Genomic DNA, 57,671 nt, shown 5'->3' with positions numbered 1-57,671 from the left:
TTAAAACCAATTTATGACTGGTATTCTTTCAATGTATTGCCCAAAATTGGGAGATTTATTGCCAATGATGAAGCCAGTTATCAATATCTCGCCGAATCAATAAAAATGCATCCCGATCAAAAAACATTGAAAGAGATGATTGAACAAGCGGGGTTTGAGGACTGTCACTATCACAATTTAAGCGGAGGCATAGTAGCCTTACATATTGCCTATAAATACTGAGTCGACTATGTTAAAAGAATATTCTTTAAAAGCACTACAAAAAACCATCCATCAAGCATTGCGTCTGGATGAACAGATGCCCCAAAAACTTCGAACACTTGAGGGAAAAACACTTGAGATGGTTATTACCCCTTTAAATGTTAATTTTTATATTCAATTTACAGAAGGAGAATTGTTACTGCTTCCTCAAATCGATGGCCGCCCCGATACCATAATCCATAGCAATCCTATAGGGCTTATTCGATTAAGCTTATTACCAACCTCCAAAGCTCGCTCATTATTTAATGATAAGATTCGCATCTCAGGCGATATAGAATTAGGGCAAAAAGTTAAAAAAATATTCGATGAGATAGACATTGATTGGGAAGGGCACTTAGCTCATTTCACAGGGGATGTAGTTGCTCATCAAATTGGCTCCTTTGTACGAAAAGGATTAGAGTTTAAAAATCAATTCAGCGCGTCCACGCAACAAAATATCACTGAATATCTTCAAGAAGAATTACGTATTTTCCCTTCAAGAAGTGAATTAGAAGATTTTTTCAATGAAATTGATGAATTGGTTTTAAGTGTTGACCGCTTACAGGCGCACGTTACTTATTTAATGAGTAAAGATGAAGGTAATTAAACAAGTAGCTCGTTTTTTTTCTACCGCCTATGCCTTCGCAAGGCATGGATTATTGATGATAACTTTCTTTCTGAAAATATTCAGAAGATTACGCCATCTCAACCCTCGAAGCCATTCACGCGAAAAAGCAAATAAGAATTGGCATCATCTTTTCCAGAATATCAAACCCCTCCTATTTAATTTAGGCCAAACTATTTCTCAGCCTGAGATATTGAGAAACAAGATATCGAAGGTCTTAACAACAGTTCAGACTAAAATGGAGTCCGCAGATATAGACAAATCCATTACAGAACACCGTCTTGAGCAGGACTCTCAAATTAACTCGATAACATTCGAGCCAATGGATGATTCTTCCACGCAAATAATGGTGATGCAACAAACAACCACAGACGCAGATCAACTTAGTGGAAAAGTTAAACAGTTATTACATGAATTAGGTATCACACAACTGACAGGAGATAAGTTAGCTAATCAAATCAATATATTATTAAGCAAAGGACTAGAATTCAAAAAATACATAAATGATAGCATCAAAATTAACATTTCAGAATATTTAGACGAAGAGTTACGAGGTTTTACGTCTCGAAATCAATTGGATGATTTTATTCAGGAGTTAGATGAATTATCATTGAAAGCACATCAGCTTGAAGCCCATATTCAACAATTAATGAGCTGTCATGAAATCAATTAAGCAACTAGTTCGCCTTATACATATCAATTATATTCTGGCTAAAAATGGTCTGGATAACGTCGTTGTCTCCATAAAATTATTTGCCCCTTTACGTTTTATTGTTTATCTAAATCCTTGGAATTGGTTTCGCAAAGTCCAACTAACTCATGGTGAAGCCTTACGCAAATCACTGGAAGAATTAGGACCTATATTCATTAAATTTGGCCAGGCTCTCTCCACTCGGCCTGACATATTACCTGAAGATATAGCTAAAGAGTTAAGCAAGCTCCAAGATAAAGTTTCTCCATTCCCCAGCGATGTGGCGCTAGCTATTATTGAAAAAGTTTATAATCAATCGGCTTTTGATACTTTTGCTCAGTTCGATCCAATTCCCTTAGCATCGGCCTCTATGGCACAAGTACATGCTGCTACCCTAAAAACAGGAGAAAGCGTTGTCGTAAAAATACTTAGGCCCAATATGAAACGAATCATCGAGCAAGACTTAAGCATTCTGCATACTATTGCCCGATTGGCTGACCGTTACTGGGCTGAAGGGAAACGCCTTAAACCCAGAGAAATAGTAACAGAATTTGAGCATTCCTTATTAGATGAGTTGGATTTAATGAGAGAGGCAGCAAACGCTACCCAATTACGACGAAACTTCAATAAGTCGCCTCTATTGTATATCCCTGAAATCTACTGGGATTATTGCCACCAAAATATCCTGGTGATGGAACGAATTCATGGCATACCTGTTACAGACATAGCCAGTTTGAAGGATCATGGTATTGATATTAAAAAACTGGCAGAGCGTGGAGTAGAGATTTTCTTTACACAAGTTTTTCGAGATTGTTTCTTTCATGCGGACATGCATCCAGGGAATATATTTGTATCCTATAAAAATCCCAAGGAACCTCAATATATTTGCATTGATTTTGGGATTATTGGAACTCTGACAGACAATGACAAACGGTATCTGGCTGAAAATTTGCTCGCTTTTTTTAATCGTGATTATAAGCGCGTAGCAGAGTTGCATGTTGAATCCGGATGGGTAGCACGTAACACCCCTATTACAGAATTTGAAAGCAGTATAAGAACAGTATGCGAACCTATTTTTGAAAAACCATTAAAAGATATTTCTTTTGCCCAAGTTGTTTTTCGTTTATTCCAGGTGGCAAGAAGATTCCATATGGAAGTGCAACCCCAATTGATTTTACTTCAAAAAACATTGCTAGCTATAGAAGGTTTGGGCAGACAACTCTACCCAGAATTGGATTTATGGGCTACAGCAAAACCATTTCTTGAAACATGGTTACGAGAACAGATGGGCCCGAAATCTTTTCTTAAACAATTAAGAAAAAATCTACCTTTTTTGGCTGAGCAACTACCTCAGATGCCTAAGTTAATTTTTGACATTCTAGAATTGAAAAAAGATCAATTACTATCAATAAAAGAATACTCGCACTTACAATCTGAAAATAAACAACAAAACAAACAATGGAGAAACATTGGTATAGGGGTCTTTTCCTCATTTTTATCGCTAGGGCTGATGAGCTATTTTGATTTGCTTGATTATAATCATCTCACTGACATAGCTATTACTGGTACTGTTTTAGCCGGTCTTTTTTTACTCATTAACCGAAAAATAAGGAACTAACATGGGATTGTCAGGAATAAGTCCATTATCATTATTATTAATTTTGGTAATTATAATAGCTTTATTTGGCACCTCAAAACTGAAAACAATAGGCTCTGACCTTGGGGAGGCAATCAAAAATTTCCGAAAAGCCATGAACAGTGATAGTACAGATGAATCATCAGAGGACAAGCACAAACTACCATGAACAATTTTAACGCGAGCTCTCCCTTTTCACGATATTTCACGACAGGATTTTCATATCCCGCAACCTCTTGCCCATGTCCCATGACTTGTTCACAGGATCTAAGAGTTTTCCACTACCCCCCGACAAACTATAGGATGGCGAGGCAAACAAGTGAGCCATTATCATGAGCCTTGGCGAACTCTTACTTATTTTCATGGTAGCTATTGTTGTTTTTGGACCCTCGAAACTTCCTATGTTAGCCACTCATTTGGGCATTTTAATGCGCAAAATAAATCAATTAAAAGAATATGGCTCCTCATTTTGGCGACAACAACTCTACGCACTTCAACTATATGAAAACAAACGTAAAGCTGAAGAAATAGATCAAAAATATGAACAAATGAAATCTAAAAACGACAATTAAACTATCCGAGTTAAATTAAAGTTCGTTTAACGACATAAAAGGCATAAATGCCTTTTTATGTCGAACCCACATTAATTTAACTCGGACAAATCTTGCTATTGTCCTTCACCATTTGATGATCCATTTGATGGAGGAGTAGTAGTAGATGTTGTAGAGCTATCTTGACTAGTACCTATTTGAATAGATTGAATACTACCCAGATTCTTTTGCAGTTTATCGAGATCTTCTTGAGTTCCATATACTTGAATTTTAGAACTATCCTGCAGAGTTACCGTTCCTTGAACTAAATTATTGTCTTTCATCCATTGAGGATCATCTGCAAATAAAGGCGTTGAAAAAGCTAAAACTAATGCAAAAACTGACGAATTAACTAAAGTTTTCATAATGCGCTCCTTGCTTAAATATATACACGCTGTTAAAAACGAACTACATGCTAAGTATAGACCATTCCATAAAATTAAATTACTGATGGTTTCATGAGGAAGCTAAAAAAGAGAAGGAGAATCCATAATCATTGCTTAATCCCCAAAACGTGCTACTGGTCTATGACAATAAGGTATCTTATGATGTTTAAAATAGTAGTTCTGATGATAATTTTCTGCAGGCCAAAAGGGTTGTGCTTTTAACAATCGAGTAGCTACCTGATAACTTCTTTTCCTTAATAACTGAATTAATGATTCTGCCTCCTGCAACTGCTCTTCATTAAAGAAGAATATAGCGCTCTGGTATTGTTGTCCTAAATCAGGTCCTTGTCCATCTGCCTGGGTGGGATCATGAATTTCAAAAAAGCGCTTTATGACATAATGATAATTTGTTTTTTCAGAGTCGTAGACCACTCTTACTGCTTCATAATGACCTGTATTGCCCGTACAAACCTGCTCATAACTAGGTTCCAATACATGCCCCCCGGTGTACCCCGATTCAACTTTTAGTACTCCTGGCATTTGCTTGAAATAATACTCCACCCCCCAAAAACAGCCTCCAGCAAGTATCGCTTCCTCTGAATCAAGTACCTCATTATCTGCTACAAAATCTATAGACGCGGAGTTGACGCAATGGCGCAAGTTTTTGTGAGTAAAATGCTCCCCAGTAAACACATGCCCTAGATGAGCCTTACAACGCATGCATAAAATCTCTGTTCGCCGACCATCCGCATCTGGTTTTCTTGCTACGGTATTTGCAATTTCATCATCAAAACTTGGCCAACCACATCCTGAACTAAATTGGCTATTACCTCGGAACAGAGCTAAACCGCAACGTCTGCATAAATAAGTGCCATGAGTCGCAACTTCATTATAAATTCCTGTATTAGGATATTCAGTAGCCTTATTGCATACTATTCTTCGAACAGCCGGGGTTAAACTAGCGGTTTTATCAAGATAATGACTCAATTCACTCTCCTTTGAACACGGCTTTATGGAAAAAATCTCTTTATGAATCCCGCAATATCGCCACGAAACACATTACTAAACTATTTCGTGATAAAAAACTCTCTCAATCTGGATTCGCTATTCTAGGCGCAACAGTTCCTAAGTATGATATTTAAACCAGATTGGTAATACATTATCTAAGTATGTCATAAATTTCCATAAACCTACCTGGGATTCAAAATTTCCAAAAGGGTCAGCGCGCAATTCTGGATAGGCAATCCCCAAACCAAATAATCCTGGGCCTATAATCCCGACATGGGGATTATGGTTAAGCCGTTCATAATTATCAATGACAATATTATTCCGTCTTTCAAAACCAATGGCATAAATTACTTTACTACATTCAGGAAGATATCGTGCAATATTGGATTCACTTGCGTAATAGCGAACAAGATTATCAGGCAAAACACCATCTATATATTCTCTGGCCCAAACAGCTGTTTCGCCTTTCAACCCTGTATTATCAAATAAAACCCAATTACCCATGTCAATAGCATATCGACAAGGAGAGCGATAAAAATTAATTACTTTCTTAACACCTAATTCGACAAGATGGCGTAAAATAATGATTGCTGAATGTGAAGAGCCAAAAACACCATAAACTTCATTAACGTCAATAAAATTGCTCAAGCGCTGTTTATCAATTGCAATTTCAAAAGGCACTAAATTAACATCAGGATAATTAAGACTAGATGGTACTGCTCCCGTTGCCAAAATTACATTTTTTGCTTTGTATGCCTGTACATCAGAGTATAAGGACCAACTGCCACAGGATAGAGAAATACTATGGATCATTGTCTCCTCCGTAACAACCCTTTCTCTAAGAATTGAAGTGATCCATTGCAAGGGCTCTGCAACCCTATCCAAAATACAGGTACTACCGGGGTCAAGATGACGTAAATGAAAATCTTGACTTGCTTTTTTATAAGAAAAAGAATTAACGGCATGTAAAAAATTCGAGAACAGTCGAACGGTAGTGTTACTGGAAACATGCTGCCAAAGCCGACCAAAATCCCCTACTTTAAAATAAGGGTCAAGCCATAATATCTCAGAAGAGGTAATACCATAATCTAATAATTTCCCTACGGCAGCAATCCCAGCAGGGCCTGCACCAATTACTGACCATTGAAAAGAATTTTGATTCATAAATATTGTTTAATGCCCTATGATCTATGAAGCATTTTAAAATTTAAAGTGCTACTTAACAAGAAAGAAAATTTTTATATTAGACCTCTTTTGAAACTCGCTTCATCAGTAAATTGCTTCGTCGATGCAGTACTCGAATCCTCATGTACTGGCGTGTACACCCCGGCTCTCCGTTCTGCGTCTCCTCGCACTTCATTTCGATTAAGCGAGTTCGAAATAGGGTTATTAAAAATTTCAGATTGTTGCTCCCTATTCTTCGGGAGCAACTTAATACAATGGGATCTTTATGGATATGTATTAATGCACCTGACAAATCTTATCAGCCAGATACCCAATAGCTCCAGCATAATAAATTGAATTATTATAGCGTAATATCATTCGATAATTTGGAAAAGCTAAAAAGGTGGGGCCACCATAAGGTTGGACAATACTTGCCTGTAAATTCTGATAAGGCAATGGTTGCCCGCTTTCAGTTCTTACGCCTAACGCATTCCATTCGCTGACTGGTTTTACAATATTCTTACCTTCCAATTTCATATCAAATTTAGCGGGAAGCTTTACTTGAATGGCCCAAGGTTCTCCTACTTGCCAACCATTTTGCTTCATATAATTTGCTATTGAAGCAAAAACATCTGGTTTGCTCTTCCATATGTCTTTTCGCCCATCACCATCGTAATCCACTGCATATTTGACCCAACTCGATGGTAAAAATTGTGGCTGACCAGAAGCCCCTGCCCATTCTCCTTTAAAATCAGCTAAGCTGACATGTCCTTCTTTAAGAATATGCAAGGCAAGAAATAACTCCTTCCTGAAAAAATCCTTGCGATTTGAATCATAGGCTAAGGTTGCCAAAGCATTGATCACTGGAAAATTACCCATGTATGATCCATAACTAGTTTCCATACCCCAAAAAGACACAATAAAACATGGGTTAACCCCATATTGTTGCGCTACTGCTTCCAACACTTCTTGGTTTTTCTTATATTCTTTTCTACCAATCGCAATTCTGTAATTATCCACACGAGTATTACGATATTTTATGAAAGTTAATCGATGCTCAGGTTGAGAGCGTAAAAAACTCTTTATTTTTCGGCTGGGTTCATGAATCCCTGAAAAAGCCTCATCAAATAAAGCTGGTGGGATTCCTTGTTGTAGAGCTTCCTCTCTAACTCCTGCTACCCACTGATCCCAGCCTTGACTTGCGTAAACGATTTGATTTAATAACATGAATGCAACAATACCGAGCACCCATTTCTTCATAGCTCTTCCCCTAATTTGTATTTATTATTCACTAACCTATAGTTTCGACCAACTCTTGTTTTTCTTGAGTTTTATATAAAAATCTACTCTGGATTACTTCGCTTCGTTCGCAATGACGGCTACAAAAATTTTTTTTCCAATATGAAGATGCAATTATATGGGCGTACTCATCATAATGACAGTTCATTTATTATAATTCATGTCACTTTGAGGATTCACCCCCCTAGAAATCAATAAAAACTTTAAATTTAGATTTTTGACTTGTTACTTACACAACACCAGCCAATCTCTCAATCAATAGAAGATTAGCAGGGCATTAACAATGCGACACATAGTTTGTGGATGATACGGCTATTCAAACCACACCAGCTTTTAGGATATCATGAAGACTAACTACACCCAATGGCTTTTTATTTTCATCAATAATGATTAAAGACGTAATGGAAAAATCCTCCATCAGTTGTAAAGCTTCTACTGCCAATGTCTCTTTTGAGATTGTACGGCAATTCCGTGTCATTACTTCGGAAATCAAAGTATTATGAACATCATAGCCTTTATTTAAAGCACGACGAATATCGCCGTCTGTAAAAACACCTTGTAGCATACCTGTTTGATTAACAATGGTAGTCATCCCAAGTCTTTTTTGCGTAACCTCAATAAGAGCATCAGATATCGTCGTGCTCTCTTGCACCTGTGGTAATTGATCACCAGTATGCCAAATATCATCCACTTTCAGTAACAGACGTTTACCCAAATTACCACCAGGATGAGCTCGAGCAAAATCTTCCGCTGTAAAACCACGCGCATCAAGCAAAGCTACTGCAAGTGCATCCCCCATAACCAACGCCACAGTAGTTGATGTCGTAGGCGCCAGCCCAAGAGGGCAAGCTTCTTGAGTAACACTAACATCGATATTAACCGTAGCATTCTTTGCTAAAGTTGAATTTGGATTACCAGTTAACGTAATTAACGGAATATTTAAATATTTGATTAAAGGCAAAAGTGTCACAATTTCCTGAGTATTACCTGAATTAGAGATGGCCAAGACCAAATCCGATTTAGTAATCATCCCTAAATCACCATGACATGCCTCAGCGGGGTGTACGAAAAAAGCTGGTGTACCTGTGCTGGCTAAAGTGGCAGCAATTTTAGCGCCAATATGCCCTGACTTTCCCATCCCAATAACAACAATTCGACCTTTACATGCCAAAATAAGTTCGCAACAATGGACAAAAGCTTCATTGATTTTGTTACTTAAAGCAGATACTGCTCCCGCCTCTGCCTCAATCACGTCTAAAGCTAATCGAATAAATTTTTCCACTTCCTTGTCCTTTCCTTGAATAAAATCACTAGACTGTCAGAGCCACCCTTGCAGCAATAGCAATCTGATAAGCAATCTTAGACAACATACCAGTCATCTTCAATCCTTCAGAGGTTCCTTTCGATAACACGATCAATTGATCCCCACCTTCGACTGATACTGATTGTGACGAGCTATTCTTTAAGATATGCACTCGACCATTTTGCTTAATCAATAAAATCTGGGAAGGATCGGCCGATTTATTTAATCCACCCGCAGCCTGAATGTAATGCTGCAAGCGATAACCAGGGTGAGCCTCTATTGACACAGCATTGACTACATCACCACTCACAGTAACCACAGAAGTATAAGCCGGCACATTGACGGTGTCATTATTCTCCAATGGAATGGTCCCCCATTGAGACTCATCACCTAAAACAACCTGTCCCTGTGTTTTTACCTGGCGGGCTTCGTTAACGAACTTCATAATAAGTTCGGATTGAGCAGACTGCATACGGCTGTCTTCATCGGACGTAGGAGTACTTGTCATAACCTGTCGCTCAAAACGCGCCAGTGAGGAGTTAATTGCTTCTTTTTGCAACAAGGCTACAGACTCTCGAAAGAGTTGAATATTTTTAATGTTCGCCTGTGGAGTTAATTCCAATTTAGACATTAAATCCTTTAGTGTGGCCCCTCTTGATAGAACATATTGATGATGGCCTTTAATCTGCCCCTGCACATTAACCAGAATTTGTTCCACTTCTTTATCAGCAACAAAACTCAGATGATCCCCTGCATATAATCGCATTTGCCTAGCCTCTTGGATTGGCTTATACAAAATAACTGGCTTTTTACCAGAATTACGCATAATGCGAACAAAGGTCACGCTGGGATCGATATTAACCACTTTCGCGAGCTCTGACATAGAAATTGATTGACTCTTCCATTCGTACTGGTAAGCATTTTTCACAGTCCCTTCAACCGCAATAGTATACTTTTGTGGCTTCACAACGATTGTATCACCTTGGTGCAATTGGAAAGGATCAATGCTGCCATGCAGTATAAAATCATAAAGATCGATAGAGCGCAGCAGCTTGCCATAACGCAAAACTTCGATGGAGCGAAAACTGCCTTCCCTTAAATTGATACCATCAGCAGCACATAAAAAATAAATAATGGAATCTGAAGAAAGACCATCATAAAGTCCTGGTGAATTGACAAAACCTGTCACATACACTTGAACAGGTTGAGCGGTAATCAAATCAGCATAAATATTCACGTCGCGTTTAAAAATTTTCTTCACCTGCTCCTGAATCAAGTTATTTAATTTGGAGTTCTCTATTCCTTCAACCCGCACTGGGCCAACCTCAGGGATAAAAATATTACCTTGAGAATCAACCGTTAGTTGTTTTTCAAATTGGTATGCGCCCCACATTTGAAAATTAATTTGATCTCCCACAGCAATCCGATAATTAGGATTAAAAAACCGAGCCTGATGCAATTTACTGCACTGAGGACCAAAAAGATTTTGACCAAAAATTGGTAGTTCATTATGAACAAAAACCCCGATACGATCTTTATTATCCACTTTCACATTAGTGTTACGTTCTTGGATATTCCCAGATGAGGTATAAGCCAAAGAAGAAAAATTCGCGTCTTCTTTGGCTTTTTCATCAATATTTGCTGTATTTGCATTGATATTAGAGTTACTAGCGCCCCCTCTACTAACTATTTGACTAGCAGCATTTGAAGCAGCTGAACCTATAGCAGCCTCTCCTGCAGCCAAATTATTGGCCAGCTTATCAGCATTAACAGAAGATATAAAAAAGAATAACAAATAAAGCAGCGTTTTTTTCATTAGTCAGTGTGCTCATAAATAATGTTAATAGTCATTTTTATCAAAAAGAAAATCACCAAAAAAAGAATCAAGAAATTAACCAAATCATAGATTTTTTTGGGATATTCATAATCATCGGGCAAATTAGGCGCTTCAATCTCTATGATTGAATTCTGTTGTTTGCTTAAATTAATAGTAGCCGCATCAAAAACTTGTTGTGCTGCTTCATATTCTGCTTGGGCAAATTTTAATTGTAACTGCAACCATTGATAATTGATCAAGACTCGGTTCAGATTATTCGTACCTTCTTTACGGCTTAGCAAATCAGAGTTTTGCTCTTCAATTTGCTTTTTCAAGGCTCGGATTTCCTCCTTCAGCGCCACAACTTTGGAGGACTCTGGCTGCATGAAAGCAGAATAGGTGATTAACTCCGTTTGTTTTTCAACCAGCTTAGACTTTAATTCAGCCGTCACTGCCCCTACAACCTTAGCTGTTTCAGCCGGATCAAACATTCCATTTTCGTTCTGCCATTCCAATACGTCTTTACTTACCTTAAATAATCGATCCTTAGCCAATTTTAACTGCACCTTGGAAAAAGCATATTGCTTTTCGGCCACCGTATTATAAACCCGGTTCACAAACTTTTTTGATTGCTCAATAATTTGCTCAGCCAATATTTTAGCAATTTCAGCAGAGAACGCTCTAACAGTGATTACAAGCTCATTAGTTTTAAGATCTACTGTTGTATTAACCATCTTTTGAAAGTAATTTTGATAATCTTTTTCACTGGGATGACTTTTAAGCCGAGAAATCAAATCAATTTTGGGCGATTGGTAATGCTTTTTAAAATCATAGTAATTTTGGAGTCGGTTTATCATCTCCCGAGACGTGATAAACTCTTGAGTAAGATAAGTCTCGTTGTTACCTCCCACACCAAATAACCCGGCAGTAATATTGATAGGATTTTGTTCTTGTCCTTTTTCTACTACGATTTTTGCCGTGCTAACGTATTCGGGCACTGAGATAAAAACAAGATAAAAAGCAGTAATCAACCAGGGAATTACTACCACTATAGTAAATATTTTATATTTCAGAAGAAAATTGCGAATTGCTACAAAACCAGGAAAGACATAGGAATGTCTCAACAAGGAGATATATGGGTTGATCCTGTCTTTCAAGAGCTGAACGTGGATAAGTGCCAGCCTTAAAATCCTTTTTAAACCTTTCAACTTCATTACCATCCTATGACTAAAATCCTAAATTAATAACCCGGTCCAAACGGCCATATTCTTAAGTCATCAAAAGCCATTTTTATAATCTTTCACCTTAAGTCTCCTCCCGAATAAGGGAGAAGGTTAGGGAGAGAGGGTAATAAGCGTCTCTCAAATGAACTTTCTGGTGAAGGAAGAATTATTCGAGACAACCACTGACGAATTTATGCTAATCCTACGCGAATATTTTTTATTGCTCAAGCAAATAATTTCCTTTATAGACATCAACAATAACCCTTGTTAATATTCAATTCCTTGATTTCGTATATAAAGGGAAAATATGAAAGGGATTATTCTGGCAGGAGGTTCTGGAACACGTCTTTACCCCGCGACTCAAGGGGTGAACAAGCACCTAATCCCCATTTACGACAAACCAATGGTATATTACCCATTGTCCTTACTAATGCTTACCGGCATCAGAGAAATATTGATTATTACTACTCCTGAAGACATGCCTTCTTTTCAACGTTTACTAAAAAATGGAAATCAATGGGGTTTAAAAATTGAATACGTTGAGCAACCATCACCAGATGGTCTTGCCCAAGCTTTTATTTTGGGAGAATCATTTTTAGGAAAAGAGGATGCTTGCCTGGTTCTAGGGGATAATATATTTTATGGCCATGGCTTGGTCAAAGCACTGAACCAAGCCAGAGAGATTGTTGAGCAACATCGTGGAGCCTGTATTTTTGGGTATCGCGTTCAAGATCCTGAGCGTTATGGGGTAGTAGAATTTGATAAATATCAACGGGTCATTTCGCTTGAAGAAAAACCTCTGAGACCCAAATCCAATTACGCTGTTACCGGATTGTATTTTTATGATAATCAAGTGTGTCAGTTAGCAAAAAAAGTAACGCCATCCGCCCGTGGAGAATTAGAAATTACTTGCCTCAATAACTTATACCTCAATCGAAACCAACTCAATGTCCAATTACTAGGGCGAGGATACGCCTGGCTCGATACTGGCACCCATGAATCTCTAATTGAAGCTTCTCATTTCGTCTCCGCTGTTGAGAAACGCCAAGGAAGCAAAATGGGATGCCTGGAAGAAATTGCTTTTCATTATGGATGGATTAATAAAGACCAACTATTATCCTTAGCAAAACCATTAATCAAAACAGCATATGGACGATATTTGATGGAATTGAGTCTGGAAGAGGAAAATCCTTATATTGGTCAATTTTTGAATAGTCATTACTTAAAACAAGCAGAAGATAACTTAGCTTCAACAAATTGTTAATACAGAGCAGTGCTGTTTGCGGCCCTACGGGTTAATGCGTTTGTCCGATTGGATTGAGCCAAAGGATGATTTATTACAATTAAGCTGATTCCCAAAAAACCGATCAAAAGTTTTCGAATGGTAGGTAATACTACTAAGTAATGGAATAACTATGATGATTGAAGATAATTCTGTAATACTCTTGGAAGAAAATAACGTAGAATCCAAGCATAAAAATAATTTAGCTATTAACACAAATAAAGCTATTTGTATTTTTGTGCTTGGCATGCACCGTTCTGGAACAAGCGCATTAACCCGTGTGCTAAACTTACTTGGTTGTGATTTACCTAATAATTTATTGGGAGCCAATACTAGTAATGAACTTGGTCATTGGGAGTCCATTCCAATTAACCGATTGAATGATAGAATTTTAGATTCTGCAGGAAGTCATTGGCAGGATTGGGCAGAATTTAATAAAGGATGGTTTCATTCACCCAAGGCAATGAGTTTTCAAGAGGAAGCCATAAACCTGCTACAAGAAGAATTTATGGGATCGAAATTATTTGCGTTGAAAGATCCGAGAATATGTCGTTTAGCACCTTTTTGGTTGAATGTCCTTGGCAAAATGAACATACAACCTTTAATTGTTTTTTGTCACCGAAATCCCCTTGAAGTAGCTGCCTCTCTGCAAAAACGCAACGGATTAGAACAACCTTTTGGACATTTATTATGGTTGCGTTATGTTTTAGATGCTGAGCAAATTTCACGCAATCAACCGCGCTTTTTTATAAGTTATGATCAATTAATAAAAAAATGGGGACGCCTAATCACTGAAGCTCAATCCGCATTAGGCATTCATTGGCCGCGTTTTTCCGACAAAGTGGCAGAAGAAATTGCAGCATTCTTGTCCCATAGCCATAGACACCATTATGAAACTCCTGACACAGTAACTGAAAACCCTACTCTTTCTGCATGGTTACGTGACAGTTTTGAAATTTTTAATCGATGGGTAATTACTGGAGAAAATCCGAACGATTACTCCATCCTCGATAGTATCAGAAATGCTTTGAACGAAGCTGGCCCCGCTTTTTCACGCTTAATTTCAGAAGGAAGAAGATCAACATCAAAACTAAAATACTTCAGGAAAGAATTTGCCGAAATTCAGAATAAATTAATTACGATTGAAGAAACTTCGTTCGAGCAACGAGCTCTAATCCAAGATCTCGAGTCAGAGAAACTTAAATTGCTCACTGAGTTAACTGAAAAAGGAAACCAAATCAACTTCTTGCAGACTGGATCGGCTATTCTCCATCAGCAAATCAATGAACAAGAAAATCAAATTGATACCTTCAAAAGAAAAGAAATTATACTTCGCCAACAAATCAATGAACAGGAAAATCAAATTGATACCTGCAAAAGAGAAAAAATTATACTTCGCCAGCAAATCAATGAACAGGAAAATCAAATTGATACCTGCAAAAGAACAGAGATTACACTTCGTCGGCAAATCCTTGAACAAGAAACCCAAATTAATAACTTGCAAAAAGAATTAAATAAAATTGAAGAAGATGGCCAAAAAATACAGGTTCAATTAAGAGATTATTCTCTTGAAAATGAGGCTCTTAAAGAAAATAATAATGATTTACAGAAACGACTTCTCATTGCAACGGATGAAAGCGATAAACTTAACCAAAAAAATTACAAAATTAACCGATTATTAGCAGCACAGAATGAAGAAATAAAAGTTTTATCCACCACAAATACTTCAATCATTTCAGAAAAAAAGAAATTAAAAAATCAACTTGATTCCCAAAAACAAGAGCTTAGCTACATTAAAAACAAACTTGAGAAGCGAGAAAAAGAACTTTCTCTAAAAAACAAAGAATTGATACGTGAGAAAATACAATCTATGCTGATGTCAGATACTCTATCATGGAAGCTCACAAAATCACTCCGAGCTCTGGCAAAACCTATTAGAAAAAGAAAAAAGAACTCTTCGGATACCGATAACCTAAAAGCCAAAGTGCGTATCATTCGTCGTTCTGGATATTTGGACTCCAACTGGTATCTTGCTCAATACAAAGATGTAGCTCAGAAAAAAATTGAACCGGCTCTTCATTATTTATTATATGGTGCTGCTGAAGGGCGCGATCCAGGACCCAATTTTAATACCAATGCTTATTGTGATTCTTGTTCGATTGTAGCAAGCGACATAAACCCCTTAATTCATTATATGTTAGTTGGAAAAAAATCAGGGCACCCACCTACTTCCCTAAAAAAAACAATCCACACAGCAATTACATATAAAAAGAAGCAAAGGAAGTTAACTCCTATTTTTAAAAAATTCTTAGTTAAAAAAAGCAGAAAATCTTTTGAAATTAATAAGTATAAAACAATTATTCAACAAACCGATTTATTTGATAAAGCATGGTATCTTGATCAATATCAAGATGTCGCTCAAAGCAATATTGACCCCATAATACATTATCTTTACTACGGAGCCAAAGAGGGCAGAGATCCTGGTCCTAAATTTAATACTAAAGCATATCTCAAAACATATCAGGATGTAGCCGAAAACAGAATAAATCCTCTTATTCATTATCTTTTATTTGGAAATATTGAAAGCCGTACTATCGTTCCATCGGACATAAAAACGAAGGAGCAAACGGATAAAACAAAACGCTTCGCGCCTCCAGAAAAAGCCATTGTTCCAGTTTCTTTTCCTATGATTCAACCTCAAAAAATCAATTGGAAAAAACAGGCTGATTTAAAGCGTGATAAAAATTTTGTAACAGTAGAACTAGAGGGAACCATCCTTGGGACAATACCAAGCGAAATGTGCAATGAGAATTTTCAGAGAAAATTCTCTCCATTTATAGAGTCGATTATCGTTTTTTGCAAAATACAATGCTGTGATGTTGAAGAATCCTTACATTGTTATGATGACTTGATAAAGCGTCCTATAAAAGACTATTTTGGTTCAAAACCACAGACATTAAAGTACACTTTTACTAACTTAATCAGCCCACAAATTATTATAGCTGATATTGCTTTCATCAATGATTACACTTTGCGTTTTCGCTTTGACAACATATCTGAAAATACTGATGAACCACTCGTCGTTAGATTTTATCAATATGAAATAATCAGGACAAATCATTGAAAATGAGAGCTGAAACCATTCTAAATGGCCATAACCCTGCATTTCTCAATGTGCCGTTAACTAATCCATTTTTTCCTCTATTGGTGGTTGTAACATCGCCTGATGGCAATTTACTTAAAACATCCATCATTCCATTCCCTTCCTTATCTCGTGGAGGGATGCATTATGGTGAATTATGTGCCATTGATAATAAATTAAGTTATCCTGACAATCTGCAAGCCTTATCAACACGATTGCTCGATCAATGGCTTGGAATTGCAAATAATCAGCATGAAAATCTGGCTTTAGGACGAATTGAAGTTGAGTTACAGCAAGGAGCTACAGGAGCAGAGCCCATTTTTTCAACCGCATTTCGAACCTGGCTTGCTGTTATTATGCATATCAAATTAGCCTCTCACCCATGCGATTCCAATCTCCCATCCAAGGTCTCATCTTATCTTGAAGAGAACCTGGCTACGCTGCCCGAGTTTCTAAATAAGAACTTAACCGAACAAATTATTGCTCGTGAAAAAAATGCTTTGGTTGGATTAGTTTTACCCCCAGATTGTATTCCGTCTCTTCATGCACTGGTTACAAGGCAATTCAACACGCCTAAGGCTCCTTGCACGGTACCTTCCTTTGTAATTATTGATAAAGGCACATTAAAACCTGAGTGGAAAATTCAAGTCCCCCCTCTTGGCAACGAATTACTAGACTTTCAAGCTACTGATGCAATCCGTTATTTCCCTGTCTTAATTCCTCTGTCACAGAAAAACAATCTTTTCAATGCAGGAGAAATTTCAAATATCCCTTTTGCTGTAAAATTTCATGATAAACACCCTCAAAATGAAAGTAATTTAATTTTGCCATTACCTATTGAATATAAGAAACCCATTTTTCGTGGGCTAAAGCACCAACCTTTAGTAGTGAAGGATACTATCTTCATATTGCTACCATTATGCGGCCACAACCTACCCGCATTAAGCGCATTCCTTGAGTCATTACAATGGCAAACAATAGCTGAGAACATTCACATAGTAGCCATAACAAAATTGCCTTCGGAGCAAATTACTGAAAAACTAGAACGCTTTTTTCCAGGAAAAAATACGGTAATAGAAAATAAAAACAATTTGTCTCGTAGTGAACAGATCAATTTAGCAACGCAATATACGCAAAATGGTTATTTGTTGATTGCACATGAAGAAATTGTACTACATGACCCGCGAACTGTTGAAACCCTATGTCTAATAGCAGGCGGTGATAAGATAGCTTCCGCCAGTTGTCTATTGATAAGAGATAATCAAGAAAAAACAAATAGCTCCCCAGTAAAAGTATACTCAGGAGGTATATTCCCCTCCCATTCACCTTCGAGCCAATTAATATTTTCAGAGTTTGATTGCCACGATATTTTTCCTTTTACTACCTATCCAGTAGCAGCCAATTCATCCATTTTTTTCATGGTACGAAAAGACATCTGGGACCGTATTGGAGGATTCAACAATAAAGCCATTTCAGATTTTGATATCAATTTGGACTATGGAATCCGATCTATGATGCAAGGATATCTACATTTTTGTACATCCATAATTTCTGCAGGCTATTTAGGTGATGAAATATTGACTGAGAAATTAAATATGAACTCAAACTCAGCAATCTATACAATAATACCTAAAAACATTATAAACAAAATGACAAGCGTATTGGAGATAATAAAAGGATGAGGATTTGTATTCTGGTACCTCCGAGGACTATTTGAAGCAAGCGGGGGTCCGCATAAGATATCGCCGAATTGAAAACGCACTTCAACATCTCGGGCATGAGCTCAGTATTGTACCAATCCAATACTTGGCTGATAAGAAGGATTTTTCTCATGATTCTTATCTTATCAGTAAATGCTATGATGCCAGAGCATTAGTAATTACCTGTCTTTTAAAAAATCAGAAGAAAATGGTAGGTATCGATCTTTTTGATGATTACTTCAGCCAAACCAATGACAATCGATTTCCAAAATTACGTTATTGGTTATGCTCTATTTTACAATACATTGATTTTATTTTATGCTCAACACCTGCCATTGCCGAAGTAGCTAATCAATTAGCGATGGGACAAAAAATCCACATCATGAATGACTCATCTCCCGATATTGATAAAAACGTCCTTCAATCTGCAATTCAATCCAAAATGGATTATTTTAACCAATCCAAAGTTCTGACTGTTGGCTGGTTTGGGATTGGCGATAACCCCTATTTTCCCGTCGGACTGAAGGATCTTGTCGCATTTTCCGGAGAGCTTGCAAGCTTGCGTGATAAAGAGTTCGATATTCAATTAGAGATACTAACTAACCAACGCGCCATGACTGCGGATGCCTTGGCAATGCTTAGACGGATACCGGTTCCTTACACCGTTGATGACTGGACTGAAGAACAGGAAGCCGCATTGTTAGCACGTAGTATGATGTGCTTTTTACCTGTTAATGCGCAAAATTTTAGCATCGCAAAGTCTCTCAATAGAGCAGTAACAACTCTGGTGTCAGGCACTCAAGTATTGTCTTGCGGATATCCTCTGTATGAAAAATTGTCCCCATTTATTTACAGAGATCCACAACAACTGATAAATGACCTTAAAAATGGCTCACTCGCTCTGCGGAAAGAGACCATTCCAGATTTGATAGAAATCATGGAACAATGGGCATCACCAGAACTCGAAGCAGAAAAATTAGCCAAATTCATTGAAACTTGCAATGCAGGATCGTCTCCTTGCAACCTCAATAAACCTTTGATTGCTGTTATCCATGGAAAAAATACCTTGGGAGAGATACATAAATTTGTACAAAAAGTAGGGGTACTCTCCATAGCAAGTCCTTTTTGTAAAGAAAAATTAAATTTTGACCTTCGTTTTTCTTTTAATTCCGATGATCTTAGCATTTATATTTCCGAAAAATACTGTTCGATGTTAAGTAAGCAAATACAGAATAATTTTTTGGGGTGTGAAAAAATTGTAGACAGGCTCTATCATAAGATTAATTTATCCCAGTTAATCTCTAATCGTAATTGCCAAAGAGGTGCTCTTAACTACAAGAATACCTCCATAAATTTCACAGCAAGTTATGCAAAAGTTATGAATGATGTGGCAAAATCCCTACAATTTCTATTCCCTCAATTAGTTTATTTTTATTCAGAGAATTCTAAAGCGCCCTGGTGGCTATTAACTGACATACCATCATACAACCTGGAAGTAACCCCATGATGAAACGACATGCTATCTTTCTTGTTAATCTGCTGCAGGATGTGAATATTATTCGACCACTGATGTTCATGACTTCATTAGATCTTGGATTAGAAACAGAACTTTTAGTATCGAATAAATTTTTAAAGCGTGATGCTTCAGGCCTTTGGCAAAAAGAACTGAATGAAATTTGCACAGCTACAGGAACTATAATCCATTATTTTGACAATGAAAAAGAAGCTATCCAATTTCTGCAAGGAAAATCAGGCTCTTTAGTGGCAGCAAGCGAATCAGATCTACCAGCCCATTCCCCCACCCATAATGTTTTTCGACTTGCCCCTCCCTCCTTGTTGAGAATTACCCTACAACATGGATTTGAATGTGTGGTTTTCTGCACAGCAAAGACCATACTTTGGCGCACGGAGAAAAGGTAACATTTGCTGCAGACATTATCTGCGGTTGGTGTGATTCATCACGATTAACCTCGATAGTTCCTTCACAAAGGGCAAAGTTATATGTGTCTGGCCCACCAGCAGTATTACAATTATCCCCATCTCGAAAACAAAATGATCGTCGTCATGAAGGATTGATATGTGAAAATTTACATTCAGTGCGTTTGAATGTTGCTGGGGATTTCAAAACTGATTTTATCAAGATATTTAAGGATTTTTGCACTGAACTTGCAAAAAATCAAAAAACAGTAACACTGCGTCCACACCCAGGAGGGCAATTCATCTTAAAAAATAATATCCCAATCCCACCTAATGTGACATTAAACAATAATCCAATCTATAAAGTCGACTTAACACGCTTTGCTTACGGTATTTCGGCGCCATCTTCCATTCTCATCGACATGATTCTTGCCGGCATCCCAGTAGCTATATGGCGAGAGGAGACAGGCGTCATGGATTGCAATAACTATAATGGATTAACAGAAATTAGCAGTTTACAAGATTGGTTAGATTTTAGTAAAGAAGCGACCCTTAACCCAGAAAAATTTATAAAGATCCAACAGCGTTTTCTAGAGAATCAGAAAGTGCTAACTAACCCTAAAGATGTTTATTATCGCTTTGTAAAACTTTTTAATGCCACTGAAAATAGATCTATAGCAATAAAAACTAATAAACAACATCAGGAACGCATATTGTTCATAGCAAATGGGCTTATTCCGACTTTAATATTAAGTTTGGTTAACCCGCTTAAACCATTAATACAAACAGGTAAGTTTTTAATTGATATCTTAACTGAGGCACAGATAAATGCAGAATTTAAAGGTCATTTGCAAGATGATGAAATAAATAATTATCTTTTGAAGCGCTTTTTAACATTTAAACCAACTCAGCTAGTTTTTTGTCGATATAGTGGTCCCGGTGCAGAATATATTTTGAGATTGGCAGAACAAAAATGCATACCAACAATTTACACCATTGATGACGATATTTTAAATATACCCCTCGAGCTTGGGGAAAAAAAATATAATTTTCATAATAATCCGAAACGCTTAAGAAACGTAAGGTATTTGCTTGACAATGTGAGTTTGGTGCATTGTTCTACTAAACGTCTACAGCACCAATTTGAAAAATTGCGTATCAAGTCGCCTATATACACAGGAAAAATATTTCATGCCAGCAAGATTGTTGTTCCGGCAGCAAAGAAGCCCGTAATTCGAAAATTTGGTTACATGGGCATTGACCATACCCACGATCTGGGCATGATCCTACCTTCCCTTGTTGAGTTTTTGCGACGAAATCCCTCCATAAATTTTGAAATATTTGGCCCAATACCTATTCCTCCAGAATTAAAGGAATTTAAAGAAAGAATAACAACAGTTCCAATGATTCGTGATTATGAAGAATTTATGAAAAGATTTGCTAAATGCGATTGGGATGTTGGTATTTGCCCATTAGCACCAATACACTTTAATTATTTAAAAACCAATCTAAAATGGCTAGAGTACACTGCTCTTGGTATAGCAGTTATTGCTAGTCGTAATACCGTGTATGACGAGTGTTGTGCTGACAGATGTGGTATTTTGGCTGACACTCAAGAGGAATGGCTTTGTGCTTTTGAAAAAATGGCTAATTCTCCAAAAGAGCATTTTGAACAAGTTTGTCGTGCCCAGAAAAAATTGGAAGAAAGGTTTTCTATTGAAAGCCAATGTGCTGAAGTTCTAAATATTTTTGAAATGGCAAAAACAAATAATAACTCACCTTACGCAGCAACGTCTTGACTTGTTTTTAAAAAAGATAGCTTTTGTCCGCAATTTTTAAAAGGACAAAGGATGAATAAGGAGCGGTTACCAATCAGGTACCCTTTGATTATACTCTTTCTGATAATTGGTTTGGAGCTAAAGCCAATATGGTTTTTATTCAGAATATCCTGAAAAAACACTTATCTTTGACCTATTACAAAAAATCCAAGGTAGGTTTTCAAGTTAATCAAATAGTTTTTTTATTCAATTTGTTGGGGTGTTATGCGAAAGAAACTTTTCCTCTAGCTGCAATAAATTCTTACTTCGTTCTTTGATGCGTTTTGCAGGAGAACCAGCATAGATTCCAAATGCGCTACAGTCCTTTGCTATTAAACTCAATGCCCCAACCGCGACACCATTCTCTAGAGTCACACCAGGAAGAATTATACTTCCACTCCCTATAATGACATGCTTCCCCAAAAAGACATTTGCGTGAGCTACTCTTTTATATTGAGCTGGGATAGTGGGGTTTGTCATCACTAGCCCAGAATAATCATCACTACTAGAATATATAGCAACCCTCGAAGAAAGACCACAAAAACTAGATATTGTAATTTTGCCTGCACCAATTACAGTCACACCTACTGCTATGTGAACATAATCACCAATGTATATCCCACCATCCCCAGCGGAAAATACGCAAAAATCATCTATCCGAACATTATTACCTATAGAAATTTGGTTGATGTTATAAAAAGAAGCCTTATCGGAAATTTGGACATTGTTCCCTACAGCAGAAAAACCCATTAGGTCAATTAATTCACGTGTCAGGAAAGGCATCTAATTCTCCAAAAAGATCTTATATATGATTGATAGTTAAGTTGTAGAGTTGGCATACGTACTAAGTAAAAGTAATTTCTTGGTACTTCATGGCTGCTCTGAGATCGATGACAAAGCACCATCATAACATTAATCAATAATGCCATCTTAAAATAAAATTCGTGTATATTGTGCACCTGTATAATGAACTGATGTATCTTTATATGATTTTCTCACTCCAGAAATCTTTATCAATAAGATCATCATTAGTAAATTTTTTCCCCGTATATAGTTCTTATTCAGTTTTCCAAAGCTGGGCGTACTCCACTGCTTAGTAATGTTTAAAATAAGGACCGCCCTCAGCAAAATGCAGCATTTTGGACTTACCATCTTATGGTTCTTTATATCATTCTACTAGCCAATTCCATTCATAAGAGAATTCACCAATTTAATGTATTCTATAGTTTCTTTTTCTTAATTCAATAAGCTATCTTTCAGGTACCAGAAAATCTAGCATTTATCACAAAATAAATATTTTTGCGGTATAATTAAATATCAACGGAGTATGTATTTTTTAAGTTATCACTTAACAAGTTATTCTTATAGCTAAATTCTGCAACAGCGTTGATAACGCTTTCTATATCTTCCTCAGTAATATCAAGGAAGAATGGTAATCCTAGGCTATGACTTGCTAAGCGCTTTGTTATCGGTAATGGTTTTACATTATAGCTAGAAAATGCTGGGTGATTATGGCAGCCACTGCGCCACCAGCGACGGGTATCGATTTTGCGTTCTCGGAGGAAATTTGAAAGTTGATAACTATCTTGCTTTGTCTCGATTATTAAATAATTCGCAACAAAATTTGTATTACTTCCAAATACTTCGACAGAAGGTATATTTTTTAAACCAGCTCGATAGAATTTAGTTTTTTTTAGTAATATATCGCGAGTTTGTTGCCAGTTTTGAAGTGATGCGAGTCCCACAGCACAAGCATATTCACTTAGTTTGGCATTAGTACCGATTGTCTGCGCTACTGAAGTTGTTGAAAAACCAAAATTTGACATTTGTCGAATGCGTTCAATAAGATCTGGATCAGAACATAAAATAATAGCTCCTTCACCAGCAGGTAATGTTTTGGTCGCATGAAGACTTATAACAATAGGAATGGAACCTATATTGAAAGTTGGAAGTTTCCCTACGGCATCAAAACTTGCCGCAGCATCACAAACAACTGGAACTCCATATCGTTCAACAAATTTTTCCCATTTCGTCAGATTTACTGGTTGTCCAAAAGGAGATACAACAGTTATTGCGGAACTTTCAGCAAAATCTTTTTCATCTAGCTGTTCACTATTCAAGTCCCAACTGTTCTCGTCTACATCTAGAAATACAGGGGACATACCTGCTTGAATTATTGCATGAGGAGTAGCGGCAAATGTCCATGAAGGACAAATGCATTGTTTGGATGGTCGTTTGAGTGAAACAGCTTCTAAGGTCAGCGCAAGCCCTACTGTAGCATTCGAAGCAAGAGCAACCTGATCAATGCCAAGTCCAAAATGAATTGCCAGTTTTTGTCTAAATTCTTCGTGAAGAGGACCAAAATTAGAATACCAGCGGTTGGAATCAATTTTCTCAAGATAAGGTATTAAATCCGAAGTAAGGGGTAATCTAGGTTTAAAAACAGAAAGCATTTTATATATCCTATATTTATGATAAATATCTTTAAATTGATAATATCTAGAGATGCTATTCAGGAACTAAAAATAGACTAACATATCCGTGTAAAGGTTATTGTCTTAATGGAACTTATACCCCATATAATTTATTAATTCAATTCATTTATTTTATTAAAATAATATGAATTTTAAAAAATTTCTTGCTAAGATTGCAATCTGAAAAGTTATAAAACGGATTTATCTCTCATTCAAGGTAGAGACCAATAGACTAGATTTCGAGCGCTTTATCGACTAGAAAAAAACATCAGGAAGTTGATGGAGATTTTTTCTGGTGTTGAACTCTATTTTGAATAATTCGCATAGGAATTTTTTATGTCTTGCGCTGCATTACTTTTATCCTTTAATAGTAAAGATTTTATCTCACGAACAATTGAAGCACTCAATACGCATGAGCCGGCTGTGGATATTTATGTTATAGATAATAATACTGAAACATCAGAAACTGAAATAATTCCCACCCTTGATCGTTATTTGTCAGAAAATTGTATAAAAGGGTATTGTGCTTTTCAAAATAACATTATTAACAATGCATGTACGGTCGCTTTCATTGAAGATGTATTTGGTCTTGTTGGCCGGTATACACATATTCTTGTGTCTGATGGAGATATTGAAGTATTGTCACCATTCCTCGATGAGCAAATGTTAATATTATCTAATGATGAAATATCATGTTGTGCATTGCAAGTGGATATTCGCTTTTGGCCGACATCGGATCCTTCGTACCTTCTTTTCTTAACTATTACTCTAAAATACTGGCAGCGAAGCAAGCGAAGAAAAAATACGCTATTACCAAAGGTGGGTTCTGGATGCGTCTATATGAACTGGAGTTTTTCATGGATATTGTCAAAATATTCAATGAAAATGGGTTTAGGCTTCGTGATGGACTTATCGATAAATATGTTGAAATGCGATATAATACATATTGCGCCGTGACAATGCATTCCTCTGCTAGAGAGCTTACTCATGTTAACTATACAAAAGAATATAGTTCAAAGAAGGCTGAAATAAATAGGTCGTCACAAATTTTCAATTACAATAATCTTTATAATCATGACCTGATATCTGATGCGATTGTTCGGCTTAGGTCTTCGAACAGAACAGAAATCTCTTCAGTCAAAGTAGAAAAGAAACCCTTTCTAGTGCCATCTAGTCCGGAAAACCACACATCTCCCGCCGATCATCCTTTTTTTAAGGATTATGCGTCTCAGATAAAGAGGGCTATTATTATCCCATCGGGTTGTTGTACCGATACGTTTATCAGTTCTCTTGACCCTGATATTCCTCTCATTATTGTGGTTGGTTCAACATTTACAAGGGCTATATTTGACTTCAAAATCAAGAAATGGTTTATTCCCATAGAATTGTTTCTCTCATCACAACAAGCGAGGAGCGTTACTTTTTTAAGTTTGAAGAGAGTGGATATTGACTTCCGTAAGTTTTCCATAGTTAACTCAAAGATGCCGAGAGCAATATTTCAGGCTTCTAGTCATATTATGCACAAAGAAGGTACACTCCAAGTTGTAATCCATAATTACGAAGAAGTATTTGGCGATTTGAGTTTTGCCAATAGGGGGATGCGTCATCTATATGAGGGGAGGACTGACCATTTTTCTAAAGCTCGGGTGGCGAGAAAGAGGTTTGCAGCAACATGCTCTTCTTGGATTGTAGCTGACATGATAACTTGTTGTTTATTTGCGGATGAGTACAATATGTGCCTCCTAGAAACACAAGATGGCATAGATCAGGAATCACGGTTACCTTATATTAAAGCGCATTTCGGAATACATCAGAGATTGCAATAGACTGTAGTGGTTTGTGAAATTAATTATAGATTTTATTCAGCTGGGTCGTATCTTAACTTTGGCGCGTGAAGCAGCTCTAACAAAGAGTTTTTGGAATAAGTCAGGCTCACAATTTCCCAAGACGACTTGCTGAAACTTTTTGCTCTATACATGGGCTTTCCATAAAAGCATTCAGTCTATTCATTATCTATATGATAAATAAAGTATTTTAACTTAAGTTGACGTCATTGCGTGAACATTTACGATAAATGCATATCGATGTGTAAATTTGTAACTATGGCTATTCTATTTAATCATTCGGCACTTTAACAAGCAATATCATTGAAAAATGCTTACTTATTGAGATGTGATTTAAAATACTTTTAACCGCACTTTAAATCTCATCTTACTTATTGATAATATTAGCTTATTCAAAAAATAAGCTGTAGAATGTGCTTAACTTTATTTATTGAATTCAATACAGGGAAGGAAGAAAATGCGCAAAGTATTTGTCGGCTACACTTCATATCAGGATATCGTATATCAAATAGCAAAACACTCTATTGAGCGTCATTCCAATGATATCAAGTGTTATCCAATCATACAAAAATCCTTACGTGATTTGGGAATTTATACTCGCCCTATTGATAAAAATGGCTCAACTGAGTTTTCAATTACGCGCTTTCTAACTCCTTGGCTAGCAGGTTATAAAGGATGGGTCTTATTTTGTGATAATGACATGTTGGCACTTGAAGATCTCAATAAGCTATTCGATTTGGCAAATGACAAATATGCGGTGCTGTGTGCAAAGCATGACTATAAGCCAACAGAAACAGTAAAGCTCGATGGACAAAAGCAAACATTATATCCAAGAAAAAACTGGTCTTCTGTCGTTTTATGGAACTGTGATCATCCAAAAAATAAATTAATTACTCCTGAACTAGTAAATGAAGTAAGCCCTCTATTTTTACATCGATTCATGTGGCTAGAAGATAACGAAATTGGCGAATTTTCTTATGAGTGGAATTGGCTAGTTGAATGGTATAAAGAACCTCTGAATGGTAAGCCTAAAATGTTGCATTTTACTGAGGGGGGTCCATATTTTAAGCATTATCAGGACGTTGAATACGCTCAACTTTGGAGAGATGAATATGAGCTGTATACCGGTAAAAAATTTACCAATGACGATATTATTGACAAAGATTCATGGAGTAAACAGATCATAAAAAATACACCCATTAATTTTACTGGTGTTTAGTATTGTTAGGATCTGTTGACATTTTACTTGCAAATAAGGCGATGATCTCGGCATCAATTTGACCTGTTTTAGCTAGCAGATTTTGATACATCAATTCCTATATAAATTTTTCCTTCTTGAAACATGATAATAGAGGCCTTTAATCACTCAGCCTTGTAGGTACAGGATTTTGTAGCTCCCTGGTAACTGTTCGAGCTCGGTTAAGGGATGAAGCGACGATCTTGCTATTACACAGGCTTCTTGCCACAGATCACTGCGATCTGTCGCTTCTTTTTAATTTGCTACTGTACAACAGTAACAAGAGTCTATTAAATTATATTTTTAAGACACAAGGTCACGCATTAAAAACTACGAAAGGGCGTGAATAATTACCTTACAGGTTCTTGGATGTTAAATTTTGGAATAAATCAGTTAACTGAACTATAAAACCATAACTTGGATTCTTTTAGTTCTTCAGGCATCGCTCCTATAAATATAGGCTGTCTATTGACAGGACAAAACTTGACTCCCCTTATTTGCCTATATTCATCATGAAATATTTTTTTTATATTAGAGTCCGTAGGTCTATTCGTGGCCACACCGCCATGTATTTGATGGAATGTTCCCTCACCAATTACCATAATTAACTCAGAATCAGGTAGTAAACTTGCTCTATTATATAAATCTAAATTGACTAAACCACCTCCTGGAGTTATGAATTTTTCACAATACCCATCCAATTCCTCCCACATTTCCTTCTTCATAAAAATAGCATTACTCTCAGAAACAGGAGCAAACCAACCATTAGCAGACGATCCAGCAAATGAACTTATTTTAAATAAGTTATACCCATTGTTAGTCCAATCAGCCTGTTCGAGTAAATTGTCTTCAATTTTCTGATTGTAACCATTGTGCATACTTTTCATCTGCACATCTGGTCCCAAATGAAAACCATAGCTTGCTATAATGGGGCGATGATGTATTTTTGATGCAATAATTGCTTTATTAATTAAACCTGGGGAAGCGAGGCGAGCCCCATCAATCATTACGCCTACTAAATTATGCTTAGCAATTCTTAACCCATAATTAATAGCTTTAACTGGAGACGGTTGCGGGTTTTTCATACAAATAACTTTAATCTTATCTGACAGCGCGCCAAGATTTAAAGGAAGGGATGAACCATTATCAATAACTATTATTTCTAGCTCTAAATTATAATTGATTAATTGCTGATAAGGTGGCAGAAGACTAAAGATAGTCCTCGGGAGTTCTCTTTGCATATTATAACTAATGACTATAACCGAAATATTTTGACTTCTTTTTCTACATATTTTTTTAAACATGAGTGCGCATTTCCTTAAAAATTTTAACCATTAATCAGTTACTATTCCTCTAATGTTATTTTGCTGAGAGAATTTATTAAATATTCCCAATGACCCTATTGGTGTTGAGTTTGTTCGCAAAAGTATCTCTTCATAATTTTCCAAATCTAATGTACTAAACTTCCTTACGATTGGATTATATTTTTTAGTCAATATATCGTTTTTAGGATTGAGATTCGTTATTAGCATCAATCCAGTCGGTTTTGTATTTAACAAATTCAACTTAAGATCAGAGCGAAACTCTTTTAAACAAAAAAAAATTTTCCATACATCACCTGTCCATACTTTACTTTCCCGTTTTCGTTGGGCTTGACGAAGATGGTTTGGATAAATATCATCAATGACGATAACCGTATTTTTTTTTGCTATTTTTTCTATATTTATAAAATCTCTTAAGACAAATTCAAATAAATGCATTCCATCAATAAAAACTAAATCTGGCTTATTATTTTGGAAAATTGTAGCAGCCTCAAATTCGAAAAAATCATCACTAGTCATTCTATGAATTATATGATTTTCTGGGAGGTGCTTTATTTCTGGAAAAGGGTCAACACCATGAGCACAGCACTTTGCCAAAGATAAGCTTTTCCCTTTACGCACTCCGATTTCCAAATAAATGTTTGGTTTAATCTCTTTATGCAAAGCTTCCAAAATTGTAAGATAAGAAATCTCTCCTTGTATCTTCTCTTCCTCAGCGGCGCAGGTTGAATTGCAAATGAATTGTGGTACAACTACTTGTTCGAATTTATTTTTTTTTGAACAAAAAATCGAAATATCATTATCCTTGTAATTATATTTTTTTATATCCGGATGTTTTGCAAACACTCCCACTAAATCATTCCAAGGTCCTTTATTATCGTGCCAACAATCTATAAGGTGGCATTGAAAAGCCTTAGCTAAGGCTTGATATGCATCAGGATAAAATCTATAGCAATCAACAGGATAGCGATGAATAGGGCCAGCAGATGGGGCAATTAATATTATTAAGCCATTTTGTTGTAATACTCTAACCATTTCTTCAAATAAAATCCAAAAACATTCAACATGCTCAAAAACTTGTCCGCTAATGACAACATCAATAGAACTATTCTCAAAGGGTAGGTGATAAGGGTTATTTAAAACCACATCAACACCCTCCTTATTTTCAAGATCAGCAGCAATATAATCAAATTCAGCATTTGAAAAAATATCTTTATAACTTCCATTAACATTCGCTCCACCAACATCAAGAACTTTTAGAGGTGTAAGATTGTTACCAGTCTTGAAATGAGTTTGAATGTACCTTGAATAACACTTCTGCATATTTTCCATTGATGATGCATGCATAATTAAATAACCTCTTTCATAATATTTAAAACTTCCATTAATAAAGTATCCATTTAGAGAACATCTGCATCCTCTGACGAAAAGTCGTTTAAATTTATAAATTATTCCTTGCAGGTTTCTAATATTTAGTAGTGCAATGGCAATAAGGTGCTCAGGAAAAGGCCCGTTTTATATAGAAAAAGAAAAATTCTCCGCTTCCAATGTTAAATTGGGATTGTAGTAAGGATCATATTTCAATATATCGCCCCATGTTTCTGTCATGTATTTAATCTCATTACTAAATCTCACCATTTTCTCAGGCGTGTCTTCATAGCCTCTGGAAAGAGACTCATAGTGATAAAGTTTGGCGTAAGGGGTCCATAGATTCTTGTACCCTAATCGTCTGACCTTAAGACAAAAATCAACATCATTAAAGGCTACTTTTAAAAAATCTTCGTTCAATCCATTCACTTCCTGGTAGATCGACTTTTTTACTACTAAACAAGCCCCTGTCACTGCAGACAAATTTTGAATAAGGAATAAGCGGCCAAAATAACCTGGTGATCTATCAGAAAAATGTTTATGGGAGTGTCCTGCAACACCCCCAATACCTAAAATAATGCCAGCATGTTGAATCGTATTATTGGGATAATACAGTTTTGCTCCAACACAACCCACATTTTTCCTAATAGCATGAGAAACCATTTCTGATAGCCAGTCTGGGCTGATAACTTCTACATCATTATTAAGCAAACCGATTATATCGCCTTGACAATGGTGCTCCACCGCATAGTTATTCATAGCAGAATAATTAAAAGGGTGATCATAATCCAGAATTTTGATATTACTTTTCTGTGTTCTTAAATCATCAAAAAATTTAAATGTTTCCTCTTCGACACTTTGATTATTTATAATAATTATTTCGTAATGGAGATAGGTGGTTTTTTCGATAATAGATTGGACACATTTTTTGAGTATCTCAACCTTATCTTTTGTTGGAATGATTAAACTCACTAATGGCAGATTTTCAGGCAGATGGTATTTCACGCGATAAGTGGTATAGATTACTCCTTTTTCAACACTAGCTTTAATTTGATTATTGTTGAGATATTCCTGAAGAGCTCTTGACCAGCCTGGGTTGCATAATCCTTATTTTTTATTGTTCTAGCCACCGAATTTTTGCTAGTACGCCAGTGATATAAAATTTTGGGGATATGCAAAATTTCATCTTCCCTAATAAAAGACAAACATCTTAACAATAAATCGTAATCCTGGCTCCCTTCAAAGCCGATACGAAGTCCACCAACCTGACGCAATAGGTCCTTTTTAATGACGCAAAGGTGACAAATATAATTCATACTCAGAAGTAAATCATAATTAAAATCTGGTTTGAACAGAGGTTCTTTTCGGAAACCTACAGCACTTATTTTATCTTCATCACTATAAATCAATTTGACAAAGGGGTTGTTATTTATAGCTTGCACTACTTCAGAGAGTGCATTAGGAGCAAGAAGATCATCATGATCCAAAAAAGCAATAAACTCTCCTGTCGCTAATTCAAATGCCTCATTTGTTGTTTTTGAGATGTGTTGATTCGTTTCTCGAAATTTGATTTTAATTTTAGGATGGTTATTGTATCGTTTGAGAATTTTTATAGTAAAAGGATTTGTTGATGCATCGTCTGCAATGCATAATTCCCAATTGGCATAATCTTGGTTAAGTACTGATTTGATGGTTCTTCTTAGAAAAATTGGATTGGTATTGTATGTTGGCATGACTACCGATATTAATGGATTGATATCAAAGTCATATTTTCTTTTCTTGGTTTCGTTCTTTTTAATCCATTTATGATACTTCAAGTGTTTTTTTAAAACTTGAAATCTGTTCACACCAACTTCCTTATTAATCAAAATTCATGTTTCTATTCTATAGTACTAGGGTATAATCAGGAATACATTGCTGGAATTCTGTTACATTATTATATCATGGCTGAGAATAAAATTTTTTTTGTTCATATTCCGAAAACCGGAGGGACCAGCTTTCGCAAAAGTTTGGAGTCTTTTTTTGGCCTTAATAAAATAATGTATGACTATAGCCCTTCCTCCGTTGAAACTTCCAAGGTAATCATTGATTATTTTTATAATGGCAACAGGGATACTTACAATTTTTTTAAAGAAATTGAGGAGATTAGTGCCATTTCGGGTCATGTTCGAATTATGAAATACTTACCATTTTTTGGCATTTCTCAAGCAATGACTTTCGTTAGAAATCCCTTGGAACAAATTATTTCTCATTATCTGCATTACGTAAGAGATAATGGTTATAAAGGCTCATTTTATGAATTTATTAAAATCCCTAGTAAATACGAATGCCAAGCCTTCATGTTACGTGGTGTTCCCTTAGAATTAATTGGATTTATTGGGTTAACTGAGGAGTATGACCAGTCTATAAAGCTAATTAACCATCAATATCAGTTAAATCTTGAAATGTTGCACTTAAACGAAACCAGCTCGGAATTTGCTATTGATTCTGATGCAATAAACAGTGTCCAGAATTTGATAACAAATGATCAGCAATTATATGACAAAGCCCAAATAATTTTTGAAGAACGACTGCGCATTTTTAATTCATGCCAACCTTGGGTGTATGGATTTGCTGATATTGATCGCCATAATATTATTCACGGTGTTGCTTACTACAGTAATAGTGATGAACCCGTAGTTCTTGACATTTATTTAGATGAGGAACAAATTGGTTCAACTCAAGCTTCTCTGTTTTCCAGAAATTGGAGTTATTTACAACTTCCAAGAGCCTCATTCGTTGGCTATCAATTTTCCTTGCCCCAAGATACTAAAGCAGATCAAAACGTGAACGTTGTAGTCAGTAAAACAGGACAATGCATTTCTTACAATAAACTTAAGACAAAAAAAACGATTTGTTCTTAATTGCATAATTAGAGATTAAGCACCTTTATTAAGTAAATCCTAGGTTAGGAACATGAATAGTACTTGTGTGAAACCCAACCATGTCATTAATTACCTAATAAACAATCACCCTCGTTACTATAATCCAAAGCAATACCCAACTTTTTCAAGGAAAGCTCTCGGCACATTTAAAACTTGCCAGAAAATGGGGATTTTCTAATCTCGCTTTCCCATAGTATAAAGGCTTTCCATCTAGTTCCTTTACTTCCCCACCTGCTGACATAAGCACTGCGTGGCCTGCTGCTGTATCCCACTCCATTGTTCTTCCGAATCTTGGATAAAGATGAGCTTTCCCTTCTGCAATTCGGCAAAACTTTAAAGACGAACCTACCGTTAGAAACTCTTTTACTTTCTTATCTTTCAGGAAATCACCCATTTCTTTCTGATTACCATGTGAGCGACTGCCGATAACGATGTATTCTTCTGGTTGATGTGGTTCGAGTTTCAATGTAATTTGCTCACTATGGCGCTTTTGTTTATAACAAACATGGCCTACGTGACCTATGTAAATTTCATTAAATGCCGGGCAACATACTAACCCCAGGATTGGGTTTTGTTCCCGCACGAGAGCTATATTTATCGTGAACTCGCCATTTTTTTTAATAAACTCTTTAGTACCATCCAAAGGGTCGACTAGCCAGAATTCATTATCTAGCTCATCATGCAACTGCTCAGGCTTAAGATCGCTAAGGACTCCCTCTCCCTCTAATGAAATTCGTAGATTCGTGGATCCCGCTATCAAGGAAGTTGAGATAGGAGGATTAATGATTACTTTTGTACGGATTAATTGACTTGATTCCTCTGAAATAATTTTAATATTGGGAGTAAGTGCAGAAAGTGCCTTCACAATGATGTGATGAGAAGCCAGATCTGCTTTAGTCAGGGGAGAACCATCTTTTTTTGGGGTATAATTAAAGTCATCATCATAACATGCCATGATGGCATCAGCAGCCTGCCAACACACCTCTACTAACTTGGAAATTATGTCCTGCACGAAATAATTTCCTTTTCTTTTAATAAATTGATTATAGCTACTGCTGCTTGTTCCACACTTTGTTCTATTGTATTGATAGTTAAGGATGGATTTTTAGGTGGTTGATAAGGACTATCTATCCCGGTAAAATTTTTAATCTCACCACGACGAGCTTTTTTGTACAACCCTTTTGTATCACGTATTTCAGCAATTTCTAGCGGCGTATCTATAAAAAGTTCAAAAAATTCGGTTTCTCCAATCAGCTCTTTTGCCATTAAACGCTCATGTTCAAAAGGAGAAATAAAGGATACAATACAAATTAAACCCGCATCACACATTAACTTGGCCACTTCTGCTATTCTCCTGATATTTTCAACACGATCGCGTTCAGTAAAACCCAAGTCTTTATTCAGTCCATGTCGAATATTGTCACCATCCAATAAAATAGTGTGAATTTTTAGTTGATTGAGTTTTGATTCGACAATATTCGCGATAGTAGACTTCCCTGCACCAGAGAGCCCTGTTAACCAGAGCACGCAAGAATGGTGGCCTTTAATGCTGGCTCGGCTTGGCTTATTTACCATTAATTCCTGTTTATGAATATTGGCAGAGCGTCTTAATGCAAAGTTTAACCAGCCACATGCCACAGTTTCATTAGATAACCGATCTATTAAAATAAAACCACCTAATGTTTTATTTTTTTCATAAGGCTCAAAAGTAATTTCCTTGTTAAGTGAAATGTCACAAACACCTATTTGATTCAACTCCAATTTATCCGCTGCTTTATGTTCTCCAGTATTCACATCAAGTTGATATTTAGGAGAATTAGGGATACATAATGCCGTCTGGGTGGCACACTTCAAAATATACTGCCGTCCTCTAATCATAGGACTGTTGGACATCCATAATATAGTGGACTGAAATTGTGCAGCTACCTCGCATGGAGATTGTCTATTGGTAATCACATCACCTCTCGAAACATCAACTTCATCTTCCAAAGTTAGAGTGATCGATTGGCCAGTGAAAGCCATGCCTTGTTCACCATCATAGGTTATAATACTGTTCACCCTGGTTGTCTTTCCTGATGGCTGGATCTGTACCGCTTCGCCTGGTTTTATACTGCCACTGACTACTGTACCAGCGTAACCACGAAAACCGGAATTAGGTCTGTTTACCCATTGCACTGGGAAACGGAATGGCCCACTATTTTGATTGGTTTTTATTTCAGCAGATTCGAGTGCGTTCAGTAAAGTTTGCCCTTGATACCATGGCATCATAGAACTATAAACACTAATATTATCCCCTTTTAACGCAGAAACTGGAATCACTGAAATATGCTCGAAACCTAAACTGGCTGCAAATTGGCGATAAGAACGTTCAATGTCCAGAAATTGTTGCTGCTCATACCCTATCAAGTCCATTTTATTGACTGCGACAATAACCTGTTTTACACCCAATAAAGAAACAATAAAACTGTGCCGTTTTGTCTGGGTAAGTATTCCTTTGCGACTATCAATCATAACAACAGCCAAATCGGCTGTTGAAGCACCTGTCGCCATATTGCGAGTATACTGTTCATGGCCAGGAGTATCAGCAACTATAAATTTACGGCGCGGGGTAGTGAAAAAGCGATAGGCCACGTCGATAGTAATGCCTTGTTCGCGTTCAGAGACCAACCCATCAACTAAAAGGGCCAGATCAATATCACTGCCGGTGGTTCCAAATTTTTGACTATCTCTTTTCAGTGCATCCAGTTCATTATCAAAAATCATACCGGTTTCAAACAATAATCGGCCAATTAAGGTAGACTTTCCATCATCCACAGAACCACAGGTAATAAAACGCAGCAAACTCTTTTTTTCATGAATTTCCAGAAATTCGGTCATGCTGGCAGGTTGTTCTCTAAGCCCGCTTGGAATGGTTGTTTCTTCCATATTAAAAATACCCTTCTTCCTTTTTTTTCTCCATTGAAGATTGACTATCGTTATCAATTACACGTCCTTGCCGTTCACTTTGTTTACTAGCCATGAGCTCATAAATAATTTTGGGTAGAGTATCCGCACTGGAGCGAATTGCACCGGTCAATGGATAACATCCTAAAGTTCTAAACCGGACCATTTGCTCTTTAGGTGTTTCATTTTTACGCAGAGGTATGCGTTCATCATCAACCATTATAAGAACGCCATCACGCTCAACGACCGGCCTCAGGGCAGCAAAATACAGAGGAACAATTTCAACGTTTTCAAAATATATGTATTGCCAAATATCAATCTCTGTCCAGTTAGATAAAGGAAAAACCCTAATGCTTTCTCCTTTGTTTTTTCGAGTATTATATAAAGACCAAAGCTCCGGCCTCTGATTTTTGGGATCCCATCTGTGCTGAGAATTTCTGAAAGAGAAGATACGTTCTTTTGCTCGTGATTTCTCTTCATCCCTTCTGGCGCCACCAAAAGCAGCATCAAATTGATAATGATCCAATGCTTGTTTAAGCGCTGCTGTTTTCATCACATCAGTATGTATAGCTGAACCATGAATAAATGGATTAATATTATTTTTAATTCCTTCTTCATTGGTGTGAACAAGAAGATTCAGATTATGCTTTTTTGCTATGGCATCTCTGAAAATATACATGTCCTTAAATTTCCAGCCAGTATCAACATGAAGAATTGGAAAAGGTATTTTAGCAGGATAAAATGCTTTTAAAGCCAAGTGAAGCAACACAGAACTGTCTTTGCCTATAGAATAGAGCATGACTGGATTATCTGCTTCGGCGACTACTTCACGGAAAATATAGATACTCTCAGCTTCCAATTGTTTAAGGTAGGAAAGACTCATATAATCCCTTACAAATTAATTATACTCCTGCATTGCAGCATTTCATCGAATTTTAATTTAGGAGTCAAGCCTTTTGGATTGACATTTGATATGATTACCAGCAATGGTAATTTTAAGCATCGGCATCTGAAATACTTGTCTGGTAAGAAAGGAATATCTATGAGCATTGGAGTCAGATCATCTTGGCAAGTCATGTATTCTGCCATAACCTGTCTAGTAATCCGCGATATCCAAAAAAAATTCCTTAATAACGTTCGCTCAACACGCTCATTTGGGTTCATTTGGATTTTTTTAACCCCCTTAATGCATGTTGCAGTTTGGATTTTTGTGCGGATAGCTCTGGGCAGACATGCTGATAGCGAATTACCACTTCCGCTCTTTATTCTACTCGGGGTAATGCCCTTCATGTTGTTCTCCAATGTACTAGGGAAAGCCCCAACACAGATTGTAACCGACAAAGCCTTGTATATGTTTCGACAAATAAAACCAATTGATACGGTTATCGCAATGGTAATCACTGAGGCACTTATTTTGATTGCCAGCTACCTGTTGATTTTGATTCTCTTTTGGTGGATTGACATCAAATGGACACTGTATAACCCTCTCATGTTATTCGAAACTTTTTTTGCCTTCACACTATTTTTATTTGGGATTGCCTTTATCTTATCTGTTGCCGGTTTCTTCTTTCTGTTTATAAGACGAATTATTACTATACTTTCAAGAATCTTATATCTGGTTTCAGGTGTTTTTATTCCTGCGAATTTAGTTCCTGAGCCTTTGCTAACCATCATGTCCTATAATCCTTTGTTTCAATGTAATGAATTATCACGACAAGCTTTTTCAATCGCTGCACCCTTCCAAACTGCCGCAAGCATGCCTTATCTTTGGTTTTGCGCGACTGTATCTCTATTATTAGGTTTGATGGCTTACATAGCATTTCGCCAAAAAATTATGATAGAAATCGAGGAACATTAGTTAGGGAGAGATCGAATGATTAAAGCAGAAGGGATTACGAAGTATTATAAGGTCAATGGAAAATCAAAGATCGTTTTTGAAAACTTGAACCTGGAATTGCCAAAAGGAGGTCGTCTAGCTCTATTAGGACCTAATGGCGCTGGTAAGTCAACTTTACTCCGAGTCCTTTGTGGGATAGAAGAACCCAATCGCGGACGCGTAATTCGCACCAGTTCAATATCCTGGCCAATAGGGGTTAGTAGGGGATTTATCCCTACGTTGACAGCACGAGAAAATATTAAATTTGTTTGTCGCCTATTCAATTACAATAAAGAAAAAACAACAGAACTTGTTGAGTTTGTGCGCGATTTTGCTGAAATTGGGAATTACTTTGATATGCCAATGATGACTTTTAGCTCTGGAATGCGATCACGTGTAGCTTTTGGAATGTCCGTTGCTTTTGAATTTGATTTTTATGTCATAGATGAGGTGATGGCAGTAGGCGATGCAAGCTTCAAGGAAAAATGCAGACAAGTACTGGAAGAACGAGCAAAAGGGAAAGGTATAATAATGGTATCGCATAATTTAGGTGAGTTGGGTAAATTTTGCGATCAAGGAATTTATCTCAACCATGGGGTATTACAATACGAAACAGACCTTACAAAATTAATCCAGCGTTACAAAGAAGATTGCCAGGTTGCTCGGAATAAGGAAGCCATAGCTTAATTAAGTATTCATAAAATTTCTGTCTAATTTAACTCGTCGATAAATTCTCAAAGCCATTTTTCTTGTGGGCTTAAAACCAAGATAAGCTTGAGCCAGCAGCATAAGCCAGCAGAATGCTATAAGAGTTATATTTTTTCCTTTTAAGATCCTTTTAAAATCTTGGAAAGTTATTTTCAGATTTTTTAGTTTCTCTTGCTTCTTATTGAAACGCATTAAATGTTTTTGCAAATCTTTGTACAATCGGTTTCTTTTACAATAACGTGTGATACTGTACTTAGGGTAAAAAGGATAGATAACAACACAACGCAAACAAGTTCTAAATTTTCTAATTGCAGTTCTTTGCATACCTGATCCCACTAGATTATTGATATGCTGACGGTAATCTACTGTTGCTTCCTCCAGAAAAGACACTTTAGCCATTGAGATAGCAATTATCCCCAACCACCAATCATGATAACTCATGTAAACATTATTCTTAGGAGGGAATGGTAACGCGAATTTTAATATTCTTGAGGTAAATACCATACTCATGCCAAATAAACTATTTACTAGCAAAATGTCTGTTTTTGAGGTTTTTGAGGGGAGGTCACTATACTTAAATAATGAATGTGCAATAAGCTTATTATGTTCATCAATTAATCTTGCGTCGCTATATACTAATTCTGCACTAGTTTGAAGAGCATGGCTTATTTTTTTTTCTAAATTATTAGGGTGCCAAACATCATCTTGATCACTCAAAGCAATAAAATCAAATTCATCAGTAACCAGACTTAACCCCCGCTTGAAATTATCATAAAAGCCGACTTTGATTTCGCTATCAATGAACCTAAAGCGATCATCAGCAATTTTTTCTGAAGTTCTTGTGAAAAGCCCATTATGAGGGCCATCGCTAAGGCAAAAACAAATAAAATTGCTATAAGTTTGATGCTTTATAGACAGCAATTGTTGGAAAAAAATTTCTGGATTAGGTTTATAAACCGCCATGACAATGGCAGTTTTATAATCATCAATCATGAACCACTCTGTAATCGGTATCAAATATTAATTACATGAATTTGGATTGAAAACCAGGCTTTAAGCATTTCAGCTAGATAAGCAAAACAAGCTCATCGTTATTCCAAATTTATAGGAATGTATCACATTTTTATGGTTTACCAAAACCGATTATTTTAGAAAGAGCAAAACATAGGCACATTGTTTTTTTCATGAATTTTCAAATAGTTAAGAAATTCCTTCATTGATCTTTTCAGAAAAGCTTTGTAAGATGATACTGCTTTTTTTAAACATTATAATGTTACAAATTCAAGGAGAAAATATGACTGGAATGATTGCAGTATTAGCATTCGTTGCCGCAGCAGCTATAGGGATAGGATGGGCTGCCAGTGAAACCTCAGGGAATGGCGATGGTCCTTACGGTTAGTTGATTACACTACAAATTATTCTTATGCCTCCTTCACTAATGAGGGGGCTAAACTCTCATCCTGCAACTTTTTCTTTATAATCAGCCTTTATTTTATTCATTCAAGAAGTTTTATAACTCATTGAGGATAATCCAAAATTCTTTATATAAGAAGGACATTTAGAGTACATCACTTCGTTTGTAATGACTAAATTAAGTCCTGTTTACAGTGATGAAAATAAAATCTAACAATTACGTCTCAATATAGGCCCCGCGGCCTTCGCCGCAGAGGGGTTCGGTGGTAGTTTTTTAATTAAGTCGAGTTTATAACGCTTCCATAAATTTTGTTAAATCTGATTTTTCTTGTGGAGTCAGCTGTAATTGCAACACCAAATTAAAAAACTCTACTGTGTCAGCCAGGGTTAAAAGTCGACCATCATGCAAATAAGGAGGGGAGTCTTTGATACCTCTTAGCGGGAAAGTCTTGATAGGGCCATCCCCAACAGCCATCATGCCATTTATCATTTGCGGTTTAAAGAACCTTTCCGTCTGCAAATTATGCATAGTATTGTCAGTATAATAAGGAGGTGTATGGCACGTAGCGCATTTTGCTTTTCCAAAAAATAACGCTTGTCCGCGCAACTCTTCCGGAGTAGCTTTCGCAGGGTCTAGCTTTCCTTCCCATGTCAACTTAGGGGCAGGAGGAAAATCTAAGATTTCCTGGAACTCAGCCATGAAATGAACCTGACTACCTCGCTCTAGAATATTAACCCCTTTTTTCGTAGCAATAACGGGATCGCCGTCAAAATAAGCAGCTCTTTGTTCGAACTCAGTGAAATCTTCAACTGATTTCAAAGCCCTTTGTGATCCAAACAAACGCTGTATATTGACACCACGCAAAGTAGGTGTGTTAATACGGTGACGAAACTCTTGTGGGCGAATGTCGCCAACCAAATGGGTCGCCTTGTTTGTATGCCATTGGCATGACAATCAAAGCAAGCAACTCCTCTACTGGGCTTAACAGTACGTCGATCTTCAGTCTGGTTGAATTGTTGTTGTGGAAACGGAGTAACTAACAAGCGTAATCCTTCAAGCTGCTTGGGATTTAATAGCCCATTAAACAATTCATAATAATTATTAATATTAACCAATTGTCCTTTTGATACATCACCCAGATCAGGTCTGGTAGTTAGAAAGATTGGGGCAGGGAAAGGTGGTAAAAAATGCTCTGGAATATCAAAGTCTAAATCAAAGCGAGTCAAATCCCTGTCTTCTTGTTTCTTAAACTCATCGATAACAATTTTGGGGAATAACATTCCTCCTTCGCCATGATTAGGGTGAGGTAATGGTAAAAAGCCTTGTGGAAAAACACCTTGGGATTTAATTTCCTCAGGAGTCATTTGACCAAGTTTCTCCCAAGTTATACCCTCAGGTAACTTAACCCTAACCCCTTCCTGAATAGGTTTGCCGCCTGTCATTTTTGTGGTTTTGGAAGGAGTATTACTTAAATCATAACGCTGCTCTAAGAGTTTTTTCTGCTTTTCATTAATACTGTCTTTAGCAGCGCTCATCCTTTGTAGAATACTTTGAAACGTTTCATTAATTACTACTGGTGCATAACTTGATGGCAATGGTTTGGAATTGGTTATTGATGATACTGGTGGAGTATCAGCATAGGCCATAGTAAGTGAGCCAGAAGCTAAAATGGCTAGTGCTAAAATTCTTTTTAACATATAAAATTCCATTTATTTTAAGTAGGTTATCATCATAAAGTACTTATAAATTCAATGCAATAAATCAATTTATTAGATGAAACAGTCCTAGTAGAATAAGGTAATAATAAAAGATTTTTGCTTCACAAAACAATTTTTAGATAGACATCAAATCTGGAGCAGTTTAGTCATGACCAATGTAGATATTCGCTGGCAACAGCGACTAAGTAATTACGCGAGAGCACTACAGCAACTGTCATCCACTGTAAACCTGGCACAAGCAAGACCTTTATCTGAACTAGAAAAGCAAGGTTTAATTCAGGCTTTTGAATTTACCCATGAGCTTGCCTGGAAGGTTGATTTATCACTTAAACATACTATAAACAATCAAGATTTGCTTGAACATATTGAGCGGGTAGGAATTACATTCTATTCACATACCCCAGATCATTAAAAATGATATTCAGAATACGCATGACTTAAATCTATTCACTCCGCAAGGAAACCATGGGCTCTAATTTAGAAGCCCGACGTGCAGGATAAAATCCGAAGAAAATACCTGTTGCTGCAGAAACAAAAAAGCCTGCAATAGGTGGAAGTAAATAGACAGTAAAAGTCCAATCACTAAAATAAGCCACTATCCTGGTAAAAATTAGCCCTAAGATGACTCCAAGTATGCCTCCTAATAAGGACAGCATAACGGATTCGGCTAAGAAGAGAGCTTGTATTTCTTTATTTTTTGCACCAACTGCTTTTCGAATACCAATTTCCTTCTTACGCTCGCTAACAGAAACGAGCATCACATTCATGACGCCAATACCGCCTACCAATAGTGAAATCCCGCCTATTACTGCTAACAGCAAGGTAAATATCCGTCCCTGGCTTTCCATACTGGCTATAATTTGTTTGGCACTACGAGGGAAAACGCTTAATTTGGGCACCAGCGAATTAATGATTTCTTTTATTTCATCAATGACTTCATCAATTGGGCTGTCCGGCTTAAGCAGTAACACAGCGTTATTGATTTTAGCATCTTTACTCACCAAACTGATTCCAGACAGAGGGATGATAACCGCTTGATTAATATCCTCGTTAAAGAATCCATTTTCCCTCCAGCGCTCTGCAACTCCAATAATAGTATAGAGTGACTGGCCAATACGTAATTGTTTTCCTACTGGATCATCTATACTGATTTCTTTCATTTGCTGCGCCAGACCATCACCAATAACGCAAAAATGCTCGAACGAATCTAAAAAAGAAACAAAATGCCCTTGCGACAAGTTAACATGCACGATATCTGCCAAATTGTCATCAGCCCCAATAACTGCCCCCTGCATAATTTTTCCGTTAAAACTTAAAGTTTGATAAGCAGTGCTATAAGGGGCAATTTTTAATACATAAGGAATGCGTTCAGCAAGTTGCTGCCATTGCGCTATAGATAATGAGTCTGATTCACTATGTGATTTGCTTGGTACTTTTTGATAAACAGAAACTGCCAATAAATCAGTACCCAATGCCTTAAATTGCTCAAGAGCTTTTTCGGTAGCTAATTGCCCACAACTAATCAAAGCAACTACCGCAGCCGTTCCTACCAATATCCCTAGAACAGCCAAAAGTGACCTCAGCTTGGCTGCTGTTAAATTAACTAACGCTTGCTGGCAATGACTAAAACAATTCATTATCCGTACTCCGCTATCACTATCCCATCAGCCAAAGCAATCCTCCGCTTGCATTGCTCGGCAATATGCTCATCATGCGTCACCATAATAATGGTGCGACCTTCCCCATGTAAGGTTAAAAATAAATTCATCACTTCAGCCCCAGTTCGGGAATCCAGTGCTCCAGTAGGTTCGTCTGCCAAAATAACCTGTGGATCAGTCACCAAAGCTCTCGCTATAGCTACCCGTTGCTGTTGTCCGCCTGATAACTGAGTCGGTCTGTGGCGCATATATTGCCGCATTCCCACTTTTTCTAGCGCTCCTTCCACTTTTTCTTTCATCAAGGCTGGATTGACGCCTCTATAAGTTAAAGGTAACGCCACATTTTGCATTGCTGTAAAACGAGGAAGTAAATTGAATTGCTGGAAAACAAACCCTATATTCTGATTGCGTAACTCTGCTGCCTCGTCATCACTTAAACTGGCTACATTGCGATTGTTTAAGGTATAAGTCCCTGAATCAGGTTTATCTAGCAAGCCAATGATGTTCATTAAGGTAGACTTACCTGAACCTGATGCCCCCACAATTGCCAGCAAATCTCCTTCATAGACTTTTAAAGACACTTTTTTTAGTACAGTAGTACTAAAGCCTTCCAGATGATAAGTCTTTACCAAGTCACAGAGCTTAATTAGGGGCCTGTCAATCATAAACTACCACTTCCCCTGGTTTAAGACCGCTTTCCACCACTACAGAATCTGCTTGTGCTGCGCCAGTTGTAATAATACGCTTCTGAATTGTCCCCTGAGCTAATTTCACTTTTACCACACTGTTACCTTTTTCTCTTTTTACGGCTTCGATAGGTATTAATAGCTGATTATTGGAATCCACATTCAGCTCAATAGACGCACTCATACCCACCTTTATCCATGATTGTTGTTCAGGTGTTAATGAGTTAACTTCAACTACTGCAGTAAATGATGGTAATCCCCCATTACTGGTATTTGATGCTTGCGCGTTGACGGCAACCAATTTACCTTTCAATTGATGTTTGCCAAAAGCCACTCCGCTAATGGTGGCCTCTATTCCTGGGCGAATTTTATCAATATCTATTTCTGGGACATCTATTTCTACGCTTATTCCACTCAAATCACCAATTAAAGCAATAACTTGACCTGATTTTATGGTTGATCCTATTGTGACGCGATTAGATTTATCCTCATTGGATTTTGGAGGATAAAGCATTATCCCGCCACTAGGCGCTTTTAAATGAATTAAATTATGGTTCGCAGTAAGTACTTTTCTTATCTTATCAAAGTCAGATAAACTCAAATTGGATAAATTCTGAGTATTTTTATCATCCATTTTTTCCAACATTTCAGAAAGCTTACGCGTTGCCTGCATTAAAGTCACTCGCGCAGTATCCACACCTGATTTCTCACTTAAATAATTATTTTTGGATATCAATCCCGCATGCCACAATTCTTCAGTCCCCACAAATTTTGCTTTAGCAATGGAGTAACTGTCTTTTGCCTTCAAGTAATCTGTCAGAGTATCGTTATATTGTTTTTGTAATTCATTAGAGTTTAAAGTTAAAACCACATCGCCTTTTTTAACCATCTGGCCATAATGAAAATTCATGGCGTCGACAACCGCTTCCATTGGACTGGTCAAACTGCTTTCCCTGATCGGTTGTACTGTGCCAGTGAAATGCAGCGTCTTATGTAAAAGTTGCGGTTTCACCTCATATGTTTTTAATGAACTGGTTTGTGGTTTGTCCGTACTGCCGCAGGAAGCCAGAATTAAAAACAAAAATCCAATAGAGAATATTTTTAAATAATCGTTCATCCGCCATACCTTAGTTTGATCTGCCAATAATCCAGCGTGGTTCCCAAAATCCGTTGTAACGCTGATAACTGATTAAGATATGCAATCTTTGCCCCTATCAACCCTGATTGCGCTTGAATCAACTGATTTTGCGTATTGTTGACATCCAGTGCACTGGATATTCCAGCTTCTTGCTTTTTCTTTTCTAACGCATAGGATTGCTCCGCCAATTTTACTTGCTTTTGTGCCAACTCATAACGCTTGGCTAAGCTCTGGATATTATTAATGGTATTGGTTACATTAGTAATTAAAGCTCTTTTCGCTGCGATAAGATTAATTCTATCTTTTTCCAATTGCACTTTGGCATTGATTAATTGGCTACGTCGCCCAATATCATTCAATGGAATAGTCAGAGTTACTCGAGCTGACTCCGTAACATTATTGCCATTGTAAATCCCACTAATACCAGTATTAGTACCAGTAACATCATTGACTGCGCCTCCTTGCACAGTACCTGCCAAATCAAGCTGCCAAAGTTGTTGATTTTTAGCCACAGCATAGGCGCGCTCATCGGCACGTAATGCCATTTTTTGAGCCAAATACTGAGTGTTATGATTTAGCGCTATTTCAATGGATTCTTGCAAGTCAGGAACTATAATTTTATTGATAGCCACATCACTGGGAACTGAGATATGTAAATCTGGATCTAGTCCTATCATTTGCAATAATTCTTGTGAAGCTATTTTAAAATCATTTTCACCTTGCTCTACCATCAAACTTAGAGATTCGATTTGATAAGATTGTTGTATATTTCCAGTGGGCTCCAATTGCCCAGCTGCAATTTTTTTTTCATTAATCTGGTAGGATTTCTTAGCTTCTTCTAACTGTAAACGCTGGTTTTGTAAATTATTTCCACTTAAAATCAGCGCCCTGTATGCTGTAATAACCTGAGTAATTTGATCGATAACGGACTGTTGCAGACTTAACTTATTTAACCATTCCTTATCAACGGCATCCAAAAGTTTTGCCTCATTCACCGCTTTACCAAATCCACGTAACAAAGGCTGGGTAATTGAAAAATTCAAAACAGGATTATAACTATTATTAGTAGAAACATTGCTGTCAATAGACACAGAAGCTTTTGTACCTATTTTCGTTTTTAAATCTAATTCGGGACTGGCTAAAAAAGAATGGGTTGTAGAACTGCCTACTCCCTCAAAAGTACTTTTTTGTAAAACTCCAGAAGCCCCTAAAGCATATTGTAATTCAAATTCATTATTAGCTAATCGCAATTGATAACGCTGGATAATTCTATCCAATTCCGCGTTTTGAATGTTGGAATTATAGCGTAATGCTAAAAGAATCGCTTCTCTTATGCTTAAATGCTGAATGGTTTTCTTTCGTGATTCAGGGGACGTTGGGAGCTCTATCCAGTTTTTTAACATATACTCTGGGTTAGCTATAGCCTTTTGTAATCTTTTTCCTGCTTGCTCTACTCGCTGTGCTTCTGCATTAGGATCATCTACCCAGGAATAAAGAGAACTGTCTGGATGCGCAGGAGGCTTTACAGCCCAAATATTGAAGCTAATCAGGCCTAGTAAAATTAATACCTGCAACAATATTATGCCCTTATTTAAAAATTTCACCTTTGTTTATCGCCTGTTCTTCGTAAAAATATTAGTCGTAGGTTGGTGCTATGTTAATCCTGGTACTGTAAACCTTTGCCTATCTTGCAGGCGTAAAGCCGTTAATTGTCCTCCCCAGAGGCATCCCGTATCTATTGCATGGATGCGAGGATTTGAGCTTCGTCCCATTAGAGCAGCCCAATGCCCAAACACAATCTCCATTTCGATTTCTCTGCGACCTGGCACCTCAAACCATGGATAAAGATGTCTGGGAGCCTTAGCAATAGTGCCCTTGTATCTCAACTCCAATCTTCCTTGAGCATCACAAAAGCGCATTCGGGTAAAATAATTGGTAATAGCTCGCAATCGGTCCATTCCAATCAAATCATCCGACCAAATATCGGGGTAATTTCCATACATATTTGTTAAAAATTCAGTATATGAATCACCAGAAAGTATTGTTTCCAATTCATGTGCAAGGCTTATGGCTTTCGATAAATCCCATAAAGGGGCTATACCGGCATGGCACATGACGATATTTAGCTCTGAAGAAATACAAAGAATAGATTGTCTCCGTAACCAATGCCCCAACTCCTCTGCGTCTTCAGCTTGCAAAATCCCTTGCAAAGTATCATCATGTCCTCTCCAGGCTTGTTCGCCAAATAATGAGCCTAATAAATGCAAATCATGATTACCAAGGGTTATTTGAGGGGTAACTGGTAAATCCCTAATGAATCTTAGTACTGCTAATGAATCCGGTCCGCGATTCACCATATCTCCAACAAACCATAAACGATCCTCTTTTTCATTAAAATCAATTAATTCGAGCAATCGTTGTAAGGGATCATAACAACCTTGGATGTCCCCTATGGCATAATCAGGCACCGCGCTTTGCTCCATGTGTCAGATGAGGCACATCATGATCGATATCTTGCCATTGCCCATTGGTAGCCAGTTTCTGTAAAGGAGTAACGACAATGGCATTTTGATGTTGAGTAAATTGGTTCGTAAATTGTGATTTATGAATTAATTCCAATGCCGAGATAGATTCAATTTTGCCTGTATTCAAGTTATGCACCTGAACAGACTTCGGTAAGGCAACCCCATATTCTGAAAAAATAACTCCACTATACATTTGTTGAGTATGTGTTTGCTCAAAGCGAGCTGTAATATTACCTCCAGCTCCACGACTATGAAGCCCCAAGGACAAAAATCCATTTTGGACAGCTTGCCAATTGGGATATTGCGGATGCTTAAGCACAAATAATTGAAACATTTCAGGACACATTAGCATCCCGCCAGGAACCATAAATAACGGGGCTTTATTCACCATAATAATACCGTCATCTAACGACTTCATAAGCCATTGAATGAACTCAACTCCTATCATCTGCTCTTTTTCTGCTATGGAGGCTGGCACACCCCCTGTAAAGGTAACCGCCCTTCCGTATCGACCACCCCGTCTTGCCCCACTTCTGGCTATAAATTCCATGAAATAACGCTGTATTGCTATAGCGTCAGCTCGAATCAAAATAGCACCCAAAGTACCTGCAGAACGCTCGTCCTCATTAAGCAGTGCTAACCAAACCGCTAAAACCTGTGGATTAGACGCAATCCAGGCAAAACCACTGGCAGGCATCAGAGTTCTAGCCAGCAATAAATTTAATCTGCGACGAAACTCGACATCAGCCTCTTTCTGAAATTGATAGTCATAATAACTACCTGTACTAATCAAGCTTTCTAATAATGGATTCCATTGTTTTAATAATTGGCCATTGATATCATATAAATTGACTCGAAACTCATCAAATAACTTGCCTATCCCTAATAAAATACCTGCTGAATAGAGGCATATTGCCAAAGTTTTTGTTCTTCAGAAAATAAACCGGGCTGATCCTGAATGGTAAATTCCTTAAATAGGCTCAATGCAGCCTCTGTTCTATTTAAAGCATGATCGACCATACCACCAGGCTGAGAATAATAACTATTTATAGTTTCAGGTAAATTTTGGCAATAGTTCACTAGATTCTCGATAAGAACGGAACACAAACTATCATAGCGAGATGCTTCCAGCCCGCTCAGCTCTCTCATTTTCCGCAACAAAACTTGTCGTTTCTCTTCACTCAAAAATTGCTCAGCAGTAATCATACGGGTCAAATCTTTTAAGGATTTGGATTGAGCAGATAAAGAGCTTTTACGTTGACGATGAAACAAGACAACCTCCACAATAACTTATCATATAATTTTACACTAATTGGAAATAAATTTCGCTAGTTGAACATATTCCGCAACAGAAATTTGTTCGGGTCTCTTACTACCATCAATACCCAAATCATTTAATTGAGATAAAGAAATAACCCCCTTCAAATTATTTGTAAGAGTTTTACGCCTCATAGAAAAAGATTTTGCAACTATACTTTCCAATTGCATCATATTTACCGAATCAAATGGCGAAACGCGATAAGGCGTTAATCGGACTATTGCCGAGTTTACTTTTGGCCTAGGTTCAAAAGCCTCGGGAGGAACATCAAATAAATATTCTACTTCACAATAATATTGCAATATCACGCTCAACCGCCCATAAGCTTTAATTCCATGAACTGCTACCATTCGCTCTACAACTTCTTTTTGCAGCATAAAATGCATATCATCGATGAAGGAGGCAAATTTCAATAAATGAATAAGCAAAGGAGTAGAGATGTTATAGGGTAAGTTCCCTATTACCCTTAGATGGGGGCCAAATTGACTAAAATCAATAGTTAATGCATCAGCAGAAATTAAGTTCAATTTGCTGCGAGCAATGGGCAACTGCTCTAAATATTTTTGTAAGTCGATATCAATCTCTATTGCTGTTAACTTATCTAATTTTTGCAGCAATGGGAGCGTTAAAGCACCTAAACCCGGACCAATTTCCAGCATATTATCACCCGCCAAAGGATTAATAGCCCTCAGAATTGCTTCAATAATATACTTATCCTGTAAAAAATTTTGACCAAACCGTTTACGTGGCTATGCCTCACTTTTTCTCTCACTTGTATTGGGATTGCTATGAATTCGGCAGTATTGTTGGTTATCCTCTAACATGAAACCCAACCTACAGAATATAAAGAATTTACAATTTTACCGTAGGTTGGTGCCAAGCGCCAGTGAAGCCCCACTTCACAAACTATCTTACTCAATACTATAAATTTTTATAGCCTAAACTTCAAAATATGGGGTAAAATTCAGCCACAATGACCAAGGTTAGATGTGATAATATCAGATTTAAATGCGAATTTCAGAATTCGCCTTTCAAGTTTAGGAAAGTAAAGAATGGCTTATAGAAAAATGCTCAAATCAAAAATTCATCGTGCTTGTGTTACTCAGGCTGACTTGGATTATGAAGGAAGTATCACCATTGCACCTGAGCTTTTAGAAGCTGCCAATATATTGCCTTATGAAGCAGTCAATGTATGGAACATCACAGCTGGAACTCGATTTGAAACTTACGCTATTTTGGGGGAAAAAGGCTCAACTGATATTTGCGTGAATGGAGCCGCAGCTCATTTGGTAACACCTGGTGATTTAGTCATAATTGCCTCATTTACTCAAATTTTAGAAGAAGATTGCAGTACTCATGAGCCTACCGTTGTTTTTGTTGATCAATTTAACCGCCTAAAGGAAATTAGGCCTGAGAGAATTGGAATCAAGAATAAACTATCTTGTCCGGCGTAGGAGATTTCTTTACTGTGATTTTGGTTATTTTGTAGACAAAGTATGATTTTGCCCTGATAAGCCCGAATAATTAGAAAAATAAAATTTAATAGTTTATTCTATCCTTTTATATTCGCCCAAAGTTAATCTTATGCTAGTTCATTTGATTGAATTACGTCGCAGAGCAATCTACACTTTTATTTGGTTTGGCGCCTTATTTTTATTATTTTTTTTCTTTGCTAGAGAACTTTTTCAAGTTTTAGTAAAACCTTTACTGAACTCATTGCCCAACCAAGAAGGTTTAATTGCCACTCAGATCACCTCCTCAGTTTTTACTCCCCTAAAGCTTGCAGCTGACGCTGCTCTGCTATTAACCGCTCCTTTCGCATTATTTCAGATCTGGCGTTTTATGCGTCCTGGGCTCTATAAGAATGAACAATCACAAATTAAAGGGACAATAATTTTAAGTCTTACCCTATTTATTATTGGGACCCTGTTTTGCTTCTACCTTGTGCTTCCCTTTATGTTTCAATTTTTTGCCAACGCGCTACCTGAAGGTGTCCGGCTTATGCCTGACATGAGTTATACTATAGACTTCATTACCCATATGCTTCTTTTGTTTGGTTTTTCTTTTCAAGTTCCGCTGATTTGCCTCGTTTTAGTACGCGTTCACTTAATAAAGGTAGGGACCCTTATAAAAATCAGGCCTTATATCATCACTGGAGCATTTGTAGTTGGCATGTTATTCACTCCCCCCGATGTCTTTTCGCAAATTACCCTAGCCCTCCCTCTGTGTTTACTTTATGAGGTGGGAATTATTTTAGCCAGAATTTATGAAAGCCCTCCATCGCATGTAGAGCTATAGTATGATCTCAAGTCCCAAACTAATCAGCCGATATATTTAGCACGATGCTCAAGAAGGGAGCTAAAATGAATAAAATTGCTAAATTTAATATCGGTGATCTGGTTATTCATAAAAGAAACCGTTATAGAGCCATTGTCATAGACGTCGATCCTATATTTCAAGCATCCGGTAAATACAATCCTCAAGCGCCCCAACATGAGTTTGCAACGCGTAATCCTTGGTATCGCTTATTAGTTGATGACAGCAGCCAAATGACTTATGTTGAAGAATGCCAATTAATTGCTGACTCCAGCCAAGACCCTATTAATAATCCCAATATTACAAATTTTTTAAAAGAACAAGATGGTAGCTACCGTTCTACCAATTCTAGCCACTAAATTTTTATTTCCTGGATTACGGCTTTCGCCTAACCCAGGACCCTTATTCGTTATGTACTTCTTAATATTAATACCAGCAAAGCAATAAATCCGATTAAAATTAACCCTAAAATCCCCATAGTCATAAAGCTTTTATTAATATTTTCTTTGCTGAATTGCTCCGGGCTTCCTTTAATAAATCGATACAGCACAAAAATAATTAGTCCTGCACCTATAAGACCTAATATTTGGTATAAAGTTTCCACTAACCTACTCCTTTTACTTAAGCAGACCAAATTAAATATCAACCTAGATTTTTTTGATCCCTTTCTTATTTTGCTTCAAAAGCAAAAGCATCTGAAAACATCTGTGTAGACGATGCTCCATGAGCTATTAAGGCATCACGAGTACTATAAACCATATCGAAGGGGCCGCTTATAACGATTTGCCAATTATGAATATCTTTTGAGTGTCTGGAAAGCACGCAAGAAGCTAAAGTACTATCACCCCTATTATCAGATAAAGAAAAATATTGAAACTGGCTCGCATGAGATTGCCAATTTCTTACCTTCTCATCCATATACAAATCACTTTGCGACCGAGCGCCCCAAAATAATTCAAATGGCCTATTGTCGGAATTAGCTAATAAATATTCAATCATGGCTTTAATGGGGGCGAATCCAGTTCCTCCTGCAATAAATAGAATAGGCTTCTGAGCATCCAACTTATCAACATGGCATTCACCCAATGGTAATTTTAATTGCACAGAACCATATTTTTTAATATGTGCCAATAGAAATTGGTGGTACCAATTGTCTTGGCTATGGCGAATATGCAATTCATATCGGTGTGAACCTAAAGGAGCATTCGCAATAGAGTAATTCAACTCTTCTCCCGAAAAAAGTATTTGCAAATATTGCCCAGCCTGATACTCAATATATTCATTAGGTACTAATATTAGTCGCATTATACTGTCTGTTAAAGGAGAAATATCCTCTACTTGAGCCTGAATAATTTTAGCTGTCATTTATCTAATCCTAACAAGGACCAATAGCTATTTACTTTATCTAATATATCCTTATCCATAGTAATTGGTTTACCCCATTCTCTTTGTGTTTCTCCCGGCCACTTGCTTGTAGCATCCATTCCCATCTTAGATCCCAAACCTGAAACTGGGGAAGCAAAATCCAGATAATCAATCGGGGTATTCTCTATCATCACTGTATCCCTGGCGGGATCCATACGAGTAGTCATTGCCCATATGACATCTTGCCAATTCCGAGCATCCACATCATCGTCACAAACAATCACAAATTTGGTGTACATAAATTGACGCAAAAAAGACCAAACAGCCATCATAATACGCTTAGCATGCCCTGGGTATTGTTTTCTTATAGTAACGACGGCCAAACGATAGGAGCAACCTTCTGGGGGCAAGTAAAAATCTACAATCTCAGGGAATTGTTTTTGCAATAAAGGAACAAACACCTCATTCAGGGCAACGCCCAAAATTGCTGGTTCATCTGGGGGTCTTCCAGTATAAGTACTGTGATAAACAGGATTATCCCTATGAGTAATTCGCTCCACAGTAAAAACAGGGAAAGATTGTACTTCATTATAATAACCCGTGTGATCTCCATAAGGTCCTTCCGGTGCTTCAACTCCAGGCTCAAGATAACCTTCCAAAACTATTTCCGCACTGGCAGGAACATGTAAGTCATTTCCTATACATCGAGTTAATCTGGTGCGTTGGCCTCTTAATAAACCCGCGAAAGCATATTCAGACAAAGTATCAGGAACAGGAGTAACCGCTGCTAATATCGTTGCTGGATCAGCTCCTAAAGTTACCGCGACAGGAAAACGTTCTCCCGGGTACTCTTGTTGCCAGGCCTGATAATCTAACGCCCCTCCTCTATGAGATAGCCATCGCATAATAAGCTTATTCTTGCCTAATAACTGCTGGCGATAAATCCCCATATTTTCTCTGCTTTGATGAGGACCTTTAGTAGTCACCAAGCCCCAGGTAATCAATGGAGCTATATCCCCAGGCCAACAAGTTTGAATGGGCAATAAATTTAAATCCACTTCATCTTTTTCCCATACATGAGTCTGACACTCTGCACCACTAACGTATTTAGGAGCCATATTCAAGGCTTGTTTTAGTAAAGGTAACTTACTAAAAGCGTCTTTGAAGCCTTTAGGGGGATCTGGTTCTTTTAAAGCCGCCAATAATTTTCCAATCTCTCTTAAAGCTGCGATGGATTCTTCCCCCATTCCCAAAGCAACACGTTCTACAGTACCAAAAAGATTAGTTAAGACAGGCATATCGTAATGAGGGGTATTGGTAAAGAGAAGAGCGGGGCCTCCAGAACGCAACACTTTATCGCTAATCACAGTCATCTCAAGATGAGGAGATACTGGGTAATCAATCCGTTTTAATAGCTTGCGCGATTCAAGTTGAGTTATGAAATCCCTCAAGTCTGAATATTTCATTAAATATCTCTAAAAGAAGAAAACCGTAGCCCGTATTGGCACAACTAATACGGGATCCCGATATGAATCAAAATCTAAAAATCGATCCTATACAGATCCTATATTAGCTGCACTAATACGGGCTACAAAAATCTAATTGAATTATTCTTGGCGCTTCATGGCATCAAAAAATTCAGCATTTGTCTTATGATTTTTCATGCGTTCCAATAAGAATTCAATAGCGTCGCATTCATCCATAGATTGCAGAATCTTACGTAATATCCAGGTACGCTGTAGTTCTTCTGGGCTTAATAGGAGATCCTCACGACGAGTACCAGACCGATTAATATTAATTGCAGGGAAAACTCTTCGCTCTGCAATATTACGACTTAAGTGAATTTCCATGTTACCGGTACCTTTGAACTCTTCATAAATCACTTCGTCCATTTTGGAACCAGTGTCTACAAGAGCCGTTGCAATAATAGTTAAGCTACCTCCTTCTTCTATATTGCGTGCTGCACCATACAATCTCTTAGGTCTTTGTAAAGCATTAGCATCAACACCACCAGTAAGCACTTTACCTGATGCAGGTACAACCGTGTTGTAAGCTCGGGCTAAACGAGTAATAGAGTCAAGCAAAATAACCACGTCACGTTTATGCTCAACCAGACGCTTAGCTTTCTCTATAACCATTTCTGCAACCTGGACATGGCGGTTAGCTGGCTCATCAAAAGTACTAGCAACCACTTCTCCTTTAACAGAACGCTGCATTTCTGTCACTTCTTCTGGACGCTCATCGATAAGCAAAACAATGAGATAGCATTCAGGATAGTTTTTTTCTATGGAACGGGCGATATTTTGCAGCATTAAAGTTTTACCTGCTTTGGGTGGCGAAACTATTAAGCCACGCTGCCCCCGACCAAATGGTGCGCACAAATCAACCACCCTGGCAGTCAAGTCTTCCGTGCTGCCATTCCCTTGCTCCATAACCAAACGCTCAGTGGCAAATAAAGGCGTTAAATTTTCAAATAAAATTTTACGCTTCGCGCTATCTGGCGTATCGTAATTAATTTGATCTACTTTTAATAAGGCAAAATAACGTTCATTATCTTTAGGGGGGCGGATTTTGCCTGAAATAGTATCTCCAGAGCGAAGTCCAAAGCGCCTGATTTGGCTAGGGGAGACATAAATGTCATCAGGACCCGCTAAATAAGAGCCATCAGCAGAGCGCAAGAAACCAAAACCATCAGTCAAAACCTCTAAAACCCCATCGCCATGGATGTCTTCACCCTTTAAAGCATGGGCTTTCAGAATTGCGAAAATGATGTCTTGCTTACGCATACGGGAGGTATTTTCCACACCCATCTCTTGAGCGATATTAACGAGATCGGCAATAGGTAATTGCTTAAGTTCACTAAGATTCATACTTCTCACTTGATTTATTGTTTAAACGAATTGAATATCCGAAGAAAATTTACGTTAGGGAATAGCAGCTAAGGAATCCGCTGCCTATGTGGCTCACTTGTTTTTAAAGTATGTCACATAGCTAAAAGGCTATCACAGCTTTACAACAAGATCCAACACTTTAACTAAAAAATAAAAAGTTATTTTGATTTTTTTATTATAACTATTAAATTTTAAGAAGAAATCCCTTTTCATAACTCTACATTAACACAAAATGCGCAATAAAGATACATTGCCTTAGGCATTTTCTCTCCTTTCAGGCTATGTATCTTTCACTGACTCTCGTTAGTGCTCGTTTTACGCAATCATATCAAACCAAATAACAATCAGACATGGCTCTCAACAAAAGCGCTTAATTGCGATTTAGATAGTAAACCCATTTTAACTGCTTCAACCTGACCATTTTTAAAAAGAATTAAAGTGGGGATGCTCATCACGCCAAATTTGGCAGGCGCTTGGGGGTTTTCATCGATATTGATTTTAGCAAACGTCATATCTTTACTATGGGTTGCTGCTACTTCTTCTAAAATAGGAGTTAATGCACGACAAGGGCCACACCATTCTGCCCAAAAATCAACCAGAACAGGTTTGGATGAGTTAATTACATCCTGCTCAAAGCTGGCATCGGTTACCGTTTTAATATGATCACTCATGAATAAACCTCTGTTATTATATATGTAATTTTTTGGCTGAATACCAAATTTTTAGATTCCTGTATCTCCTGTGGATTTTGGTTTAGAGTAAGGCAGAATCGGCGTTTACTAAACATCTCAGAAACACTCGCAATGCAGGCTATAAAGCAAAAGCTACAGATTATACAGGAGTGCCTATTATAGATCACCTCCAACAGCTTGCAACACACTTAGTGCTGTAATTGCTGCTGTTTCTGTACGCAAAATTCTCGGCCCTAATGATAAAGGCAAGAAACCATATTCACCAGTCAATTTAATTTCCTCATCACTTAAACCACCTTCTGGGCCAATAATTAAAGCAATATTTGCTGCCTGAATAGAGTAATTACGCCATGTCTTATTCGATGCTGGGTGCAAAATTAATTTCAAATCTTCTCTCGTTTTCCTTAAAAATTGCTCCAAGGGTTCTGGATAATATACCACAGGAACTTTATTGCGACCGCATTGCTCACAAGCACTAATAACAATATTTTGCCATTGATGCATTTTTTTTGCCATTCGCTCTTTATCCAGTTTAACCTGGCACCGTTCTGTAATAACAGGTGTAATGCGTGATACCCCTAATTCAACAGATTTTTGCATTACTATCTCCATGCGCTCACCTTTAGAAACTGCTTGCGCTAAATGTACACTCAATGGAGATTCCCTACTGATCTGGGCTGCTGAACCAATTGATACAAGAACTTGCTTTTTCCTCACACTCTCAATTGTCGCCTTAAATTCATAATTGTCTCCATTAAACAAGGTAATTTGATCACCAGGTTTCATACGTAAAACGACAGCCACGTGCTGTCCTGCTTCAGGAGATAATTCAAGAAACTGTCCCGTTTGATATTCGCCAGATTGATAAATACGTATTTCTCTCACAGTCAACCACCAATAATTTTGATAAGGTACTATAACAAAAATTACTAATTTACGTCTGCTATGCTAGAATTTTGCCAACTGAATCTATCCAATCGACTAATTTGTTAAGGAATTAAAATATGGCCAAAATACGTATAGAAACAGACAGCATGGGCGAGATCGAGGTTCCAGCCGATAAATATTGGGGAGCCCAGACTGAACGCTCCTTGCATCATTTCAACATAGGCAACGACATTATGCCAAGGGAAATCATACACGCTTTTGGTATTTTAAAAAAAGCCGCAGCGCTGACCAATCTGGAATTAGGCAAATTACCAAAAGACAAAACGGATTTAATTATTAAAGCTGCCGATGAAGTGAGTAAAGGAATGTTAGATGATCATTTTCCATTGCACGTTTGGCAAACAGGGAGCGGTACTCAATCTAACATGAACACGAATGAAGTGATTTCTAATCGAGCTATTGAATTGGCAGGAGGAGCAATGGGAAGCAAGGTCCCCGTTCATCCCAATGATCATGTTAACATGTCC

The 57,671-nt window shown here is 37.3% G+C and carries 51 protein-coding genes and 3 pseudogenes (1 of these 54 running past the window's edge); 23 read left to right on the top strand and 31 right to left on the bottom strand.

Features of this window, described 5'->3' with window-relative positions; translation table 11 throughout:
• The 6 genes from ubiE to OK13_RS02675 form a co-directional block, all read left to right on the top strand.
• Nucleotides 1–222, top strand: partial view of a bifunctional demethylmenaquinone methyltransferase/2-methoxy-6-polyprenyl-1,4-benzoquinol methylase UbiE gene (gene ubiE / locus OK13_RS02700; protein ID WP_035887410.1) — the 3' portion only. The gene continues 531 nt to the left of window position 1, outside the view; only the last 222 of its 753 coding nucleotides appear in the window; its start codon lies off the left edge, out of view; the stop codon is at nucleotides 220–222.
• A 7-nt stretch (nucleotides 223–229) separates the two neighbouring features.
• Nucleotides 230–847 (top strand): ubiquinone biosynthesis accessory factor UbiJ, encoded by a 618-nt coding sequence (locus tag OK13_RS02695; RefSeq protein WP_035887408.1) that lies wholly within the window; start codon nucleotides 230–232, stop codon nucleotides 845–847.
• Nucleotides 834–1,538 carry a hypothetical protein gene (locus tag OK13_RS13820; protein WP_052117537.1) on the top strand — a complete coding sequence of 235 codons (705 nt, stop codon included), beginning with the start codon at nucleotides 834–836 and terminating at the stop codon, nucleotides 1,536–1,538. The genes OK13_RS02695 and OK13_RS13820 overlap by 14 nt, the downstream gene beginning before the upstream one ends.
• Nucleotides 1,525–3,174, top strand: a complete 1,650-nt coding sequence (gene ubiB, locus OK13_RS02685; protein WP_035887406.1) for a ubiquinone biosynthesis regulatory protein kinase UbiB — start codon at nucleotides 1,525–1,527, stop codon at nucleotides 3,172–3,174. The genes OK13_RS13820 and ubiB overlap by 14 nt, the downstream gene beginning before the upstream one ends.
• Nucleotide 3,175: 1 nt before the next feature.
• Nucleotides 3,176–3,361 (top strand): twin-arginine translocase TatA/TatE family subunit, encoded by a 186-nt coding sequence (gene tatA / locus OK13_RS02680; protein ID WP_035887404.1) that lies wholly within the window; start codon nucleotides 3,176–3,178, stop codon nucleotides 3,359–3,361.
• A 163-nt stretch (nucleotides 3,362–3,524) separates the two neighbouring features.
• Nucleotides 3,525–3,764: a Sec-independent protein translocase subunit TatA/TatB gene (locus tag OK13_RS02675; protein ID WP_035887402.1), complete on the top strand. Its 240-nt coding sequence runs from the start codon at nucleotides 3,525–3,527 to the stop codon at nucleotides 3,762–3,764.
• A gap of 95 nt (nucleotides 3,765–3,859) precedes the next feature.
• Here OK13_RS02675 and OK13_RS02670 read toward each other — a convergent pair whose 3' ends face one another.
• From OK13_RS02670 to OK13_RS02640, 7 genes are all read right to left on the bottom strand, one after another.
• Entirely contained in the window at nucleotides 3,860–4,147 is a 288-nt protein-coding gene (locus OK13_RS02670) for a hypothetical protein (protein WP_052117536.1), read from the bottom strand.
• A 135-nt stretch (nucleotides 4,148–4,282) separates the two neighbouring features.
• Nucleotides 4,283–5,155 (bottom strand): bifunctional methionine sulfoxide reductase B/A protein, encoded by an 873-nt coding sequence (locus OK13_RS02665; protein WP_035887400.1) that lies wholly within the window; start codon nucleotides 5,153–5,155, stop codon nucleotides 4,283–4,285.
• 138 nt (nucleotides 5,156–5,293) lie between these two features.
• The gene (locus OK13_RS02660; RefSeq protein ID WP_035887398.1) at nucleotides 5,294–6,340 is read right to left on the bottom strand and encodes a pyridine nucleotide-disulfide oxidoreductase; all 1,047 of its coding nucleotides are present in this window, start codon (nucleotides 6,338–6,340) and stop codon (nucleotides 5,294–5,296) included.
• Between the two features lie 297 nt (nucleotides 6,341–6,637).
• Nucleotides 6,638–7,600, bottom strand: a complete 963-nt coding sequence (locus OK13_RS02655) for a lytic murein transglycosylase (RefSeq protein WP_035887395.1) — start codon at nucleotides 7,598–7,600, stop codon at nucleotides 6,638–6,640.
• A 355-nt stretch (nucleotides 7,601–7,955) separates the two neighbouring features.
• Complete coding sequence (locus OK13_RS02650; RefSeq protein WP_035887394.1) at nucleotides 7,956–8,921, bottom strand: KpsF/GutQ family sugar-phosphate isomerase; 966 nt, start codon at nucleotides 8,919–8,921, stop codon at nucleotides 7,956–7,958.
• Nucleotides 8,922–8,949: 28 nt separating this feature from the next.
• Nucleotides 8,950–10,758 (bottom strand): polysaccharide biosynthesis/export family protein, encoded by a 1,809-nt coding sequence (locus OK13_RS02645; protein ID WP_052117535.1) that lies wholly within the window; start codon nucleotides 10,756–10,758, stop codon nucleotides 8,950–8,952.
• Complete coding sequence (locus tag OK13_RS02640; protein WP_035887392.1) at nucleotides 10,758–11,972, bottom strand: KpsE/RkpR family capsule polysaccharide export protein; 1,215 nt, start codon at nucleotides 11,970–11,972, stop codon at nucleotides 10,758–10,760. Before OK13_RS02640 ends, OK13_RS02645 begins: the two co-directional genes overlap by 1 nt.
• A 316-nt stretch (nucleotides 11,973–12,288) precedes the next feature.
• Here OK13_RS02640 and rfbA point away from each other — a divergent pair, with 316 nt between their 5' ends.
• The 6 genes from rfbA (at nucleotide 12,289) to OK13_RS02610 (ending at nucleotide 21,821) form a co-directional block, all read left to right on the top strand.
• Nucleotides 12,289–13,245 (top strand): glucose-1-phosphate thymidylyltransferase RfbA, encoded by a 957-nt coding sequence (rfbA, locus tag OK13_RS02635; protein ID WP_081964843.1) that lies wholly within the window; start codon nucleotides 12,289–12,291, stop codon nucleotides 13,243–13,245.
• A 151-nt stretch (nucleotides 13,246–13,396) separates the two neighbouring features.
• The gene (locus OK13_RS13815) at nucleotides 13,397–16,387 is read left to right on the top strand and encodes a hypothetical protein (RefSeq protein ID WP_052117534.1); all 2,991 of its coding nucleotides are present in this window, start codon (nucleotides 13,397–13,399) and stop codon (nucleotides 16,385–16,387) included.
• Nucleotides 16,384–18,087 carry a hypothetical protein gene (locus tag OK13_RS02625; RefSeq protein ID WP_152571546.1) on the top strand — a complete coding sequence of 568 codons (1,704 nt, stop codon included), beginning with the start codon at nucleotides 16,384–16,386 and terminating at the stop codon, nucleotides 18,085–18,087. Before OK13_RS13815 ends, OK13_RS02625 begins: the two co-directional genes overlap by 4 nt.
• 4 nt (nucleotides 18,088–18,091) lie before the next feature.
• Nucleotides 18,092–19,612: a hypothetical protein gene (locus OK13_RS02620; RefSeq protein ID WP_035887389.1), complete on the top strand. Its 1,521-nt coding sequence runs from the start codon at nucleotides 18,092–18,094 to the stop codon at nucleotides 19,610–19,612.
• A complete protein-coding gene (locus OK13_RS02615) occupies nucleotides 19,609–20,025 on the top strand; it encodes a hypothetical protein (RefSeq protein ID WP_035887387.1) in 417 nt (138 codons plus the stop codon). Before OK13_RS02620 ends, OK13_RS02615 begins: the two co-directional genes overlap by 4 nt.
• On the top strand, nucleotides 19,971–21,821 hold the full coding sequence (locus OK13_RS02610; RefSeq protein WP_152571545.1) for a glycosyltransferase family protein: 1,851 nt from the start codon (nucleotides 19,971–19,973) through the stop codon (nucleotides 21,819–21,821). Before OK13_RS02615 ends, OK13_RS02610 begins: the two co-directional genes overlap by 55 nt.
• A gap of 225 nt (nucleotides 21,822–22,046) precedes the next feature.
• Here the strand turns inward: OK13_RS02610 and OK13_RS02605 are convergent, their stop codons facing one another.
• Entirely contained in the window at nucleotides 22,047–22,622 is a 576-nt protein-coding gene (locus OK13_RS02605; protein WP_035887383.1) for an acyltransferase, read from the bottom strand.
• Between the two features lie 527 nt (nucleotides 22,623–23,149).
• The gene (locus OK13_RS02600; RefSeq protein ID WP_052117533.1) at nucleotides 23,150–24,292 is read right to left on the bottom strand and encodes a DegT/DnrJ/EryC1/StrS family aminotransferase; all 1,143 of its coding nucleotides are present in this window, start codon (nucleotides 24,290–24,292) and stop codon (nucleotides 23,150–23,152) included.
• A 357-nt stretch (nucleotides 24,293–24,649) separates the two neighbouring features.
• On the opposite strand from OK13_RS02600, the gene OK13_RS02595 reads away from it, so the two are divergent.
• From OK13_RS02595 to OK13_RS02585, 3 genes are all read left to right on the top strand, one after another.
• Nucleotides 24,650–25,270: a glycosyltransferase family 2 protein gene (locus OK13_RS02595; protein ID WP_035887382.1), complete on the top strand. Its 621-nt coding sequence runs from the start codon at nucleotides 24,650–24,652 to the stop codon at nucleotides 25,268–25,270.
• On the top strand, nucleotides 25,171–26,139 hold the full coding sequence (locus OK13_RS02590) for a hypothetical protein (protein ID WP_160264727.1): 969 nt from the start codon (nucleotides 25,171–25,173) through the stop codon (nucleotides 26,137–26,139). The genes OK13_RS02595 and OK13_RS02590 overlap by 100 nt, the downstream gene beginning before the upstream one ends.
• 475 nt (nucleotides 26,140–26,614) lie before the next feature.
• Nucleotides 26,615–27,376: a glycosyltransferase gene (locus tag OK13_RS02585; RefSeq protein ID WP_193786249.1), complete on the top strand. Its 762-nt coding sequence runs from the start codon at nucleotides 26,615–26,617 to the stop codon at nucleotides 27,374–27,376.
• A 407-nt stretch (nucleotides 27,377–27,783) separates the two neighbouring features.
• Here OK13_RS02585 and OK13_RS02580 read toward each other — a convergent pair whose 3' ends face one another.
• The 4 genes from OK13_RS02580 to OK13_RS14825 all read right to left on the bottom strand — a co-directional run bounded on the left by OK13_RS02580 (nucleotide 27,784) and on the right by OK13_RS14825 (nucleotide 31,931).
• Nucleotides 27,784–28,698, bottom strand: coding sequence for a glycosyltransferase family A protein (locus tag OK13_RS02580; protein ID WP_052117532.1), 915 nt, complete (start codon nucleotides 28,696–28,698; stop codon nucleotides 27,784–27,786).
• A gap of 30 nt (nucleotides 28,699–28,728) precedes the next feature.
• Nucleotides 28,729–30,063, bottom strand: a complete 1,335-nt coding sequence (locus tag OK13_RS02575) for a class I SAM-dependent methyltransferase (RefSeq protein WP_052117531.1) — start codon at nucleotides 30,061–30,063, stop codon at nucleotides 28,729–28,731.
• Between the two features lie 168 nt (nucleotides 30,064–30,231).
• A complete protein-coding gene (locus OK13_RS14830; protein WP_206538882.1) occupies nucleotides 30,232–31,056 on the bottom strand; it encodes a glycosyltransferase family 2 protein in 825 nt (274 codons plus the stop codon).
• A 50-nt stretch (nucleotides 31,057–31,106) separates the two neighbouring features.
• A complete protein-coding gene (locus OK13_RS14825; protein WP_206538881.1) occupies nucleotides 31,107–31,931 on the bottom strand; it encodes a glycosyltransferase family 2 protein in 825 nt (274 codons plus the stop codon).
• Between the two features lie 96 nt (nucleotides 31,932–32,027).
• Between OK13_RS14825 and OK13_RS02565 the strand changes: the two genes are divergently transcribed.
• Nucleotides 32,028–32,987, top strand: coding sequence for a sulfotransferase family 2 domain-containing protein (locus OK13_RS02565; protein WP_035887379.1), 960 nt, complete (start codon nucleotides 32,028–32,030; stop codon nucleotides 32,985–32,987).
• Nucleotides 32,988–33,132: 145 nt separating this feature from the next.
• On the opposite strand, the gene OK13_RS02560 is transcribed toward OK13_RS02565, so the two are convergent.
• The 3 genes from OK13_RS02560 to cysD are packed head-to-tail and all read right to left on the bottom strand — an operon-like array spanning nucleotide 33,133 to nucleotide 36,834.
• Complete coding sequence (locus OK13_RS02560; RefSeq protein ID WP_035887377.1) at nucleotides 33,133–34,020, bottom strand: 3'(2'),5'-bisphosphate nucleotidase CysQ family protein; 888 nt, start codon at nucleotides 34,018–34,020, stop codon at nucleotides 33,133–33,135.
• Nucleotides 34,008–35,933, bottom strand: a complete 1,926-nt coding sequence (gene cysN, locus OK13_RS02555) for a sulfate adenylyltransferase subunit CysN (protein WP_035887375.1) — start codon at nucleotides 35,931–35,933, stop codon at nucleotides 34,008–34,010. The genes OK13_RS02560 and cysN overlap by 13 nt, the downstream gene beginning before the upstream one ends.
• Before the next feature lies 1 nt (nucleotide 35,934).
• Nucleotides 35,935–36,834, bottom strand: a complete 900-nt coding sequence (gene cysD / locus OK13_RS02550; RefSeq protein ID WP_035887373.1) for a sulfate adenylyltransferase subunit CysD — start codon at nucleotides 36,832–36,834, stop codon at nucleotides 35,935–35,937.
• Nucleotides 36,835–36,993: 159 nt separating this feature from the next.
• Between cysD and OK13_RS02545 the strand changes: the two genes are divergently transcribed.
• The gene (locus OK13_RS02545) at nucleotides 36,994–37,809 is read left to right on the top strand and encodes an ABC transporter permease (protein ID WP_160264726.1); all 816 of its coding nucleotides are present in this window, start codon (nucleotides 36,994–36,996) and stop codon (nucleotides 37,807–37,809) included.
• Nucleotides 37,810–37,824: 15 nt separating this feature from the next.
• The gene (locus OK13_RS02540; RefSeq protein WP_035887371.1) at nucleotides 37,825–38,514 is read left to right on the top strand and encodes an ABC transporter ATP-binding protein; all 690 of its coding nucleotides are present in this window, start codon (nucleotides 37,825–37,827) and stop codon (nucleotides 38,512–38,514) included.
• On the opposite strand, the gene OK13_RS02535 is transcribed toward OK13_RS02540, so the two are convergent.
• Both OK13_RS02535 and OK13_RS16140 read right to left on the bottom strand, forming a co-directional pair.
• A complete protein-coding gene (locus tag OK13_RS02535) occupies nucleotides 38,515–39,528 on the bottom strand; it encodes a glycosyltransferase (RefSeq protein ID WP_035887370.1) in 1,014 nt (337 codons plus the stop codon). It abuts the gene before it with no gap.
• A gap of 709 nt (nucleotides 39,529–40,237) precedes the next feature.
• Nucleotides 40,238–41,595, bottom strand: a pseudogene (locus OK13_RS16140) (cytochrome B6).
• Between the two features lie 220 nt (nucleotides 41,596–41,815).
• Here OK13_RS16140 and OK13_RS14040 point away from each other — a divergent pair.
• Entirely contained in the window at nucleotides 41,816–42,079 is a 264-nt protein-coding gene (locus OK13_RS14040; RefSeq protein WP_081964841.1) for a nucleotidyltransferase substrate binding protein, read from the top strand.
• 31 nt (nucleotides 42,080–42,110) lie between these two features.
• Here the strand turns inward: OK13_RS14040 and OK13_RS02520 are convergent, their stop codons facing one another.
• From OK13_RS02520 to rsmA, 7 genes and pseudogenes are all read right to left on the bottom strand, one after another.
• Complete coding sequence (locus OK13_RS02520) at nucleotides 42,111–43,304, bottom strand: ABC transporter permease (RefSeq protein ID WP_035887369.1); 1,194 nt, start codon at nucleotides 43,302–43,304, stop codon at nucleotides 42,111–42,113.
• Nucleotides 43,304–43,990: an ABC transporter ATP-binding protein gene (locus OK13_RS02515; RefSeq protein WP_035887368.1), complete on the bottom strand. Its 687-nt coding sequence runs from the start codon at nucleotides 43,988–43,990 to the stop codon at nucleotides 43,304–43,306. Before OK13_RS02515 ends, OK13_RS02520 begins: the two co-directional genes overlap by 1 nt.
• Nucleotides 43,983–45,128, bottom strand: coding sequence for an efflux RND transporter periplasmic adaptor subunit (locus OK13_RS02510; RefSeq protein ID WP_035887366.1), 1,146 nt, complete (start codon nucleotides 45,126–45,128; stop codon nucleotides 43,983–43,985). The genes OK13_RS02515 and OK13_RS02510 overlap by 8 nt, the downstream gene beginning before the upstream one ends.
• Nucleotides 45,125–46,753, bottom strand: a complete 1,629-nt coding sequence (locus tag OK13_RS02505) for a TolC family protein (RefSeq protein WP_035887364.1) — start codon at nucleotides 46,751–46,753, stop codon at nucleotides 45,125–45,127. Before OK13_RS02505 ends, OK13_RS02510 begins: the two co-directional genes overlap by 4 nt.
• A gap of 48 nt (nucleotides 46,754–46,801) precedes the next feature.
• A complete protein-coding gene (locus OK13_RS02500) occupies nucleotides 46,802–47,617 on the bottom strand; it encodes a symmetrical bis(5'-nucleosyl)-tetraphosphatase (RefSeq protein WP_035887362.1) in 816 nt (271 codons plus the stop codon).
• Nucleotides 47,610–48,946 (bottom strand): annotated as a pseudogene (locus OK13_RS02495) (conjugal transfer nickase/helicase domain-containing protein). The gene OK13_RS02500 and the pseudogene OK13_RS02495 overlap by 8 nt, the downstream one beginning before the upstream one ends.
• Nucleotides 48,947–48,982: 36 nt before the next feature.
• Nucleotides 48,983–49,741: pseudogene (gene rsmA, locus OK13_RS02490) on the bottom strand (16S rRNA (adenine(1518)-N(6)/adenine(1519)-N(6))-dimethyltransferase RsmA); the annotation flags it as partial.
• A gap of 303 nt (nucleotides 49,742–50,044) precedes the next feature.
• On the opposite strand from rsmA, the gene panD reads away from it, so the two are divergent.
• The 3 genes from panD (at nucleotide 50,045) to hspQ (ending at nucleotide 51,667) form a co-directional block, all read left to right on the top strand.
• Nucleotides 50,045–50,446, top strand: a complete 402-nt coding sequence (gene panD, locus OK13_RS02485; protein WP_035887360.1) for an aspartate 1-decarboxylase — start codon at nucleotides 50,045–50,047, stop codon at nucleotides 50,444–50,446.
• Between the two features lie 130 nt (nucleotides 50,447–50,576).
• Nucleotides 50,577–51,290 (top strand): twin-arginine translocase subunit TatC, encoded by a 714-nt coding sequence (gene tatC, locus OK13_RS02480; protein WP_035887356.1) that lies wholly within the window; start codon nucleotides 50,577–50,579, stop codon nucleotides 51,288–51,290.
• Nucleotides 51,291–51,355: 65 nt separating this feature from the next.
• Entirely contained in the window at nucleotides 51,356–51,667 is a 312-nt protein-coding gene (hspQ, locus tag OK13_RS02475) for a heat shock protein HspQ (protein ID WP_035887354.1), read from the top strand.
• Nucleotides 51,668–51,717: 50 nt separating this feature from the next.
• Here the strand turns inward: hspQ and OK13_RS02470 are convergent, their stop codons facing one another.
• From OK13_RS02470 to OK13_RS02445, 6 genes are all read right to left on the bottom strand, one after another.
• Complete coding sequence (locus OK13_RS02470; RefSeq protein WP_035887352.1) at nucleotides 51,718–51,912, bottom strand: hypothetical protein; 195 nt, start codon at nucleotides 51,910–51,912, stop codon at nucleotides 51,718–51,720.
• A 65-nt stretch (nucleotides 51,913–51,977) separates the two neighbouring features.
• The gene (locus tag OK13_RS02465) at nucleotides 51,978–52,673 is read right to left on the bottom strand and encodes an NAD(P)H-flavin reductase (protein ID WP_035887350.1); all 696 of its coding nucleotides are present in this window, start codon (nucleotides 52,671–52,673) and stop codon (nucleotides 51,978–51,980) included.
• Nucleotides 52,670–54,139, bottom strand: a complete 1,470-nt coding sequence (ubiD, locus tag OK13_RS02460; RefSeq protein WP_035887347.1) for a 4-hydroxy-3-polyprenylbenzoate decarboxylase — start codon at nucleotides 54,137–54,139, stop codon at nucleotides 52,670–52,672. The genes OK13_RS02465 and ubiD overlap by 4 nt, the downstream gene beginning before the upstream one ends.
• Before the next feature lie 141 nt (nucleotides 54,140–54,280).
• Entirely contained in the window at nucleotides 54,281–55,543 is a 1,263-nt protein-coding gene (gene rho / locus OK13_RS02455) for a transcription termination factor Rho (protein WP_035887345.1), read from the bottom strand.
• 365 nt (nucleotides 55,544–55,908) lie between these two features.
• The gene (gene trxA, locus OK13_RS02450) at nucleotides 55,909–56,235 is read right to left on the bottom strand and encodes a thioredoxin (protein WP_035887344.1); all 327 of its coding nucleotides are present in this window, start codon (nucleotides 56,233–56,235) and stop codon (nucleotides 55,909–55,911) included.
• Nucleotides 56,236–56,412: 177 nt separating this feature from the next.
• Nucleotides 56,413–57,141, bottom strand: a complete 729-nt coding sequence (locus tag OK13_RS02445) for a 16S rRNA (uracil(1498)-N(3))-methyltransferase (protein WP_035887341.1) — start codon at nucleotides 57,139–57,141, stop codon at nucleotides 56,413–56,415.
• A gap of 119 nt (nucleotides 57,142–57,260) precedes the next feature.
• Here OK13_RS02445 and OK13_RS02440 point away from each other — a divergent pair.
• The coding region (locus OK13_RS02440) for a lyase family protein (RefSeq protein WP_035887339.1) at nucleotides 57,261–57,671 on the top strand (411 nt) is incomplete at its 3' end.

This window comes from Legionella norrlandica, assembly GCF_000770585.1.
GTDB lineage: Bacteria > Pseudomonadota > Gammaproteobacteria > Legionellales > Legionellaceae > Legionella > Legionella norrlandica.
This window is presented reverse-complemented; position numbering and strand designations above follow the sequence as displayed.

Excerpts from the sequence above, each read along its gene's own strand:
- OK13_RS13820 (WP_052117537.1), top strand. The coding sequence starts at position 834 with ATGAAGGTAATTAAACAAGTAGCTCGTTTTTTTTCTACCGCCTATGCC.
- tatC (WP_035887356.1), top strand. The coding sequence starts at position 50,577 with ATGCTAGTTCATTTGATTGAATTACGTCGCAGAGCAATCTACACTTTT.
- OK13_RS02520 (WP_035887369.1), bottom strand. The coding sequence starts at position 43,304 with ATGAATTGTTTTAGTCATTGCCAGCAAGCGTTAGTTAATTTAACAGCA.
- cysN (WP_035887375.1), bottom strand. The coding sequence starts at position 35,933 with ATGGAAGAAACAACCATTCCAAGCGGGCTTAGAGAACAACCTGCCAGC.
- OK13_RS02600 (WP_052117533.1), bottom strand. The coding sequence starts at position 24,292 with ATGCTTTCTGTTTTTAAACCTAGATTACCCCTTACTTCGGATTTAATA.
- OK13_RS02655 (WP_035887395.1), bottom strand. The coding sequence starts at position 7,600 with ATGAAGAAATGGGTGCTCGGTATTGTTGCATTCATGTTATTAAATCAA.
- OK13_RS02670 (WP_052117536.1), bottom strand. The coding sequence starts at position 4,147 with ATGAAAACTTTAGTTAATTCGTCAGTTTTTGCATTAGTTTTAGCTTTT.
- OK13_RS02675 (WP_035887402.1), top strand. The coding sequence starts at position 3,525 with ATGAGCCTTGGCGAACTCTTACTTATTTTCATGGTAGCTATTGTTGTT.
- OK13_RS02640 (WP_035887392.1), bottom strand. The coding sequence starts at position 11,972 with ATGAAGTTGAAAGGTTTAAAAAGGATTTTAAGGCTGGCACTTATCCAC.
- ubiD (WP_035887347.1), bottom strand. The coding sequence starts at position 54,139 with ATGAAATATTCAGACTTGAGGGATTTCATAACTCAACTTGAATCGCGC.
- OK13_RS02660 (WP_035887398.1), bottom strand. The coding sequence starts at position 6,340 with ATGAATCAAAATTCTTTTCAATGGTCAGTAATTGGTGCAGGCCCTGCT.
- OK13_RS02575 (WP_052117531.1), bottom strand. The coding sequence starts at position 30,063 with ATGCATGCATCATCAATGGAAAATATGCAGAAGTGTTATTCAAGGTAC.
- trxA (WP_035887344.1), bottom strand. The coding sequence starts at position 56,235 with ATGAGTGATCATATTAAAACGGTAACCGATGCCAGCTTTGAGCAGGAT.
- OK13_RS02645 (WP_052117535.1), bottom strand. The coding sequence starts at position 10,758 with ATGAAAAAAACGCTGCTTTATTTGTTATTCTTTTTTATATCTTCTGTT.
- OK13_RS02595 (WP_035887382.1), top strand. The coding sequence starts at position 24,650 with ATGTCTTGCGCTGCATTACTTTTATCCTTTAATAGTAAAGATTTTATC.
- rho (WP_035887345.1), bottom strand. The coding sequence starts at position 55,543 with ATGAATCTTAGTGAACTTAAGCAATTACCTATTGCCGATCTCGTTAAT.
- ubiB (WP_035887406.1), top strand. The coding sequence starts at position 1,525 with ATGAAATCAATTAAGCAACTAGTTCGCCTTATACATATCAATTATATT.
- hspQ (WP_035887354.1), top strand. The coding sequence starts at position 51,356 with ATGAATAAAATTGCTAAATTTAATATCGGTGATCTGGTTATTCATAAA.
- tatA (WP_035887404.1), top strand. The coding sequence starts at position 3,176 with ATGGGATTGTCAGGAATAAGTCCATTATCATTATTATTAATTTTGGTA.
- panD (WP_035887360.1), top strand. The coding sequence starts at position 50,045 with ATGGCTTATAGAAAAATGCTCAAATCAAAAATTCATCGTGCTTGTGTT.
- OK13_RS02465 (WP_035887350.1), bottom strand. The coding sequence starts at position 52,673 with ATGACAGCTAAAATTATTCAGGCTCAAGTAGAGGATATTTCTCCTTTA.
- OK13_RS02580 (WP_052117532.1), bottom strand. The coding sequence starts at position 28,698 with ATGTTTAAAAAAATATGTAGAAAAAGAAGTCAAAATATTTCGGTTATA.
- OK13_RS14040 (WP_081964841.1), top strand. The coding sequence starts at position 41,816 with ATGACCAATGTAGATATTCGCTGGCAACAGCGACTAAGTAATTACGCG.
- OK13_RS02510 (WP_035887366.1), bottom strand. The coding sequence starts at position 45,128 with ATGAACGATTATTTAAAAATATTCTCTATTGGATTTTTGTTTTTAATT.
- OK13_RS02695 (WP_035887408.1), top strand. The coding sequence starts at position 230 with ATGTTAAAAGAATATTCTTTAAAAGCACTACAAAAAACCATCCATCAA.
- OK13_RS02540 (WP_035887371.1), top strand. The coding sequence starts at position 37,825 with ATGATTAAAGCAGAAGGGATTACGAAGTATTATAAGGTCAATGGAAAA.
- OK13_RS02605 (WP_035887383.1), bottom strand. The coding sequence starts at position 22,622 with ATGCCTTTCCTGACACGTGAATTAATTGACCTAATGGGTTTTTCTGCT.
- OK13_RS02515 (WP_035887368.1), bottom strand. The coding sequence starts at position 43,990 with ATGATTGACAGGCCCCTAATTAAGCTCTGTGACTTGGTAAAGACTTAT.
- OK13_RS02565 (WP_035887379.1), top strand. The coding sequence starts at position 32,028 with ATGGCTGAGAATAAAATTTTTTTTGTTCATATTCCGAAAACCGGAGGG.
- OK13_RS13815 (WP_052117534.1), top strand. The coding sequence starts at position 13,397 with ATGATGATTGAAGATAATTCTGTAATACTCTTGGAAGAAAATAACGTA.
- OK13_RS02545 (WP_160264726.1), top strand. The coding sequence starts at position 36,994 with ATGAGCATTGGAGTCAGATCATCTTGGCAAGTCATGTATTCTGCCATA.
- OK13_RS02610 (WP_152571545.1), top strand. The coding sequence starts at position 19,971 with ATGTGTGGTTTTCTGCACAGCAAAGACCATACTTTGGCGCACGGAGAA.
- OK13_RS02585 (WP_193786249.1), top strand. The coding sequence starts at position 26,615 with ATGCGCAAAGTATTTGTCGGCTACACTTCATATCAGGATATCGTATAT.
- OK13_RS02590 (WP_160264727.1), top strand. The coding sequence starts at position 25,171 with ATGGATATTGTCAAAATATTCAATGAAAATGGGTTTAGGCTTCGTGAT.
- rfbA (WP_081964843.1), top strand. The coding sequence starts at position 12,289 with ATGAAAGGGATTATTCTGGCAGGAGGTTCTGGAACACGTCTTTACCCC.
- OK13_RS02535 (WP_035887370.1), bottom strand. The coding sequence starts at position 39,528 with ATGATTGATGATTATAAAACTGCCATTGTCATGGCGGTTTATAAACCT.
- cysD (WP_035887373.1), bottom strand. The coding sequence starts at position 36,834 with ATGAGTCTTTCCTACCTTAAACAATTGGAAGCTGAGAGTATCTATATT.
- OK13_RS02615 (WP_035887387.1), top strand. The coding sequence starts at position 19,609 with ATGATGAAACGACATGCTATCTTTCTTGTTAATCTGCTGCAGGATGTG.